Origin of the sequence: Agrobacterium bohemicum (assembly GCF_001562555.1) — a bacterium.
Taxonomy (GTDB): domain Bacteria; phylum Pseudomonadota; class Alphaproteobacteria; order Rhizobiales; family Rhizobiaceae; genus Agrobacterium; species Agrobacterium bohemicum.
In genome coordinates, this window is sequence record NZ_KQ961035.1 from 57672 (window position 1) to 114869 (window position 57198).

The 57198-nt window shown below is 55.4% G+C and carries 54 protein-coding genes and 7 pseudogenes (2 of these 61 running past the window's edge); 33 read left to right on the forward strand and 28 right to left on the reverse strand.

The genetic code is table 11. The annotated features are described in order from the left end of the window. The 7 genes from melA (ATO67_RS19130) to ATO67_RS19160 form a co-directional block, all read left to right on the forward strand. Window positions 1–1443, forward strand: partial view of an alpha-glucosidase/alpha-galactosidase gene (gene melA, locus ATO67_RS19130; RefSeq protein ID WP_067653124.1) — the 3' portion only. It extends 24 nt beyond the left edge of the window; only the last 1443 of its 1467 coding nucleotides appear in the window; its start codon lies beyond the left edge, outside the window; its stop codon occupies window positions 1441–1443. Between the two features lie 102 nt (window positions 1444–1545). Then, window positions 1546–3633, forward strand: a complete 2088-nt coding sequence (locus tag ATO67_RS19135; RefSeq protein ID WP_067652932.1) for an ABC transporter substrate-binding protein — start codon at window positions 1546–1548, stop codon at window positions 3631–3633. 106 nt (window positions 3634–3739) lie between these two features. Then, window positions 3740–4747 carry an ABC transporter permease gene (locus ATO67_RS19140; RefSeq protein WP_067652934.1) on the forward strand — a complete coding sequence of 336 codons (1008 nt, stop codon included), beginning with the start codon at window positions 3740–3742 and terminating at the stop codon, window positions 4745–4747. Between the two features lies 1 nt (window position 4748). After that, window positions 4749–5879, forward strand: coding sequence for an ABC transporter permease (locus ATO67_RS19145; RefSeq protein WP_067652936.1), 1131 nt, complete (start codon window positions 4749–4751; stop codon window positions 5877–5879). Between the two features lie 14 nt (window positions 5880–5893). Continuing rightward, complete coding sequence (locus tag ATO67_RS19150) at window positions 5894–7561, forward strand: ABC transporter ATP-binding protein (protein WP_067652938.1); 1668 nt, start codon at window positions 5894–5896, stop codon at window positions 7559–7561. 19 nt (window positions 7562–7580) lie between these two features. Next, window positions 7581–8951 carry an alpha-glucosidase/alpha-galactosidase gene (gene melA / locus ATO67_RS19155; protein ID WP_067652940.1) on the forward strand — a complete coding sequence of 457 codons (1371 nt, stop codon included), beginning with the start codon at window positions 7581–7583 and terminating at the stop codon, window positions 8949–8951. Window positions 8952–9009: 58 nt separating this feature from the next. Further along, a complete protein-coding gene (locus ATO67_RS19160; RefSeq protein ID WP_157940917.1) occupies window positions 9010–9267 on the forward strand; it encodes a hypothetical protein in 258 nt (85 codons plus the stop codon). Here ATO67_RS19160 and ATO67_RS19165 read toward each other — a convergent pair. From ATO67_RS19165 to pobA, 6 genes are all read right to left on the reverse strand, one after another. After that, entirely contained in the window at window positions 9264–9992 is a 729-nt protein-coding gene (locus ATO67_RS19165; protein WP_067653126.1) for an ABC transporter ATP-binding protein, read from the reverse strand. The two genes, ATO67_RS19160 and ATO67_RS19165, sit on opposite strands and share 4 nt — an antisense overlap. Beyond that, window positions 9973–10737 (reverse strand): ABC transporter ATP-binding protein, encoded by a 765-nt coding sequence (locus ATO67_RS19170; RefSeq protein WP_067652944.1) that lies wholly within the window; start codon window positions 10735–10737, stop codon window positions 9973–9975. The genes ATO67_RS19165 and ATO67_RS19170 overlap by 20 nt, the downstream gene beginning before the upstream one ends. After that, window positions 10734–11738, reverse strand: a complete 1005-nt coding sequence (locus tag ATO67_RS19175) for a branched-chain amino acid ABC transporter permease (protein WP_067653128.1) — start codon at window positions 11736–11738, stop codon at window positions 10734–10736. Before ATO67_RS19175 ends, ATO67_RS19170 begins: the two co-directional genes overlap by 4 nt. Window positions 11739–11755: 17 nt before the next feature. Further along, complete coding sequence (locus tag ATO67_RS19180; RefSeq protein WP_067652946.1) at window positions 11756–12619, reverse strand: branched-chain amino acid ABC transporter permease; 864 nt, start codon at window positions 12617–12619, stop codon at window positions 11756–11758. A 64-nt stretch (window positions 12620–12683) separates the two neighbouring features. After that, on the reverse strand, window positions 12684–13856 hold the full coding sequence (locus ATO67_RS19185; protein WP_067652948.1) for an ABC transporter substrate-binding protein: 1173 nt from the start codon (window positions 13854–13856) through the stop codon (window positions 12684–12686). A 102-nt stretch (window positions 13857–13958) separates the two neighbouring features. Further along, entirely contained in the window at window positions 13959–15131 is a 1173-nt protein-coding gene (pobA, locus tag ATO67_RS19190; protein WP_067652950.1) for a 4-hydroxybenzoate 3-monooxygenase, read from the reverse strand. Window positions 15132–15245: 114 nt separating this feature from the next. Between pobA and ATO67_RS19195 the strand changes: the two genes are divergently transcribed. Next, the gene (locus ATO67_RS19195; RefSeq protein ID WP_067653130.1) at window positions 15246–16127 is read left to right on the forward strand and encodes a helix-turn-helix domain-containing protein; all 882 of its coding nucleotides are present in this window, start codon (window positions 15246–15248) and stop codon (window positions 16125–16127) included. Window positions 16128–16550: 423 nt separating this feature from the next. Here the strand turns inward: ATO67_RS19195 and ATO67_RS19200 are convergent. Both ATO67_RS19200 and ATO67_RS19205 read right to left on the reverse strand, forming a co-directional pair. Next, window positions 16551–16793 (reverse strand): annotated as a pseudogene (locus ATO67_RS19200) (antitoxin PaaA2 family protein); the annotation flags it as partial. A gap of 297 nt (window positions 16794–17090) precedes the next feature. Next, window positions 17091–17846, reverse strand: a complete 756-nt coding sequence (locus ATO67_RS19205) for an SDR family NAD(P)-dependent oxidoreductase (protein WP_067652953.1) — start codon at window positions 17844–17846, stop codon at window positions 17091–17093. Between the two features lie 150 nt (window positions 17847–17996). Between ATO67_RS19205 and ATO67_RS19210 the strand changes: the two genes are divergently transcribed. From ATO67_RS19210 to ku (ATO67_RS19220), 3 genes and pseudogenes are all read left to right on the forward strand, one after another. Continuing rightward, window positions 17997–18875 carry an AraC family transcriptional regulator gene (locus ATO67_RS19210; RefSeq protein ID WP_067653133.1) on the forward strand — a complete coding sequence of 293 codons (879 nt, stop codon included), beginning with the start codon at window positions 17997–17999 and terminating at the stop codon, window positions 18873–18875. A gap of 268 nt (window positions 18876–19143) precedes the next feature. After that, window positions 19144–19422 (forward strand): annotated as a pseudogene (locus ATO67_RS19215) (hypothetical protein); the annotation flags it as partial. Continuing rightward, a pseudogene (ku, locus tag ATO67_RS19220) lies at window positions 19389–20178 on the forward strand (non-homologous end joining protein Ku). The pseudogenes ATO67_RS19215 and ku (ATO67_RS19220), both read left to right, overlap by 34 nt. 56 nt (window positions 20179–20234) lie before the next feature. On the opposite strand, the gene ATO67_RS19225 reads toward ku (ATO67_RS19220), so the two are convergent. From ATO67_RS19225 to ATO67_RS23545, 5 genes and pseudogenes are all read right to left on the reverse strand, one after another. Next, window positions 20235–20831 (reverse strand): alpha/beta hydrolase, encoded by a 597-nt coding sequence (locus ATO67_RS19225; RefSeq protein WP_067652957.1) that lies wholly within the window; start codon window positions 20829–20831, stop codon window positions 20235–20237. Window positions 20832–20986: 155 nt separating this feature from the next. Beyond that, on the reverse strand, window positions 20987–21436 hold the full coding sequence (locus ATO67_RS19230; protein ID WP_067652959.1) for a DUF892 family protein: 450 nt from the start codon (window positions 21434–21436) through the stop codon (window positions 20987–20989). Window positions 21437–21579: 143 nt separating this feature from the next. Continuing rightward, window positions 21580–21828: a hypothetical protein gene (locus tag ATO67_RS19235; RefSeq protein ID WP_067652961.1), complete on the reverse strand. Its 249-nt coding sequence runs from the start codon at window positions 21826–21828 to the stop codon at window positions 21580–21582. Window positions 21829–22338: 510 nt separating this feature from the next. Further along, window positions 22339–22563, reverse strand: a complete 225-nt coding sequence (locus ATO67_RS19240; protein ID WP_067652963.1) for a hypothetical protein — start codon at window positions 22561–22563, stop codon at window positions 22339–22341. Between the two features lie 197 nt (window positions 22564–22760). After that, a pseudogene (locus ATO67_RS23545) lies at window positions 22761–22873 on the reverse strand (haloacid dehalogenase-like hydrolase); the annotation flags it as partial. On the opposite strand from ATO67_RS23545, the gene ATO67_RS23315 reads away from it, so the two are divergent. The 5 genes and pseudogenes from ATO67_RS23315 (at window position 22863) to ATO67_RS19270 (ending at window position 25763) form a co-directional block, all read left to right on the forward strand. Further along, a complete protein-coding gene (locus ATO67_RS23315; RefSeq protein ID WP_170063822.1) occupies window positions 22863–23075 on the forward strand; it encodes a hypothetical protein in 213 nt (70 codons plus the stop codon). The pseudogene ATO67_RS23545 and the gene ATO67_RS23315 overlap by 11 nt on opposite strands. A 94-nt stretch (window positions 23076–23169) precedes the next feature. After that, window positions 23170–23917: pseudogene (locus ATO67_RS19250) on the forward strand (mechanosensitive ion channel family protein); the annotation flags it as partial. Window positions 23918–24082: 165 nt separating this feature from the next. Further along, window positions 24083–24238 (forward strand): hypothetical protein, encoded by a 156-nt coding sequence (locus tag ATO67_RS19255; RefSeq protein WP_158667377.1) that lies wholly within the window; start codon window positions 24083–24085, stop codon window positions 24236–24238. A gap of 452 nt (window positions 24239–24690) precedes the next feature. Continuing rightward, a complete protein-coding gene (locus ATO67_RS19265; RefSeq protein ID WP_082760337.1) occupies window positions 24691–25446 on the forward strand; it encodes an exonuclease domain-containing protein in 756 nt (251 codons plus the stop codon). Continuing rightward, window positions 25443–25763: a hypothetical protein gene (locus ATO67_RS19270; protein ID WP_067652973.1), complete on the forward strand. Its 321-nt coding sequence runs from the start codon at window positions 25443–25445 to the stop codon at window positions 25761–25763. The genes ATO67_RS19265 and ATO67_RS19270 overlap by 4 nt, the downstream gene beginning before the upstream one ends. A gap of 64 nt (window positions 25764–25827) precedes the next feature. Here ATO67_RS19270 and ATO67_RS19275 read toward each other — a convergent pair whose 3' ends face one another. Next, window positions 25828–26595 (reverse strand): EAL domain-containing protein, encoded by a 768-nt coding sequence (locus ATO67_RS19275; RefSeq protein ID WP_067652975.1) that lies wholly within the window; start codon window positions 26593–26595, stop codon window positions 25828–25830. Window positions 26596–27071: 476 nt separating this feature from the next. Beyond that, window positions 27072–27479, reverse strand: a complete 408-nt coding sequence (locus tag ATO67_RS19280; RefSeq protein WP_067652977.1) for a DUF2000 family protein — start codon at window positions 27477–27479, stop codon at window positions 27072–27074. 100 nt (window positions 27480–27579) lie between these two features. Here ATO67_RS19280 and ATO67_RS19285 point away from each other — a divergent pair, with 100 nt between their 5' ends. Next, a complete protein-coding gene (locus ATO67_RS19285; RefSeq protein ID WP_067652979.1) occupies window positions 27580–28374 on the forward strand; it encodes an AraC family transcriptional regulator in 795 nt (264 codons plus the stop codon). A 60-nt stretch (window positions 28375–28434) separates the two neighbouring features. On the opposite strand, the gene ATO67_RS19290 is transcribed toward ATO67_RS19285, so the two are convergent. Both ATO67_RS19290 and ATO67_RS19295 read right to left on the reverse strand, forming a co-directional pair. Beyond that, window positions 28435–29502 carry an alkene reductase gene (locus tag ATO67_RS19290; protein ID WP_067652981.1) on the reverse strand — a complete coding sequence of 356 codons (1068 nt, stop codon included), beginning with the start codon at window positions 29500–29502 and terminating at the stop codon, window positions 28435–28437. A 109-nt stretch (window positions 29503–29611) separates the two neighbouring features. Next, window positions 29612–30481: an SDR family oxidoreductase gene (locus tag ATO67_RS19295; RefSeq protein ID WP_067652983.1), complete on the reverse strand. Its 870-nt coding sequence runs from the start codon at window positions 30479–30481 to the stop codon at window positions 29612–29614. A gap of 119 nt (window positions 30482–30600) precedes the next feature. Here ATO67_RS19295 and ATO67_RS19300 point away from each other — a divergent pair, with 119 nt between their 5' ends. Continuing rightward, on the forward strand, window positions 30601–31491 hold the full coding sequence (locus ATO67_RS19300; protein ID WP_067652985.1) for a LysR family transcriptional regulator: 891 nt from the start codon (window positions 30601–30603) through the stop codon (window positions 31489–31491). Window positions 31492–31690: 199 nt separating this feature from the next. Here ATO67_RS19300 and ATO67_RS19305 read toward each other — a convergent pair whose 3' ends face one another. The 5 genes from ATO67_RS19305 to ATO67_RS19325 all read right to left on the reverse strand — a co-directional run bounded on the left by ATO67_RS19305 (window position 31691) and on the right by ATO67_RS19325 (window position 35684). Then, entirely contained in the window at window positions 31691–31945 is a 255-nt protein-coding gene (locus ATO67_RS19305) for a hypothetical protein (RefSeq protein WP_067652987.1), read from the reverse strand. A 118-nt stretch (window positions 31946–32063) separates the two neighbouring features. Then, window positions 32064–32438, reverse strand: coding sequence for a response regulator (locus ATO67_RS19310; RefSeq protein WP_067652989.1), 375 nt, complete (start codon window positions 32436–32438; stop codon window positions 32064–32066). Beyond that, a complete protein-coding gene (locus ATO67_RS19315) occupies window positions 32438–33838 on the reverse strand; it encodes a sensor histidine kinase (protein ID WP_067652991.1) in 1401 nt (466 codons plus the stop codon). Before ATO67_RS19315 ends, ATO67_RS19310 begins: the two co-directional genes overlap by 1 nt. A 295-nt stretch (window positions 33839–34133) precedes the next feature. Next, window positions 34134–35138, reverse strand: a complete 1005-nt coding sequence (locus ATO67_RS19320; protein WP_067652993.1) for a sensor histidine kinase — start codon at window positions 35136–35138, stop codon at window positions 34134–34136. A gap of 336 nt (window positions 35139–35474) precedes the next feature. Beyond that, window positions 35475–35684: a cold-shock protein gene (locus ATO67_RS19325; protein WP_067652995.1), complete on the reverse strand. Its 210-nt coding sequence runs from the start codon at window positions 35682–35684 to the stop codon at window positions 35475–35477. A 401-nt stretch (window positions 35685–36085) separates the two neighbouring features. Here ATO67_RS19325 and ATO67_RS19330 point away from each other — a divergent pair, with 401 nt between their 5' ends. After that, complete coding sequence (locus tag ATO67_RS19330) at window positions 36086–36520, forward strand: hypothetical protein (protein ID WP_067652998.1); 435 nt, start codon at window positions 36086–36088, stop codon at window positions 36518–36520. Window positions 36521–36641: 121 nt separating this feature from the next. Here the strand turns inward: ATO67_RS19330 and ATO67_RS19335 are convergent, their stop codons facing one another. The 3 genes from ATO67_RS19335 to ATO67_RS22975 are packed head-to-tail and all read right to left on the reverse strand — an operon-like array spanning window position 36642 to window position 37849. After that, complete coding sequence (locus ATO67_RS19335) at window positions 36642–36866, reverse strand: hypothetical protein (RefSeq protein ID WP_067653000.1); 225 nt, start codon at window positions 36864–36866, stop codon at window positions 36642–36644. Further along, window positions 36863–37663 (reverse strand): exodeoxyribonuclease III, encoded by an 801-nt coding sequence (xth, locus tag ATO67_RS19340; RefSeq protein WP_067653002.1) that lies wholly within the window; start codon window positions 37661–37663, stop codon window positions 36863–36865. The genes ATO67_RS19335 and xth overlap by 4 nt, the downstream gene beginning before the upstream one ends. Before the next feature lie 9 nt (window positions 37664–37672). Further along, entirely contained in the window at window positions 37673–37849 is a 177-nt protein-coding gene (locus tag ATO67_RS22975) for a hypothetical protein (RefSeq protein ID WP_103087144.1), read from the reverse strand. A 201-nt stretch (window positions 37850–38050) separates the two neighbouring features. Here ATO67_RS22975 and ku (ATO67_RS19345) point away from each other — a divergent pair. Together ku (ATO67_RS19345) and ku (ATO67_RS19350) are read left to right on the forward strand one after the other, a co-directional pair. Next, window positions 38051–38933, forward strand: a pseudogene (gene ku, locus ATO67_RS19345) (non-homologous end joining protein Ku). Window positions 38934–38945: 12 nt separating this feature from the next. Beyond that, window positions 38946–39754, forward strand: a pseudogene (ku, locus tag ATO67_RS19350) (non-homologous end joining protein Ku). 6 nt (window positions 39755–39760) lie between these two features. Here the strand turns inward: ku (ATO67_RS19350) and ligD are convergent. Continuing rightward, window positions 39761–42433 carry a DNA ligase D gene (gene ligD / locus ATO67_RS19355; RefSeq protein WP_067653004.1) on the reverse strand — a complete coding sequence of 891 codons (2673 nt, stop codon included), beginning with the start codon at window positions 42431–42433 and terminating at the stop codon, window positions 39761–39763. A gap of 225 nt (window positions 42434–42658) precedes the next feature. On the opposite strand from ligD, the gene ATO67_RS19360 reads away from it, so the two are divergent. The 4 genes from ATO67_RS19360 (at window position 42659) to ATO67_RS19380 (ending at window position 47439) form a co-directional block, all read left to right on the forward strand. Then, the gene (locus tag ATO67_RS19360; RefSeq protein WP_067653006.1) at window positions 42659–44725 is read left to right on the forward strand and encodes an ATP-dependent helicase; all 2067 of its coding nucleotides are present in this window, start codon (window positions 42659–42661) and stop codon (window positions 44723–44725) included. A 957-nt stretch (window positions 44726–45682) separates the two neighbouring features. Continuing rightward, window positions 45683–46003, forward strand: coding sequence for a GCG_CRPN prefix-to-repeats domain-containing protein (locus tag ATO67_RS23900; protein WP_082760341.1), 321 nt, complete (start codon window positions 45683–45685; stop codon window positions 46001–46003). Window positions 46004–46750: 747 nt separating this feature from the next. Continuing rightward, on the forward strand, window positions 46751–47059 hold the full coding sequence (locus tag ATO67_RS19375) for a hypothetical protein (RefSeq protein WP_158667380.1): 309 nt from the start codon (window positions 46751–46753) through the stop codon (window positions 47057–47059). Window positions 47060–47175: 116 nt separating this feature from the next. Next, complete coding sequence (locus ATO67_RS19380) at window positions 47176–47439, forward strand: hypothetical protein (protein ID WP_067653014.1); 264 nt, start codon at window positions 47176–47178, stop codon at window positions 47437–47439. A gap of 218 nt (window positions 47440–47657) precedes the next feature. Here ATO67_RS19380 and ATO67_RS19385 read toward each other — a convergent pair whose 3' ends face one another. Beyond that, entirely contained in the window at window positions 47658–48785 is a 1128-nt protein-coding gene (locus ATO67_RS19385; RefSeq protein WP_158667381.1) for a helix-turn-helix transcriptional regulator, read from the reverse strand. Window positions 48786–49152: 367 nt separating this feature from the next. Continuing rightward, window positions 49153–49485 (reverse strand): hypothetical protein, encoded by a 333-nt coding sequence (locus ATO67_RS19390; RefSeq protein WP_067653018.1) that lies wholly within the window; start codon window positions 49483–49485, stop codon window positions 49153–49155. Between the two features lie 834 nt (window positions 49486–50319). Between ATO67_RS19390 and ATO67_RS19395 the strand changes: the two genes are divergently transcribed. The 8 genes from ATO67_RS19395 to ATO67_RS19430 form a co-directional block, all read left to right on the forward strand. Next, window positions 50320–50607, forward strand: a complete 288-nt coding sequence (locus ATO67_RS19395; protein ID WP_067653135.1) for a DUF2218 domain-containing protein — start codon at window positions 50320–50322, stop codon at window positions 50605–50607. Window positions 50608–50665: 58 nt separating this feature from the next. Then, the gene (locus ATO67_RS19400) at window positions 50666–52915 is read left to right on the forward strand and encodes a TonB-dependent receptor (RefSeq protein ID WP_106404991.1); all 2250 of its coding nucleotides are present in this window, start codon (window positions 50666–50668) and stop codon (window positions 52913–52915) included. Window positions 52916–52988: 73 nt separating this feature from the next. Further along, window positions 52989–53888, forward strand: coding sequence for a siderophore ABC transporter substrate-binding protein (locus ATO67_RS19405; protein ID WP_067653023.1), 900 nt, complete (start codon window positions 52989–52991; stop codon window positions 53886–53888). Between the two features lie 20 nt (window positions 53889–53908). Then, on the forward strand, window positions 53909–54835 hold the full coding sequence (locus ATO67_RS19410; RefSeq protein ID WP_245304033.1) for an ABC transporter permease: 927 nt from the start codon (window positions 53909–53911) through the stop codon (window positions 54833–54835). Then, complete coding sequence (locus ATO67_RS19415; protein ID WP_067653027.1) at window positions 54828–55769, forward strand: iron chelate uptake ABC transporter family permease subunit; 942 nt, start codon at window positions 54828–54830, stop codon at window positions 55767–55769. The genes ATO67_RS19410 and ATO67_RS19415 overlap by 8 nt, the downstream gene beginning before the upstream one ends. Further along, the gene (locus ATO67_RS19420) at window positions 55766–56524 is read left to right on the forward strand and encodes an iron ABC transporter ATP-binding protein (protein ID WP_067653029.1); all 759 of its coding nucleotides are present in this window, start codon (window positions 55766–55768) and stop codon (window positions 56522–56524) included. The genes ATO67_RS19415 and ATO67_RS19420 overlap by 4 nt, the downstream gene beginning before the upstream one ends. Window positions 56525–56655: 131 nt before the next feature. After that, window positions 56656–57144, forward strand: coding sequence for a peptidase associated/transthyretin-like domain-containing protein (locus tag ATO67_RS19425; protein ID WP_067653031.1), 489 nt, complete (start codon window positions 56656–56658; stop codon window positions 57142–57144). Between the two features lie 15 nt (window positions 57145–57159). Beyond that, window positions 57160–57198, forward strand: the 5' end (the start) of a protein-coding gene (locus tag ATO67_RS19430) for a ferric reductase-like transmembrane domain-containing protein (RefSeq protein WP_342585729.1). It continues 564 nt past the right edge of the window; 39 of the gene's 603 nt are visible here — the first part of the coding sequence; it begins with the start codon at window positions 57160–57162; its stop codon lies off the right edge, out of view.

A 57198-nucleotide genomic window follows, 5' to 3' on the forward strand; every position in this document is an offset into this window, starting at 1 on the left:
GGTGCAGGAAGTGTCGGCTTTACCAAAAAACTGTTCACCGATCTCTTGTGCGTACCGGAATTTCGCGATGTGGAAGTCGCGCTGACCGATATCAGCCAACATAATCTCGATATGATCAAAGCGATCCTTGATCGTGTCGTGGAAGCCAACGGGCTTCCCGTAAAGGTCACCGCAACAACCGAGCGTCGCCGCGCGTTGGAAGGCGCGAAATATGTCATCAGCTGTGTGCGGGTCGGCGGCCTTGAAGCCTACGCGGACGATATTCGCATCCCGCTGAAATACGGGATCGACCAATGTGTCGGCGATACAATCTGCGCAGGTGGCATCCTGTATGGGCAACGCAACATTCCGGTCATCTTGGATTTCTGCAAGGACATTCGCGAGGTCGCTGCACCAGATGCCAGGTTCCTGAACTATGCCAACCCCATGGCCATGAACACCTGGGCAGCGATTGAATATGGCAAGGTCGATACGGTTGGCCTGTGCCACGGCGTTCAGCATGGCGCCGAGCAGATTGCAGAGGTGCTGGGTGCTCAGTCTGTTTCTGAACTGGATTACATCTGCTCAGGCATCAACCACCAGACATGGTTTATTGATCTGAAGCTCAATGGTCGCAAGATCGGTAAGGATGAGTTGATTGCCGGGTTTGAAGCCCATCCGGTTTTCTCGCAGCAGGAAAAGCTGCGCATCGATGTGTTGAAACGATTTGGTGTTTACTCCACGGAAAGCAACGGTCACCTCTCGGAATATCTGCCATGGTATCGCAAACGCCCGGACGAAATCGCCCGTTGGATCGATATGTCCGACTGGATTCACGGAGAAACCGGCGGTTATCTGCGGCACTCGACAGAGACCCGAAATTGGTTCGAAACGGAATTTCCGCAGTTCCTGGAATCGGCATCGAAGCTTCTCGATCCAACTAAGCGTTCAAACGAACATGCCAGCCATATTCTTGAGGCGCTGGAAACAGGGCGTGTGTATCGCGGCCATTTCAATGTCAAAAACAATGGCATTATCACCAACCTGCCGCAGGATGCCATCATCGAATCGCCCGGGTTCGTGGATCGTTTCGGCATCAACATGGTCTCCGGCATCACGATCCCGGAAGCCTGTGCGGCGACATGCATGGCGTCGATCAGCGTTCAACGCATGTCGGTTCATGCAGCTGTCACTGGGGATATCGACCTTCTGAAACTTGCTGTTCTCCATGACCCCTTGGTGGGTGCGGTATCGACACCGGAAGAGGTGTGGCAGATGGTCGACGAAATGGTGATCGCGCAGGCGCGCTGGTTGCCACAATACGCGCATGCCGTACCGGCAGCGAAGGATCGTCTTTCCAGATCCACTGTCAAAACGAGCGATTGGACGGGCGCTGCAAGGCGTCATGTCAGATCGATTGAGGAATTGCGCGCCGAGAAAGCAGCACTGAAAAAAGCAGTTTGATTTATCTGCGGCAGCATCGACGCGAGGAGGCATCGGTACTGACCGTTTTCCGGGAAGCAAAGGGACAGGCGTGCCTGGTCGCGCCATTGGGAGGAGATAACGATGCAACATCCACACAGGAATTTCTTGAGTGCTTGCCTTGCTTTCGGCGTTTCGCTGATCGCACTGAATGCGCATGCATTTCAAACATCGGCACCACCTGAACCAGCGAAATTTCCCGCCGAAGGAAAGATAAAATATGTGGAGCGTGACTCCATTTTGGAGTTCAAGGCGTTACCCAACTACTCGGAGCCTGATTGGGTCTCTGAAAAATTCGAAAAGACCGGCAAGCTCCCACCGCTCAAAGACAGACTGCCGGACGAACCATTGGTCTACAAGACGGGAAATATGCCGGATGGGACAGGTGTTTACGGCGATACTCTGCGCCACGTCGTTGGTGGACGTCCCGAAGGCTGGAATTACATGGCCGGCCAGACACAGGGCTGGGGCGGCATCGATATAGCGTTGTCGGAATGCCTGACACGCACCGCACCATTGTTTCAGGTAGATGCCAAAGACACAGAGCCGCTGCCCAATCTAGCTAAAAGCTGGGAGTGGTCGCAGGATGGTCACAAGCTGACGATGCACTTGATCAAAGGCGCCAAATGGTCTGATGGGGTACCCTTCACAGCAGAAGACATCATGTTTTACTGGGAAGATGGTGTGATAGACCCAAATGTGTCGCCGCTTGGTGGGGGTGCGTCGCCGGAAGCTTTTGGAGAGGGTACGACCCTTACCAAGATCGATGATTACACGGTCGAATGGACGTTCAAGAGCGCCTTTCCTAAGCAGTATCTCTATACAATGGCCTATCCGAACTTCTGCCCGGGGCCAGCACATATTCTAAAGCCGCAACACCCTAAATATTCGAAAAACACCTATAATCAGTTCAAGAATGCCTTCCCGCCCGAATATATGAACATGCCGGTCATGGGTGCGTGGGCGCCGGTGTCATACCGACCGGATGACCTAATCGTCCTGCGTCGCAACCCTTATTACTGGAAAGTCGATGAAAAGGGCCAGCAACTGCCCTATGTCGATGAAATTCACTACAAGCTTTCCACTTGGGCTGATCGCGATGTGCAGGCTGTGGCCGGATCTGGCGATTTCTCCAACCTGGAACAGCCGGAAAACTTCGTGGCTGCGCTCAAGCGTGCTGCCGACGAAAACGCGCCGGCAAGACTTGCCTTTGGCCCGCGTCTGATCGGCTATAACCTACAAATGAACTTCTCAGCCAATGGCTGGGGTTCGCCCGACGAACGGGAACAGGCCATTCGTGAACTGAACCGCAATCAGGATTTCCGTGAGGCAGTGACGTCGGCTATTGATCGCAAGGCTGTCGGCGATTCGCTGGTCAAAGGTCCGTTTACCGCGATTTATCCCGGGGGCATTTCATCCGGCACCAGCTTTTACGACCGCAACTCGACTGTCTATTATCCCTACGACCTTGAAGGCGCAAAGGCCGCTCTCGCAAAGATTGGGCTGAAGGACACGGACGGCGATGGGTTCGTGAACTTCCCGGCAGGCACGGCTGGCGGCAAAAACGTCAAGATCGTTCTGCTCGTCAACAATACCTACACGACAGACAAGAGCCTTGCAGAAGGTCTGGTTGGCCAGATGGCAAAGTTAGGTCTGCGCGTGGTACTTAATTCTCTCGATGGCAACCAGCGAGATGCCGCGCATTATGGCGGCCGGTTCGATTGGCTGGTTCGCCGCAATACGACCGAACTCGCTTCTGTGGTGCAAAACACCGAGCAGCTTGCACCGGTTGGTCCGCGCACCAGTTGGAACCACCGCGCGCCGGAAGGCAAGCAAGTCGACATGATGCCTTTTGAAAAAGAAATGGTCGATCTCGTCAACCGCTTCATTGCCTCTCAGGATAATGCCGAGCGGGCCGCTCTGATGAAGCAATATCAGAAGGTCTACACACAGAACCTCTATACGATTGGCCTGACCGAGTATCCCGGAGCGCTGATCATCAACAAGCGTTTCTCTAATGTACCGCAGGGAACACCGATCTTCATGTTCAACTGGGCGGAAGACGCTGTCATGCGCGAACGCCTTTGGGTCGCGACCAATAAACAGGGCAAATACGAGCTATTTCCCCAACAACTGCCCGGCAAGCCCGGTGATAAAGGCCCCATCAACTAGCTCCCTCCCGGAGACACCATGACCGGTCGCGCGTGAAGCGCGGCCGGCGGGAGAAAAGGCGGAACCGATCATAAGCCGGGCCCGCAATGCAGGGAGATATTTTATTATGCTCAGGTTCTTTTTTGTTCGCCTCGGCTCAGCCATACCCGTGATGCTGATCCTCAGTATCGTGACATTCGCTATCATCCAGGCGCCGCCTGGCGACTATGCGGACTATATTCGCTCACAGCTGATGAATCAGGGTGGTGCGTCGTTTGAACAGGCCCAAGCGCAGGCGCAGGCGTACCGGGTCGAACACGGTCTCGATAAGCCTATCGTGGTACAATATTTCAACTGGATTGGCGGAATCGTTACCCGCGGTGACTTTGGTTACAGCTTTTACTACAACAAGCCGGTAGCGGAGGTCGTCGGCGAACGCCTGCCGCGGACGCTGCTTTTAGCACTCGTCTGCCATCTCCTGGCGTCGATACTTGGCATCACCTTCGGGGTATTGGCTGCGACACGGCAATATTCGTGGGTCGATAATATCCTGTCTGCCATCGCATTTCTGGGCATGACGATCCCTCGCTTTCTGATGGCGTTGATCATGGTCTACCTGATGGTCTTCCACTTCAACGTCGCTGAAATCGGTAGTTTCTTTTCACCCCAATATGGTGGTGCGCCTTGGTCCTGGGCAAAGTTCGTTGATCTGGTTAGCCATGTCTGGCCGGTTGTTGCCATTGCCACCTTCGGAGGGCTGGCCTACAACATGCGCGTGATGCGCGGCAATCTGCTGGATACGCTTAATGCGCAATATGTCGAAACGGCGCGCGCCAAGGGGCTGTCGGAAGGCGCGGTCATTATGCGCCACGCCGTGCCAAACGCGCTGCATCCGCTCGTCATGTATCAGGGTGTCGTGTTGCCCTATATGCTGACCGGCGAAATTGAAACGGCCATCATCTTCGCGCTGCCAACCGTTGGTCCCGCCATTGTTGGCTCCATGGCCGTGGGCGATGTCTACGTCACCGCCACCTTCATGATGGTGCTTGCCGCGACTCTCATTATTGGGAACATCATCGCAGATATCTTGCTCGCTCTTCTCGATCCGCGTGTGCGCGAAATAGGGAGGGCGTGAGATGGTTGCCGTGCATAGTTCAACGAGCCAGGAACAGGTCATCAACGTTGCAGAACAGCGTGCAAACGAAACGTATACGGCACTGGTCTGGCGCCGATTACGGCGCTCCTTCACTGGCATGGTCGGCTTGGCACTTGTCGTTCTCCTCATCCTCATCGCCATCTTCGCCGATTTTTTTGCGCCTGCAGATCCAAGAGAAACCGGGGCCAGTTTCACCCCCCCACAAAGCATCAGCTTCAAGGAAAAAGATGGGACTTTCAGCATCTGGCCGCGCGTCTATGCGATGGCAGAAACGGAAGAGCTCGACCCGGTCACATTCCAGCCCATCGTCGGACCGAATTACGATAACCCACATTATCTCGGTTTTTTCGTCAAAGGTGCGCCGTACAATCTCTTCGGCCTGTTTCCCACGGAGCGTCATTTCTTCGGTTCTGTGGACGGCCAAACGGTCCATTTTCTGGGAACGGACAAGTTTGGCCGCGATGTCTTGTCGCGCGCCATTCACGGCTCGCGGATTTCTCTCGCCATCGCGCTGAGCGTCGTTTTTATCGTGACCGTCATCGGCACCAGTGTCGGCTTGATATCTGGCTATTTCGGCGGCGCGGTGGATGCGTGGGTACAGCGCTTTGTCGACATCGTCCTCGCTTTCCCGCAATTGCCGCTGTATCTGGCGCTGACATCGCTCATTCCTGTCACCGCCCCGACAAACGTGTTTCTGACCTTCGTCGTGGTTGTTATGTCGGCGCTTGGCTGGGCACAGATGTCCCGTGAAGTCCGTGGTAAAACAATGGCGCTTGCGCGGATCGATTATGTACGGGCCGCCATGGCGATCGGCGCGACAGACCGGCGCATCATCTTTCAGCACATTCTGCCCAATGTGATGAGCCACGTCATCGTTGCCGTTACGCTGCATATTCCAAGTGTCGTCCTCCTGGAATCCTTCCTTGGCTTCCTTGGTTTTGCCGTCAAACCTCCACTGATTTCGTGGGGACTGATGTTGCAGGATACGGCAACCTATTCGGTCATCGGTTCGTATCCGTGGATATTGGCGCCCGTCGGTTTCGTCCTTGTGACTGTCTTTGCCTTCAACGCGCTGGGCGACGGCCTACGCGATGCTGTTGATCCCTATTGAGAGAGGAGACTGGAATGGTTACGTCCTCGTTGGCATCTTTCGCGCCTGATGAACGCTTCGACCATGCATCACGCCAGGATGCGCCTATCATCGATGCGCGCAATATCGCGGTCAATTTCAAAGTCGAGCACGGCACCGTAGATGCTGTTAAAGGCGTATCCTTCCAACTCTATCGCGGCGAAACCATCGCCATCGTCGGGGAATCTGGTTCCGGAAAATCCGTCACGGCGCGGACCGTCATGGGACTTTTGTCGAAACGTGCTGTCGTTTCAAGTGCAGCCTCTGTGTCTTATGACGGCAAAAACATTCTAAAGTTACCGGAGCGGGCACGCAGGGCAATGCGTGGCAACCGTCTGGCGATGATCTTTCAAGAGCCGATGAGTTCGCTCAACCCGATCTACACAATTGGTAGCCAAATCGTTGAAGCAATCCGCGTTCACAACAGAATGGGCCGCAAGCAAGCTGAAGCGCGTGCGCTGGAACTGCTCAAACAAGTTCATATTCCAGATCCGGAAGCGCGGCTGAAGCAATATCCGCATCAACTATCCGGCGGCCAGCGTCAACGTGTGATGATCGCGATGGCCTTGTCGAACGACCCTGACGTCCTGATTGCTGACGAGCCAACGACGGCATTGGATGTGACGGTGCAGGCACAAATCCTCAACCTCGTTAGAGAGTTACAGCAAGCACGCGGCATGGCCGTCGTTCTCATCACGCACGATCTGACCATCGTTCGGAAATTTTCCGATTATGTTTACGTCATGCAGCATGGCGAGGTGCGGGAGCACAATACCACGGAAGAGATCTTCACCAACCCGCGGCACGCCTACACAAAGAAGCTTCTCAATTCCGAGCCACAAGGACACGCTCACCCCCTGCCCTCCGGCTCCACAATGTTGCTGGAAGCTAATGACGTGCGCGTGTCCTTCATGTTGCGCCATGGCGGTTTGTTCAAACCGCAACTGAGGGAACTTATTGCTGTCGATAGCCTAGGGTTGACGCTGCGCAGACACGAAACGCTTGGGATTGTGGGAGAGTCAGGGTCGGGAAAGACGACCTTCGGACAATCATTGCTCCGGCTGAATGAACCCGAGGGTGGTCGCATTCTGTTTGACAATGAACCGATCCATGGAAAATCACGTGCGCAAATGCGCCCCTTACGGTCGCGCATGCAAGTTGTGTTTCAGGACCCATTTTCATCTCTCAATCCTCGTATGACCATCGGCCAGATCATCGAGGAAGGACTTGTCGTCAACGGGTTGGGAGCGAACAAGGCGGAGCGGCTGGAGCGGGTCTGCGATGCGCTGAACGCCTCCGGAATGCCAACCAATATTCTCTCACGTTTTCCTCATGAGTTTTCTGGCGGCCAGCGCCAGCGAATCGCGATTGCACGTGCCATTGCGCTAGAGCCGGAATTCATCCTGCTGGATGAACCGACATCGGCGCTCGACCTTTCGGTTCAGTCCCAGATCATCGCCCTGCTGCGCAAGCTACAGGATGAGAAAGGCCTGAGTTACCTGTTTATCTCGCATGATCTGAAAGTGGTGCGCGCACTCTGCCATCGCGTCATCGTCATGCAAAACGGTCGGATTGTGGAGGAAGGACCAGTGGAAGACGTACTGGCAAATCCCCAGACCGCCTACACGCAACGGCTCGTTAAAGCCGCATTCGAAATCGCCTGAATTGCTATCGGAGACAGAGATGACAAAAGACCCAAGGATCACCTTTATCGGCGCTGGATCAACGGTGTTTATGAAAAACATCATCGGCGATGTGCTTCAACGCCCTGCTCTTTCCGGTGCGAAGATTGCACTCATGGACATCAACCCGCAACGGTTGGAAGAAAGCGCAATTGTCGCCAACAAGCTGATTTCAACGTTGGGCGCAAAAGCGACCGTTGAAACCCATACAGATCAACGCAAGGCGCTCAGCGGCGCGGATTTTGTCGTTGTCGCATTCCAGATCGGCGGGTACGAGCCTTGCACGGTAACAGACTTTGAACTGCCCAAGAAATATGGCCTGCGACAGACCATTGCAGATACGCTCGGTGTGGGCGGTATCATGCGCGGCTTACGTACCGTGCCGCATTTATGGAAGATTTGCGAGGACATGCTTGCCGTCTGCCCCCATGCGATCATGCTGCAATATGTAAATCCGATGGCGATCAATACCTGGGCGATTGCTGAAAAATACCCGACAATCCGTCAGGTCGGGCTTTGCCATTCTGTGCAGGGAACGGCCATGGAATTGGCAGAAGACCTTGAAATTCCCTACGACGAGATTCGCTATCGCTCTGCCGGTATCAACCACATGGCATTCTTTCTGGAATTTGAACATCGCCAGCCAGACGGCAGCTACCGTAATCTCTATCCGGACCTTTTTCGCGCCTACCGCGAAGGCCGCGCACCGAAACCCGGCTGGAATCCACGATGCGTCAACAAGGTGCGTTATGAGATGCTGACCCGGCTTGGCTACTTCGTGACCGAGAGCTCCGAGCATTTTGCTGAGTACACGCCCTATTTTATCAAGGAAGGGCGCGACGATCTTATAAAAAAGTTCGGCATTCCTCTGGATGAGTACCCAAAACGCTGCATTGAACAGATCGAAAAGTGGAGGGGCCAAACCACGACCTACCGTTCTGCAGATAAGATAGAGGTCAAGAAGTCGAAGGAATATGCGTCATCGATTATCAACTCGGTATGGACCGGTGAGCCGTCGGTCATCTATGGCAACCTGCGCAATAATGGCTGCATCACGTCGCTGCCAGCCAACTGTGCGGCAGAGGTACCCTGCCTTGTCGACCACAACGGCATTCAGCCAACCTTCATTGGCGACCTCCCACCGCAACTGACGGCACTGATGCGCACCAACATCAACGTGCAGGAACTGACCGTCGCTGCACTGATGACCGAGAACAGGGAACATATTTTCCACGCGGCCATGCTGGACCCGCATACTGCGGCTGAACTGGACCTCGATCAGATTTGGTCACTGGTCGACGAACTGCTCGTTGCACATCGCGACTGGTTGCCTGAGTGGACAAGTGGGAAGGGAAAGATGCGCGCTGCCTAGTAAGGCTCGTTAAAGCAAGAATTGTTTACTGATAGTGTTGATCATCTGTGCGATGCAGGTGAGCAGGCTCCAATCTGGAGACGGCGACTTCTCGCCGTCTCCAGATCAGGTCAAATCAATCGAGCAGTTCTGCAGTCACCTTACGGCGGTCAGTCACGCGTTTTTCCATATGGTGGCCAATTGGCAGTTGTTGGCCCGCGACGAATACGAGCGGGAGCAGCTTCTCGGTGGAATCCGCGACGTCCAAGGCGCTGGCAAGCTGACCAGTCCATACATCGCCACGGGATATCGCCTCGCGCCAAATAGGGACGCCTAGGCCTCCTCGCTCAAAAGCCCACCGACTCCAAGAAGTCGCTCCACCGTGTCATGCTCCCCGGCAAGCGCCTTTGGCGTTCCGCTCCAGGCCAACCTGCCGCGTTCGAGAATGATCACCTGCTCGGCGAAGTCCAGCGCGCTCTGGATGCGTTGTTCGACCAGAAGGATCGTCATGTCGCCCGTCTTGGCAAGATCGGTGAAGGCCAGCATCAGTTCCTCGCAAATGACCGGAGCCAGCCCTTCCAGCGGTTCGTCCAGCAGGAGAACTGACGGGCGGCCGAGGATGGAGCGGGCGGTGGACAACATTTGCTGCTCGCCCCCCGACAACTGGTTGCCAAGATTGCGACGCCGCTCCTTGAGGCGCGGAAACATCTGGTAAGCCTCTTCCAACGCCGATTTCGGCCGTCCTTTCAGGCCAACGAACAGGTTTTCCTCGACAGTGAGCGTCGGAAACACGCAACGCGCCTGCGGCACATAACCGAGGCCCGCATGAGCTCTCGAAGCGCTCGGTGACGTCGTGATGTCCGTGCCGCCAAGCCGGATGCGTCCGTCGTATCGTTTGGTCTGGCCGGCGAATGTGGCGAGCAAGGTCGTTTTGCCCATACCGTTTCGGCCAAGCACGGCAAAGCGCTGGCCAGCAGGAACGGAGAAGGAGACGTTTTCCAGCACCTTCGTCTGGCCGTATCCGGCGGAGAGGTTTTCGACCTCAAGCGATGTGGCTGGCATCGGCATAGCTCCCTAGATACGCTTCCCGCACGCGGGCATCCTTGGTGACATCGACTGGCAGGCCGTCAAAGATGACGGCTCCCGCCGCCAGAACGATGACCCGTTTTGCAAACCGGAAGACCAGATCCATGTCGTGCTCGATCATCAGCACCGCGAGATCTGCGGGCAAGTCCGCAAGGGCATGTTCGATACGGCCGGTGTCACTTTGCGGCACGCCGGCGGCCGGTTCGTCGAGAAGCAGGACTTTCGGTTTTAACGCGAGTGCCATGGCAAGTTCCAGCAGGCGCTGCTGTCCGTAGGCAATCTCACTGACCCGGCGGTGCGCAAGATCGGCGAGACCGAGCTTTCCGAGCAGTGCCGAGACTTCAGCCATGACATCGGGCATCGTCAGAAAATTGCCGAACAAGCGGGTCGCGTGGCCGTCACGCTGCAGCACTGCAAGCGCCACATGTTCGGCAGGCGTCATGTCCTGGAAGAGCCGGGTGACCTGAAAGGAGCGCACGAGACCACGCCTGACGCGGCCCGTCGGGCCAATTTTCGTAACGGTCTCACCATTGAGTCGAACATCTCCCGAGTTCGGCTGCAGATTGCCAGTGACGAGATTGACGAAGGTGGTCTTACCCGCGCCATTCGGTCCGATCAGGGCGACACGGTCGCCCGGCATCATGGAAAGCGAAACGTTGTCGGTGACCGTCAGGCCACCAAACGTCTTTTTAAGATTGTTGACCTCGAAAACCGCGCTCATGGCTTCGCCTCCCTGCGACGCGAAACGTAGTTGGCGGCAGTTCCGTAAAGCCCCTTCGGGGCGAACAGGACGACGGCGATGAGCAACGCGCCGACCATCGTCAGCCAGTGAAAGGGGTTAGCGGCCGAAACGTAATCCTCAAACAGCATGAAGATCAGCGTTCCAGTCAAGGCACCGAACAGCGACCCGGTCCCGCCAAGCACCAGCATGACCAGCGCCTCCGCTGACTGCGTGAAGGATAGCGTATCGAGCGCAACGACCTGCGTCGAGATGGCATTCAACGCACCGCCGAGCCCCGCCACAGCGCCTGAGATGACATACATCCTGATCAGTACGGAGCTAGGAGACGCGCCCATCGCGCGTATTCGCAGAGTATCCTGGCGAACACCGCGGCTGAGCATACCGAAAGGCGAGCGAACGAGTATCCTCAGAAGAACAAATACGATCAACAGAAGGACCACACCGAAAACATAGCCCGTCTGACCGTAGAGGTCGAACTCGAACATGCCGAAAACAGGGTCGGGTGCGATGCCCGCAAGCCCGTCACTCCCCCCGGTCCAGGATGACATCTTGTTGGCAAGCTCGTGAAACAGGTGGATAAGTGCGATCGACAAGACGAGTTGCGGCAATCCGTGGGCGCGGAGCATGATCGCACCGCAAAGCAGGCCGGAAACGGCACCGCCGACGAGACCGGCCAATGTCATCAGTAACGGATCATTGATACCGTAATGGGCTGAAAGGATACCGGCGGCATAAGCACCCGATCCAAACAGCGCGGCATGGCCAAGTGTTGCTACGCCGCAATATCCGGTAACGAGATCGAGCGCCAGCACGAGAAACGCGATCGCGAGGATACGCGTGAGCAGCGCCAGATTGTCTGGGAACAGCAGATAGCCGATTACGGCCGCAACCACGATCACGGTGATGCCGATCAGGTCGCGCACCAGAGCGCTGCGTGTTTTGGCGCCTAGGAAGATGTCGTTGTTCACGTTGGAGGTCATTGCAACAGTCTCCTTCATCATTTCGCTCTTCCGGCAAGGCCGCGCGGAAACACGCAGATGATCGCGATCACCGCGAGGTAGAAGAAGAACTCGCCGAATTCCGGCATCAGGTAGCGCCCGGTCGTGTCGATCGCGCCCAACAGCAGACAGGCCGCGAGTGCGCCGGGAATGGATCCTGCACCGCCTACGGAGACGACGACAAGGAACGTCACCATATAGCGAAGCGCATAATAGGGCTCGACCGGCAAAAGCTCCGCACCGACGACCCCGCCGAATGCTGCGAGACCCACCGCGATGGCGAAGCTCATGGCGTAAATGATCTCGGTGCGGACACCAAGTGCGGCGGCCATAGCGGCGTCATCCACAGACGCCCGTACCTTGACCCCGAAATTGGTCCTTTCGATTGCAAACCAAAGACCGAGCGCCACGACGAGGCCGCAGACGATAGCAAAGAGACGGTGGACGGAAATGCTACGAAAGCCGAGGTCGGCGGCACCTTGCAGCGGGCCAGCCAGCGGGATGGTCTTCAGCGTCGGTCCCATGACATAGTTGGCAATGCCGATGACACAAAAGGTGATGCCAATCGTCATCAGAACCTGCGTTAATTCAGGGGCGCCATAGATGCGGCGGTAGAGAAACCGCTCGATCGGGATGGCGATGATGATCGTAAGCACGACAGCCGCTATCACTGCGACGGAATATCCGAGACCGAGATCGCGCGCCACATAGGACGCGATGTAACCGCCGATCATGGCGAAGGCGCCATGTGCCAGATTGACGACGCGCATCAATCCCATCGTCACCGAAAGGCCGATGGAAATGACGAACAGCACCATGCCATAGGCAAGGGCATCAATGGCTATGCTGAAGACTGTCTGCATGAATTAATCCTGCTCAAATCGGCGGGTCATGGACCCACCGATGCTTCGAGGTTTTTCTTGAGGCTTACTTCACGGCTGCAAGGCCTGGATCGCCCTGCTTTTCGAAGGTGCGGATTTCCTTGTTCATATACGTGCCGTCGTCAGCCTTCACGACTTCGCGAAGGTAAATGTTCTGGGTAATGTGCCGGCTTTCCGGATCGATCGATACAGGTCCGCGCGGGCTGGTCCAAGATAATCCCTTGACGGCTTCGACAGCCTTTTCCGCGTCTTGCTTGCCGCCGGTCGCCTCGATCATCTTGTAAATGACATGCATACCATCGAACGCGCCGACTGCTGGGAAGGAAAGCTCCGCCTTGTTGCCGATCGCCTTGGTGGCCGCTTCGACGAACGCCTTGTTTTCTGGCGAGTCATGCGAAACCGCGTAGTGGAACGTGGTCTGGATTCCGAGTGCCGCATCACCGAGCGCCGGCAGATCGGATTCCTGCGTCAAGTCACCGGGCGCGAAGAACCTCACGCCAGCGGTTTTCAGGCCGTTGTCGTTATAGGCCTTGACGAAGCCAAGCGTGGTTGGGCCGGATGGAAGGAAGGCGAAGACGCCGTCTGCGCCAGAATCCTTGATGCGCTGCATGATCGGGCTGAAATCATTGGTGGTGAGCGGCATGCGGATGGACTGTACGACCTCGCCGCCAGCCTTCACGAAGCCCGCTTTAAACGCATTTTCTGCGTCGATGCCCGGACCGTAATCGCTGACCACGGAGATCATCTTCTTGACGCCAGCCTCGAAAGCCACGGTCGCAATAGGGGTAGACGTCTGCCAGGTGGTGAAGGACGTGCGTACGACAAGCGGGCTGGTCTTCATGATCGCAGAGGTCGCGGCATTCATGATGACCATCGGCACCTTTGCCTGCTTCAGTATGGGTGTCACCGCCATGGCATCCGGGGTGAAGTAGAACCCGGCGAGATATTGCACCTTCTCCTTGACGACCAGTTCCTGGCCAAGCGCCTTGGACTGGGCCGGATCTGCCTGCGGCACATCGCGATAGATGATCTCGACCGTGTCATCGCCGATCTTGTTGCCATTGATCGCCATATACGCATCGATCCCGGCTTTGAAGTTCTTTCCCTGCAAGGCAAACGGACCTGAGAACGGCCCTACCACCCCAATCTTGATAACCTCTGCATAAGCCGTGCCGCTGAGTGCCACGGCCGCAATGGCCGCGATAATGATTTTCCTCATGATTTATTCCTCCCTTTGTGGTGCGCACCTCCCTGGCTTTGCACCGTTTCAAATTGCATTTTTAACGCGTAACTCTGGTCTGCACACCATATCGACAGTCGGTCAGTACGGCAGACCCACATAATTTTCGGCGAGAGCTGTGGATGCTGCTTGCGAATGCGTGAGATAATCGAGTTCGGCTTCCTGGATTTTTTGGTCGAAATCGCCCGTACCGGGAAAACGATGCATCATGGTGGTCATCCACCATGAAAACCGCACGGCCTTCCACGCTCTGGCAAGAGCCTTTTCCGAGTAGGTATCAAGTCCAGCGTCCGAATGATCACTGAAATGCTCTCTCAAGCCATTGAAGAGATAGTGCACGTCGCTGGCGGCAAGGTTCAGGCCCTTTGCGCCGGTAGGCGGCACGATATGGGCCGCGTCTCCCACAAGAAACAGAGTACCGAACCGCATTGGTTCAGCAACGAAGGATCGCAGTGGTGCAATCGATTTTTCGAAGGATGGAGCGGTCAGCAGTGCTTGCGCGTGATGGACCGGAAGGCGGCGCCTCAATTCATCCCAGAACCGGTCGTCGCTCCAATCTTCGATCTTTTCGTCCAAGGGACACTGGAGATAATAGCGGCTGCGGGTTTCGGAGCGCATGGAACAGAGCGCGAATCCCCGCGGATGGTTTGCATAGACCAGTTCATGGCTGACCGGCGCGACATCGGCCAGAACACCCAGCCACCCGAAGGGATAGATCTTTTCGAATATCTTGATTGCGTCCGGTGGCACCGCCTTACGGCTTGCACCGTGGAAGCCATCGCATCCGGCGATGAAGTCACAATCCAGCCGGTGGGTCGTGCCGTCCTTTTCGTAGCTTACGGACGGAGACGCCGTTTCGAAACCGTGCAGTTGCACCTTGGAGGCGTCATAGATAGTTAACGCCCCGCCAGCTTCGCGACAATCCATCAGGTCGCGGGTAACCTCGGTCTGGCCGTATACCATAACGCGCTTGCCGCCCGTGAGTTTCGCTAGGTCGATCCGGTGGTCGCGGCCATCGAATGCGAGCGAAAAACCGTCATGTGGAAGCCCTTCAGCATGCATCCGAGCACCGGCTTTTGCCTTGTCGAGAAGTTCGACCGTGCCTTCTTCCAGCACGCCAGCGCGCACACGGCCGAGAATATACTCTTTCGACACACGATCGAGAATGACGTTATCGATGCCTGCCTCACTCAGAAGCTGACCGAGCAGAAGTCCGGATGGACCTGAACCGATGATGGCAACCTGGGTTCTCAATGCTTTCCTCCCGATTGCAGTTGATGTTTCAAGTGTGATGAGCTTCGACCGTGTCGGCAATGGACATATCAGCCGGATGCTTGCACAATCTGAACATTCAGATTGGAGGCAAATGTGATGCAGTCCGTTCCCACATATATGCTCTACGGCGAGAATACGCGCAAAGAGCCTGATTTCTGGGTGCATTGCGAAACGATTGAGTCTCGGAGCAGCCGTCATGCCTGGGAAATCCGGCTTCACCGACATGACTCCTTCTTTCAGATATTGTACCTCAAAAGCGGGTCCGGCGACGCGGTACTCGACGATCGGATTGTACCGATTCCCCCGTCCTCCGTCGTCAGCGTACCAGCCGGTTTCAATCACGGATTTCGCTTCTCGCGCGATGTGAAGGGCTTCGTTCTGACGATTCTCAATACACATCTGGGCCACGGGCATGTCGAACACGGCGGACTGCTTTTGGTACCGCAGGTCACGCGGCTCGACATCGGTCAGGCCGACGGGGCCTATGTAGCGCAGACACTGACGCGGCTTGAGGATGAGTTCAACAATCGTCGCCCCGGTCGCGGCAACCTTATGGCCGCTTACATCTCTTCGACATTACAACTGCTGACGCGAATTTCATCTGCGCAGGATGCAAGACCACCATTCGCCGCAGACAAGCGACGTCGCATCGACGCGCTTCGCGCGCTTATCCACCAGCATTTCCGCGCCCATAAGCCGGTCGCCTTCTATGCGGAAGCGTTGGACGTGTCGCTCACCCATCTCAATCGCATCGTTCGCTCGGCACTGGGATGCACGGCACACGACCTGATTGCGGAAAAACTGATGGAGCAGGCAAAGGCGCAACTGCTGTTTTCAACAGCGCCCGTCAGCGAGGTCGCAGCTCATCTGGGCTTTGCCGATCCGGCCTATTTCTCCCGCTTCTTCGTGAGCCGGGCTGGCGAACCACCCCGCGTCTGGCGGCTTCGGGAACAGGCACGTCTCGATAATAGTTAAAATGCCAAATCACCGGACAGTGAGGAGACTTCATGTAACGTGGCATTGCGACCGACCCTTCAACGGCTAAGGGCGAAAGATAAGGATGTGGAACATGCAGCGCGAGCGCGCCCCGAGCGCCAGGCATGAATGTGTTGGCCGAGTACCGCGTCTTGAACCTCTTTCCAGCGCGTGAGGCTGCCATTGAACTCAGTTCCAAGGTAACTGGCTGGAAATTTTTCGGGCCCCTCCTGAGCATCGTGAAGTACGCGTAGAATAGGAACCGCAGCTTCCGTTATCGCCTACGTTGCGACGTAAGGCGTACCGTTGATCACCAATTCGCGCGTCCCAGCAATTCTGCCCAAGGCCCATTTTCTGGAAACTCTATCAGACGACGGGCCGCTGCGTCGCGATCCGACGAGGCAAACGCAAACCACATAATCTTCACGACTTTCGCGCCACCGCTTTAAACCGCGTCGCCGCTCGGCGCTCCTGAAAATGGCCCCTAACTTCATCATCCGACATATCCGGCCGAGTGTCATTGAGCGCTTCCAGCACCTTGGCACGGAACCAAGTATCGTAAGCTTCGCTGCCTGACAGAAGTTCGAGCGGCAGAGCTCCCTCGTTGGCCGTCCATGTTGGCAATAGACGAACCTCGTCCCACACCATAAGCCCATACACGTGCAACCAATACGGAGCTTCTCAGATACTTCGGTCGAGGCTCTGGGGACGAGAGTGGAGCGGACATGAGGCATCATCGTCAATGGACGGATGCGTTTTTCAAGAGCGTAGCGCGTATGAATGGCGTTTGGGCATATCGTGGCACTCTAGCCAGAGATCGGTCATCGCCCTTCGCGAGTTGTCCTCGCGAAGGGTCGAAGGCTCCTCCCCGAGAAAGTGAATTACCATTCTAAGGATCGGAGGCTCCTTCGCCGCTCGTCATGAGAAACGCATGGACGTGTGGGCCAGATGCGGGTTCGGCTATCAGATACCTTGGCCGCCCGACACCTCGATGCGCTGGGCATTGATCCAGCGATTGCTTTCTTTAAGGAGGCTGGCAATCATCGGGCCGATGTCATCGGCAACCCCGACACGGCCGAGCGCCGTCATGTCAGCAAAGAGCTTGTTGAAGGCAGGTGTGTCGCGCACGGCACCGCCGAAGAAATCGGTTTCGATAGCGCCGGGAGCGACCGTGTTGACCGCGATGCCACGGCTGCCAAGTTCCTTGGCCATATAGATGCTGAGAACCTCGACCGCACCCTTCACTGCAGAATAAGCGGACCAGCCGGGAGCCGAAACGCGGGTCAGGCCGGAGGACAGGTTGACGATACGACCCCCGTCGGCCAGCAGCGGCAACAGCTTCTGCGTCAAGAAGAAGACACCCTTGAAGTGGACATCAACGAGGCGATCGAACTGCTCTTCCGTGGTGTCGCTTATGAGCGCGTAGTCGCCGTGACCGGCGTTGTTGACGAGCGCATCGAAGCTGTCGCGCTGCCAGACATTGACAAGCGTGGCGCGCAGCGTTCCCGCAAATGCGTCGAATGTGGCTACATTGCCAGCGTCGAGCTGAAGAGCAACCGCCTTGCGGCCGATGGCGTTGATTTCTGCGACGACAGTGTCGGCATCGTCCGAGCGGCTGTGATAGGTGACGATAACATCACCGCCGCCACGTGCAACGCTGAGGGCAGTATTGCGTCCGAGACCACGGCTACTGCCGGTGATGAGGGTAATCTTGGTCATGATATGTGTCCTTCGTGGCGGCCACTTTATTGTGGCGTGAACGATTTATCGCTGCGAACAAGGACGCGGTGTTGCCAAAAAATCGCCAAGTCTTGCCTAATCCTCCAACAGGACTAGGCGGCAGCAGAGTGGATGGCATATGGTCGCCACATGGAAACGCTATTCGATACAGTCCGCCGGTATGCCGACGCAAATGCCACCCCGGTCGGCATTGCTCCAACGCCGATCGCCGGCCTGTCAACCGTCAGAGCAACGGCACGCAGCGGCCTTGTTCACGACATATCGCGACCGCTGGTCTGTCTTGTCTTGCAGGGCGCAAAGCAGGTGACGATGGGAACGCAACAATATGCGTTTGCAGCCGGAGACACGCTCTTGATCACAGCCAACGTGCCGACTGTGAGCCAAATCACCCGTGCCAGCATCGCCTCACCTTATTACTCGCTGGTGATGGAGCTCGACCCTGCCATCATTGCCGAGCTTGCCGTGGAAATGCGTGTCGTTCTGGTGGGAGACCAAGTACCCGTGAAGGTCGGCCCCACGGACGAGGAAGTATCAGACGCAGCCTTGCGGCTTATGCGCTTGCTTGAGCGTCCCTCATCTCGTCCCGTGCTTCAGAAACAACTGATGCGCGAGATGCACTATTGGTTGCTGGCTGGGAGCCACGGTGACGCGATCCGCCGTCTCGGCATGATCGGAAGCCACGTCGAACGGGTGGCCCGCGCCGTCGCAGTACTGCGCAACGAATTCGCCGAGGCAATCGCCGTGGAACGTTTGGCATCGATCTCCGGGATGGGAATATCCTCTTTTCACCGTCATTTCCGGGACGTAACCTCTCTGTCTCCGCTTCAGTTTCAGAAACATCTTCGTCTTATCGAAGCCCGCAGACTGATGATGTCCGAGGGTGCGTCGGCAAGCATGGCTGCTTTCACGGTGGGATATGAGAGCGTGCCTCAATTCACGCGAGAATACGGTCGTCTGTTCGGCCAATCACCGATGCGGGACACTAAGGGACTGTCCTCGATAGCCTAAAGGGCGCTAATCTGTTTTAGAATACCGGGCCCTTCGAACGGCAGCACGCCCACTTGGCCCCTTGTGGTGCTCGCGGTCGACTGGCCGAAAATGGGATGCGTCGGGCTGTCGTCTCCAGCACCGCTCTGCCAGCGCGACAGTTCCTGTCCCCTCGGCCACAAGTTGACGTCTCCGGCTTACGACCATGGGCAACCTGACTGATGAACGAGTCATACCCGCGAACTCGACACCCCATATGCGCAAAATGAAATTGCGGTCGGCAAGGCTACTGGTGAAGAGCAAGATCGAGGGCAAGGCGTTGCCGAAGCGCAAGAAGGTCGAGGCCTCTAAGCCAAACGATCTGCTTGCCGCGCTTCGCGAGAGCGCTGGCTTGATGAAGGCTGCTGAGAAGCCGAAACGAACGGCGGCTAACGCGAATGCCGGAGCGAGCAAGCAGCGCGCAACACGTGGGGCGGCGAAGTTCACGTCTTCCAAGACTGCGCAACAGCGCAAGGCCGAATATGGAGACGTATCATGGCACCTCGACTATACTGCAAAGGCTATTTGAAACTGTCGCTGGTCACCTGTCCGGTGCACATGATGCCCGCAACGTTAGAATCGGAAAAGGTCCGTTTCCAAACGCTCAACAAGGAAACGGGCAGTCGCGTCGTGTCGCAATACATCGACCCGTGACAGGCAGACCTGTCAAGGACGAGAACGATGCGAAGGGATATGCGCATGGTGAGAACGACTACGTCATACTCACGGACGACGACCTCTGCAACGTTGCGCTCGACACGGTCAACACAATAGATATCCAGAAATTCGCTCCGGCTGAATCCATAGAATGGGTCTACCTGGAGAAGCCCTACTACCTTACGCCGGACGACGCGGTGGGTTACGAGGCCTTCGCCGTCACCGACAAGGCGTAAGCATCTCGAAGCTCATCATCGGGCCTCGTGAAAAGGTGATCGTCCTCGAGCCGCGCGACGGTGGCATCGTCTGTGGTCGCTTCGCTTCGGCGACGAGGTTCGGCCCCGAAGAGACGTATTTGGAAGATATAGACGACGACCCTGATCTGATCCCGCTTGCCCAAAAGCTGATCAAGCAGAAGACGGCAAGGTGGTCGCCGAACATGGTAAGCGACCCCATTCAGGAAAGCTTGCTCAAGTTGATCGCCGAAAAGAAGAAAGCACTCAAACATAAGAAAGCCTCGAAGGGCAAGAAATTAGAAGCCGCCGAGCCAAAGTCCAACGTGATCAACATCATGGACGCGCTGCGCAAGTCGGTCGCAGACGAGCTCAAGAGCCGGAAATCAGGCTGACTTGATCATTAGTTTCGCATACATCCAAAAAACAGAGGTGTCAGCGACTGCCGTTATCAAGATAAGGCATTCTGAAGAAATCGCGCCGCAGTGTCCGCCCCACTCATTGAGATCGTGTGCCCCACTCCAGGCTCGATCTCCAGTTCCACCGAGAACCCGGCCGCTCGTAACTGTCCGGCCGCCATCGTTGAAGCGACAGATGGTATAGTGCGGTCATCGGCACCATGTACAAGGAGCACAGGGGTCCGGTTGCTTTCTGGCAAGATGGATGTGGGAGGCATAAGGCCCGAGAACGCGACCACAGCGCCTACGCTCCAACGGCCAGACGCGACACCATCCAAAACCATGATTGCGCCTTGTGACACACCCACGAATGCAATGTCATGAAGTCGGTTTTCGAAGCCTTCCTGTGTGATCACGTCGCGGATCTTCCGGTCGAAACCCTCTCGTGCCTCGCGTATTCGACCAGGATCTAGCTGCATGCCATCAACTTTGAACCACAGATGGCCGCCGTACCCATTACGATATGGCGCATCCGGAGTCGCGAATACCGCTGTGGGCAGCCGAGCACTCCACGACGATGCCAAAGGTGCGAGCTGCTGGCCGGACGCGCCGATGCCGTGCAGAAAGACGATAAGGTACGATGCTGACATTTGATCTCGGTTTGAAACAAACGGAGGGCGCTCAACCCATCATGGGGGCGCCCTCGTCACCCGCGACAGCAAACGCGCAACCATCATGGTTGCTGCAGGCTACCGACATGTGGGTGGTAGTCCCTAAATGAATACCGCCCACGTATTTTTCAAGGTTACATCGACTTTGCGGTCGTTTCCATCCACGCGCGGTGTCGAAGCTCGTCCTGATGGGCGGTCAGGAAGAATGCTTTCGTGCTCGGAATGGCGTCCTCGTGTTTTGACGCACGCTCGTATGCGGTTACCGTGTCATCCTCGTTCGTCTTCATGGCTTTGAGGGTAGCGGAATCACCGAAGAGATCTGCAAGAGCGATCTTACCCGTCGTCAGCATCTGCTTCATGTCGCCTTCCGCAGGAGGTTCGATACCGATCTCTAAAGCGATCTCGTTGAGAACAGCCACGTGCTGGAGATGATCCTGCTTGAATTCATCAATCTTCGCAGCCAGCGACTTGTCGTCAAGCCGTTCGATACAGGAGTCATATGCAGCGATAGCATCATGTTCGAGATAGAGCAGATCCTTGACCAGCTTCTCGATGCTTCCTTCGTTACCAACCATGGTGACCATAAATTCTTCTCCTCGTTAATGTGGAAGCCTAGTAACCAACCGATTCCGCGAATGTTCCCGATCCGGAGCCGCTCTGTTGGCGGAGTGGCCCGTGACGCGGACGCATCGGAGCGAACTCGTTCGGATCGCGAAGAAATCCCACATCACCAGCGCTTGGGGCGCGATGCATCGCGCGTGGCGACATGAACGAGGACTGCGGTTGACAGGAGGATGCTGGATACCAACACCGCAATCGACAGCAATCCCCCGTTTGATATCTCAGCCTTTGCAGTGAGGCCTGAATCCTTAGGGAGCGACAGCGATACCTCTGCCCGCTGGCGGTCACTGAGAAAGGTTGGCCTAGCATCGATGCCATCTGCCTGATTGGAAGGTGCCTTTTCCTTATGTCTCATCCCTTGCTCTCCTGGTCTGCCTCGGCCTTGGTCGGCGAGTTGCAACTCAGAAACTCAGCGAGAGATGGTGACGTTCCGCAGTTCTTGACCAACATTACGATGACGTTGTCTGCGGCTGTTGTTGCGCCCTCTTATCCCAGCTCACAAACATCGAAGTACAGACTTACTCGGCGAACAACTTCGAGAGCCCCAAAGGCAACTCTCTTGGGACCTGGTTCTCGCACCTTCCGGTCTTGCTGCGCTTCCTCCACGCATTGGGGCTCACGGACCATGTTCTCTCCGCAGCCGTCCCGAGCCCAAGGAATTTGCGCTTTTCGGCGTTGCCAGCCTATATGAGTGGCTCGCGACTTAACTCGGTTCTGGAGGTCTGCGGTTTGTCCACGGTCTCTGCCGCAGCGACCTCTCTGTGCTTTTGCTGCTTTGGAGGCTGTGGCTGCGATGACACCGATGATCGACCAACATGTCTGTTGAGGTCGAGCCTTTGCTGCATCTGAACTTCTACAGAGGCCGTTAAACAGGCAGCTTCTTGAGGATCAGCAGCCTGTTCCCCGGCGAGAACGCGATGATCTTTTCCTGTTCCAAGGCACTCAACACCTCCATGATCTCATTTCGAGTGAAGCCAGCGTCGCCCAGAGGTAAACAGAGGTCCAAAAAATTGATCGTCTTTTCCGGCTTCGCTTTTAATGCGCGCATTCTGCTCAGCAGGGCTGCTTCGATGTCATTGAATCGGCTCATCTCGGCATCCTAGACTTACTGGGCGCAATTGTCTGCACAACGAACCAACCAGAGAGCCCACAATAGAAGTTGCCGTTGTCTCAGACAAAGCGAGGGCGCTCAACCCGTGGTCAGGGAAGCCCGTCACGTAGCCCGACGGAACATACGGTGACGTCGCGATGGGAAGCGGGAACCGTAGAAGCTGGGGCGTGCCGAACATGGACGATCATCGCGAAACCGTGACCCTTGGCTGCGGTGACCAGCGCAGCATCTCGTAGTCGCCATCGGAGTTGCCAGCTACGAAGATCGACTTTCTGCCGATGAACGCGTTCGCCCGCGTTCTTGAGGCCGTCTGTCGAGGGACGGTCGACGGGGTACCATCCGTCGGGCGTGTGCTTCTGCCACTCGCCGTTTTCGCGACGATAGACGTTCCCGTGTCGTCCGGCATAGATGTCGCCACCTTTGCCTGCGGCGACGAAGCCACGGTCTCCCGAAGAATTGCGCCAGCGCAGTACGGCTGCGTTCTGGGTTGATCCGCCACTGACCTGGCAGGGCACCGGGCGAAGTCATGGATCAATAAAAACTCCTGGGCCTGGCGAGCAAATCCCCGATGCATCGCAGGCGGTCCGCCAGGCACGACTTCGGACCCTGCTGCCGATCTTCCGCAACGTCCTCGCTGTTGGGGTCGCGGTCGTTGCTGGTCTGATCGTCCTCTCGGAACTGAGCGTCGAAATCGGACCGCTGATCGCGGGTGCTGGAATCCTTGGAGTGGGGCTTGGCTTTGGCTCGCAGACGCTGGTGAAGGACGTGATCGCCGGGATCTTCTACATGCTCGACGATGCGTACCGGGTTGGAGAGTACATCCAGGTGAAAAGCTACAAGGGAACAGTGGAAGGATTCAGCCTTCGCTCGGTACGCTTGCGTCACCACCGCGGCCCGGTATACACGGTATCGTTCGGAGAACTTGGCGCCGTTCAGAGTGGTGACTGGGGCATCGTGAAGTTCCGCATTTCCGTCAGCTACGATGCGGACGTTGAAAAGGCCAGAAAGCTCACCAAGAAGATCGGAGCCGCCCTCGCTGACGAACCAGAATTTTCGGTCCTGTTTATCGAGCCCCTGAAAATGAAGGGGGTCGAGGAGTTCGGTGACTCCGGCATGGTGCTGAGCTTCGGCATGATGCTGCGCCCGAGCGGCCTTCAGTCGATGATCCGCCGCCGCGCCAACCTCATGATCCGTGAGGCGTTCAAGGAGAACGGGATCGAGTTCGCAACTCCTTCGGTGCAGGTTGGCAGTGATGACCGGGACGGCGCGAGCCGCCTCGACCGCTGCAGCCATCCGCGCCAAACAGGGCACGGCTCCTGCTGCAGAAGTCTAGTACCTTGTATGCCCCCGCTCTTCAGCTAGCCTATCTGATAGCGTTTTCCGGTTCCGAACGTGCCATCATGACAAGCGTCTTGATATCAATACCTTGTCATCGTGTTTAGACGGTAAAGCCGGATAATTCACTTTGGCATTGAAACGGGAAGTGGGTCGGATAAAGATGGAAGATGTAAAAAATGCGCTTATAGCGCTTAAGGTGGCGCATGAATCTGCTCGGGCAGCAAGGCGAGACACGCTTGCATATCTAATTGAGGTGGCGCTCCAACAAGCTGAATATGAAATCTTGCAGGAAGAAAAAAAGCAGGCGCGGCATTGAACAAGATCGAAAACAAACCGAGGCGCAAGCGCCCGATATGGCCGTGGCTGGTATTGCTGGCTTTCACACTGTTTGCGATCTACGCGTACCTCCAGATCACGTCGGCCCTCGACGACATGATGCGGACGTGGCGGGATCTCGTCCAACTGTTCTGGTTAATCATCCCAGATAGGAAGCCTTAAGCCATAAACAAAACCCGTCGGTGAGCGGGCTAGGTTGGAACTGGTGCGCGCACTGAATACATTTCGCGCTTGCCGTCAGAGCTGCATGGCAAAAGTAAACGCTAGGTAGATGGCTACAGAAGACAACGCCGGCGGAGCAGGTAATTCAGGCTCAACCTCAAAGCCTAAAGACAATCCAGCACCCGCCAACCGCCACGCTTCCAGTTTCAGGAACTATCCGGCGTCGATTTCGCTTACCAATACTGAATTTCAAAGGAAGGTAGCATCGAAGTGTCCGAAGCCAGAGTACGCGTCATCGATCTCGAAACGGGAGGCAATGGTCCACACGACGTTTGCGAGATCGGCTGGCAGGATGTCGTCATCGACGGGTCTGGAAAGTGGGAGGTTAGCGGCGAGCGCGGTGCACTGTTCGTGAACCCGGGTCGCCCGATTTCACCCGACACCATGGCCATCCATCACATCCTGGATACCGATGTTGCGAATGCGCCGTACTGGAAGGAAATAGCATCGACTGTTCTTCGTCCACTTGGCCACATTGATGCCTTGGCAGCGCATCGAGCGGCCTTCGAGCAAAGATACTGCACGCCGCGGTTTACAGGCGGAACGCCCTGGATTTGCACCTGGAAATGCGCCTTGCGTGTCTGGCCAATGCTTCCCCGATTTTCCAACCAGATGCTGCGTTATCAACGAATGCCAACCGGGCTGGTGCACGAGGTCGGGTTACCCGCGCATAGAGCCATGCCAGACGCCTATGTTACGGCTCATCATCTCCGAGACATGTTGAACGAAACCTCGCTTGACGATTGCCTTGCATGGAGCACCGAGCCGGGTCTTCTGCCGCGCGTACCTGCAGGATCAGATCGCGGAAAATCCTGGGATCGTATCAGCACCGAAATGCTCAACGCGTTCATTACTGATCGGGATTTGGACGTGCGCTTCAGCGCACAGACTGAACTGGCCCGTCGTCGTGAAGGCAAACCGTCTCAGGATTCGGAGCCAGCGCAAGGGACACTTGGATTCAAATGAGTGAGAAGTATCTGAACACGGACGATGGTCGATATTTTGTCGTCAGAGGAAGGTTGTGGCGTCGAAGTAACCCTGGTCTGGACGAGATCACACATACGGCATTGGTGCAGGAACTGATGGCAGCTCGGAGGACCGTTCGGGACGAAAAGACATCTTCACCAGCAATGGCAGAAGCACGCAAAAGAGTGGATGCGGCAAAGGTTGCGCTCGGCGAACGCGGTCCTGTCTGGTGGGATGATGGGGCGCCGGATTTCAACCGATATTTGGCGAAGAATACTCCATACGCTACATGGTTTGCACAGTTGAAAATGGACTGAAGTGGTGGTGCCGTCCGCAGCAAGCGGGTACATCGAAAGCTCTAGAATGGATACGTATCCAAAATCATGCAGCTTTTGCCAAAAGGTCTTGCGTCTTGGTCGGGACAGCCAGTCCCTCGAAACGGGGTTTGGCAAATACATAGCCTTGAATAAGCGATACGCCAAGATCACGAAGGACCTTCAGTTCTTCCACCGTTTCCACACCTTCACATAGTGGCACGATCGATAGTTCTTCAAGCATCCCCAGTGTATGTTTGACGATTGTCCGTTTGACGCGATCGATATCGATGCCCCGGATCATCTCCATGTCCAACTTGACGATGTCGGGCTGGAAGTGCGTGAGCAGAGCCAGTCCCGCGTATCCGGCGCCAAAATCATCGATGGCGGTTTTGAAGCCCATATCCCGATAGGTGCGAAGAATGTTTAGGACATGCTTTGTGTCAAGTTGCTCACTTTCGGTGAACTCAAATATGATGCGATCGACCGGAAAGCCGGTTTTCATTGCTGTGGCGAGCGTCAAACGTATACAGGCGCGGGGCTCGTAGACGGCGTTCGGCATAAAATTGATCGACAGTTTCACGTTGTCATTCGGATCGTAGAGCTTGGACGCTAACTCGATCGCCTTGACCCGACATTGCTGGTCGAAAGCATAGCGATTGTCATCCTTGACCTGATTTAGAATGGACCCTGCACCCTCGCCAGCAAGGCCCCGTACAAGTGCCTCGTGTGCGAATATGGTGCCACTGTTGACATCTACTATTGGCTGGAATGCCATCGAGAACGGCAATTCGAAAGCTTCGCCATCACGGCATCCACTACATTGGTTCGGCATCTTCCATCCTTACGGTCAAGGTCCGATTATTACCTGGTGAGTGATTAATCTTCCCTTGCAAAACTCCTTGAATCGCAAATTTGAATGGATTGGTAATCCGCCTTTTCCGCAGCTGCTTTTAAAGCTTGTCAATCCAATGAGAGCTGAACCCGTATGTGCACCACCCTTATTTTCGTTCGCTGAGATCATCTGTCGTTGTTTGGTCTTGAATAATTCGATCCGGCAGTGGTGAGCCCGACGATCGTGATGACGCTGAGGGCAGTCATGATCACCCTGCCTGCACCTAAGGTCGCTCAAACTGCGCTCCCAGCGCCGTAAAACAAATATAGCCAGGCGGTTACCGTAATCACTTTTGGAGTATCCGACATGGCCTGCGACCCGGCCGGCAGGAATTAAGCTAGGCATCATGAGGCACATGGCCACATTTCACGGATGTTGCGAGATTATATTGCCCCGAATTTATAACAGCGATGTTCTCAAAGGTGCATTTTTGCTCCCTTTATGATCTTGTCTACTGCTTTCTTGTCAGCTCGAAGAGCGAGACCTACCAGTTTCGCTTCGTCTGGGCCGAATTTAGCGAACATCTCCCTGTTGGCGGCGTCGTGACCTGTCGCAAACATTTCCTCAATATAGGCGGAAGTTTTAACGTCTCGGTCGAGAGCTCGCTTAAGGATATTACGCAGCGTCTCCTGATCCGCCGCCAGAACCACGATCGGCTGGACCGTCATTGGATTATAGACATGACCAGCCGCATCCCGATATGGTTCGCCGATGAGGGTTGGTGTCTGGGCAACGATGCCGCTCGTCAGGAAAGCGGTGACGTTCAGCTTCTGCCAGGTTGCGAGGTCATCGCGGATAACGATTGCGATCTTGGTGTCAAACATGCGGTTGAACTCCGTCCGGGGTATTGAGGGAAAAGAAGATATAGCTGCAAGTAGGCGGGGCGGTCTTGAACGTTCGTGCAAAGTCGGATTTGCTGACAGCATGCTTGTTGCCGCGCCTTTCCACGGTGTAGAGCGGATCGAAGCCCGGTTTCATGGCAACGCGTTCTCGCCGCATCGGCACGACACTTATGCACTCGGTCTGACATTGCACGGCGTACAGACCTTCCGATATCGCGGCACCAAGCGTTTCAGCAGCCCCGGCAATGTCATAGTGCTGCATCCGGACGAGTTGCATGATGGTGCTGCAGGTACCGAGGACGGGTTGATCTATCGCATGATCTATCTGCCACCCAACCTCATTAGCGCTGCTGATGGGTACCGCCACGCTCTGCCGTTTGTTACCGACCCTGTGGTTGCCGATGTACGCCTCTGGCAGGCACTAGCGGAAATTCTTGCCGATCTGAGCGAGGAGCCGAGTGACCTGATTATGGACGACGTGGTGATGCGGCTGGCATCGGATCTTTCTCGTCAGGCCGGTGCACCACCAATGGCAATCGCCAAGTCAGCTCGAACCGCTGTGCTGCGTGCCCGTGACTTTATCGAAGATCATTGCAGCGACATCGTGCGCTCTGAAGTGCTGGAGATTGCATCCGGGCTGGACCGTTACGAACTGTCCCGACAGTTCCGCCGCTTGCTGGGCACCAGCCCGCATCGATACCTCATCATGCGCAGGCTCGAACTGGCGAAACTGTCTATCGTGGGTGGGAAAGGTTTAGCGCAGTCGGCGGCAGATGCGGGCTTTGCTGACCAAGCACATTTTACCCGCCATTTTCGCAAAACCTTCGGCATGACACCCGGTCGCTGGCTGACGATGGCCTCCACAAGTTCTGGCTAATTTCGAAACCCAAATTTCGGTTATGGGACGGCGGGCGGATAGTATCCGCCCACTTGAGAATTAGACGATGCCGATTGCTGGATAATCCGTATAACCTTCAGCACCACCGCCTGCATAAAAAAGAGCAGATCTCACGTCATTGAGCGGAGCCCCGGTCTTGAGGCGCTGCACAAGATCGGGATTGGCGAGTGCCATGACGCCAAGTGCCTCAATATCGGCAAGTCCCGCTGAGACATCGGCACCGATCTGTTGACGAGAACGACCGGGGCGGTTGAGGACCAGGGGGCCTCCAAAGGAGCGGCGGACATCTTCCAGCAAAGGATCGTTGCGAGCATAAAGAATATGAAGATAAGCCAAGCCCAACGTGCCGAGTTCGACCGCCAGATAGCGGTATAGATCGTCGTTGTCCTGACCTTCGGCTATTCCCCCCGTCGCAACACCCGGTGAAAGGCGAATGGCGGTTTTCTGCGGGCCGATGGCGTCGACGACCGCGCGCACGACATCAATAGCAAAGCGCGCCCGGTTTTTCATCGTGCCGCCGTATTCATCGGTGCGATGGTTGCTGTCCGGTGCGAGGAACTGGTGTACCAGATACCCGTTCGCGCCGTGGATTTCGACACCATCTGCACCGGCATCAATCGCCCGCTTTGCGGCATATGCGAGATCCGCAATTGTCTGCTGGACTTCCTCTGTCTCCAGTGCGCGAGGTTGGGGCACCGGCTGCATCCCGCTCATAGTGAACATGGAATCGCCGGAAGCGATTGCGGAGGGTGCGACGGGCTGGCGATGGTGTGGCGTGTTGTCGGGGTGAGACCGTCTGCCGACATGCATGAGCTGGATGAACAGGCGCCCGTCTGCCGCATGGACGGCATCGGCAACCTTCCGCCAGCCAGCGACATGCGCGTCAGTATAGATACCCGGGGTTGCCAGATAGCCCTGCCCGTCCTCGGACGGCTGTGTTCCTTCGCTGATCAGTAGCCCGAGCGATGCGCGCTGTGCATAATATTCCGGCGCGAGGTCCCCGGGTGTTCCGTCAGGCTTGGCGCGGCTGCGGGTCATCGGTGCCATGGCGAGACGATGCGGCAGGGTAATCCCGCCAAGTGTTATCGGGCTCCAGAGATTGGTCATCATACTTCTCCTGTGAAAAGGGTCTGCAGGTGGAAGGATTGGTCGCTGGCGAGTTTTTCGCCAGCTCGCAGGTGATGCATCGGTGTGATTTCGGCTGCCAGTTGGCTCCTCAGCGAGCGGAAACAAGGTTTTTTGCAAAATCGCGGTAGCTGTGCAGAGGGCGTTTGAGCAGGTCTACGAGCCGCTCGACGTCACCTTTGTTCGGGATCATGCCATCGGTCACATAGCGTTCAGCCATCAGACGCATCTCGTAGGCGGTCCATTTCGGCATGAAGCTCGCCATGTTCTGCTCGAAACCGCTCGGATCATCGCCACCATAGGTGACTGGCCGACCGAGAAGTTCAGACCAGATTGAAGCGATTTGCAGTCCAGTCAGCGTGTCAGGCCCAACGAGATTGATTGTTTCCACTGGCAAGATACCGGGTGCCTCATCACGACGGATCAACTCAATGGCCGCCACTTCTGCAATATCGCGGGCGTCGACCATAGCAACGCCCTTAGTGCCAATCGGCATGGGATAGACGCCGTGGTTGATGACAACGTCCTTGATCATGACTTCATTGTCGATGAAGTAGGTCGGGCGCAGGATAGTGGCGCTGAAGCCCATCTCGCTCAGCATCCGTTCGCCACCTGCTTTCACGGCAAAATGCGGCACATTGACTGAGCTATCGGCATTGAATACCGATAGATAAACGACGCGTTCTACACCTGCCTCACGGGCAATGTTGAGAGTGATGATCGCCTGCGTGAACTCATCGCCGGTGACGGCACTAAGAAGGAAAAGGGTGCGAATACCCTTAAAGGCAGCTCGCAAAGCGTCAAGATCGAGCAATTCGCCTTCTACGATCTCAACATCCGTCGGAAAATTCGCTTTGGCCGCATCGCGTGTCAACACGCGGACTTCGGCGCTCCGTTGAATAAGCTGGTGTACCACGTGACGACCAACACGGCCGGTGGCACCTATAACGAGAATGGTCATGGATAGTACTCCTTGATGAGCCGCTGGGGCCGTGTTTGAGAAGACATCCCGAAATTAAGTGATCCACATCGCTTCCAATAGTCGCTATATCTGGACCCATCGTCTCACAGGTGGAACACATGGATCTTCTCGCACTGGCTGATTTCAACCTTGTTGCCCGCCATGGCGGGTTCGGAAAAGCGGCGCGCACGGCAGGTCGGCCTAAGGCCACTTTGTCCCGACGCGTAGCCGATCTTGAGGCGAGCCTGGGCCTGCGGCTCTTTGAGCGCGGCACACGGGACCTGAAGTTGACTGAAGAAGGTCGAGCTTTGTTCGAGCGGACGACGCAACTGCTGACGGAGCTGGAAGAGACGACAACGGCCATCGCATTAGGGGGTCAATCGCCGCGTGGACGTTTGCGCATCAGCGCGCCGCTTATGTTTTCGCAGGCGGCCCTGGGAAAGCTCGCGGCAGGCTTCGTGCTTAAATATCCAGAGATGCGGGTCGAAATCGTGGTGGAAGATCGCGCCGTGGATATGATCGAGGAGGCTTACGATCTCGTCATCCGCGTTAATCCTCAACCCGATGTGAATCTCGTTGGTCGGGCTTTTCTACGTGACCGACAGGTGGTAGTCGCGGCCCCCGCCCTCGCCTGGCCCGAACGGGATAACACAGTGCCGTCAGTGGTTCGCAGCTTAGTCGGCAGGCCAGACATCTGGAATGTGGTGACGGCGTCCGGGCCTGCAAAGCTTGCGACAACGCAGGTGCTTGGTATGTCATCGAACACGATGCTGCGGGATGCGGTGTTGATGGGTGCGGGCGTCGCACGGCTACCGCTTTCTCTGGTCAGCAAAGACATCGCCTCCGGTCGTCTCAACTACTGGGGCGATGTCGAAGGCGCAGAAACGGCTCTCTGGGCGCTTTACCCTACCAGGCGTTTATTGAGCATACGGGTTTCCGCCTTCCTCGATTGCCTGAAGCAAGCTTTTCCGCAAGGAACCCCGGAAGAACTCGCTGCCTATTTGAGCTGACGTACAAGCCACGCTCGCAGCGTTGTAAAACCGTAGCCAGATAGGTCGTTGACTTGAAAGTGAGGGCTGAGACCAATAAGCACCGACTGCGCCAATCGGATCGGTGCCATGACAATCGCCTTTACGAACGTGCCAGCATAGAGCTCATATGGAATCCGGTCGTCCTGCCAGATGTCTGGTTTCACGGCAGTCACCTTGTTTATCGTGGACCATCCAGTGATGCAGGCAACGCCTGGAAACTTCTGCCCTTCCACAAGGCTCCGATGGCATCCTCTTCCACGTAGGGACAGAGGTCGCCATCTTTCAATATAATCGCAGTGCCTTCACACTCAATGACCGACCGAGCGGTATCGCGCAGGGTTTCGATTGCAGCCTCGGTTATCTTGGCGCGCGCGATCTTCATGAGCGCTTTGAAGTGCCGCGAGGTCGTTGAAGTTCTGGTCTGTTGACCCATAGACCACCGCCTTTCAGGCACCTGCGGTTGTTTCAACGCTTATTTCAAAAAAATGCTCTTTTTGCATAGCAAAAGCTCTTTGAGTGGCTTTCGGATGTGGCACATCGCCGGCGGTTTGTCAGGGGCCGATGGCAAGCTGCCCGAGTGAACCGAGCACCTCTCTTTCGGAGTAGGGTTTTCCGACAAAACCAAGCGGCCTTAGAGGAAGTGCGGCTTCGCGTGTGCGCTCATCGAGATTTCCGCTGACGAACAGCGATGGTATATTCCAGCGCTCCCGCAGTGCCGCTGCTGTCTCGACACCGTTCGTCCCCCGAGCAAGATTGACATCCATGATGGCAACGTCGATCTCGCCGCTCTTCTGTTCGGCGAGCGCGATGGCCTGCTGCATGTACGATGCCTGACCGACGACGTCGTAGCCTGCGTCGAGGAGCATATCCTCTAGATCCATAGCCAGAAGCATTTCATCTTCCACTATCATGATACGTAGAGGCATCAGTTGCGCTCCTTGGGAAAGGTCACCGCAACCTTTTGTTCGGCTGTCCGTGTATGGTAATGAAACTCTCCGTCGATCTGCATCGCCATGCTCTTAACCAGCCTGAACGACAAGTCGGACAGGATTTGTGGACCTCGGCTCGCGTTCGGATCGCGGATTTCCAGTTCCATCAGCCCATCGGAAACCTCACGAAGCGATACGACAACAGGACCATCGTCCTTCGATGCGCTCCTGATTTGCGAACTGAGTAGCTCGTTGAGGATAACCGACAGGGGAATAGCCCGCTCTGTCGGCAACGACAGAGCGTCGGCTTCGACAGTAATCTGTCTTGCCTTCGGTGATGCAGCTATATCCAGGCAAAGCCTGCTGATGTGATCGACCATGTCGACGCTCAGAGAGTTTTCCGATCGGTAGAGCCGCTCATGAACTGAGATGATCGCTCTAACCCGAGAGATGGCTTGGTCGAACGCCTCCATCGCAACGGGGTCTTCAAGCCGCCTCGCCTGCAGACGAAGCGTGCTCACGACAAGCTGGAGACTGTTCTTCACACGGTGATTCACTTCGGAAAGCAACTGCTCCAGAGCCTTGAGAGCGCTGGATAGCTCTTCCTCTCTTTTGCGGTCGGCCGTCACGTCCATCATGACGCCGATCATCCTGACCTTTCCCGTCGATGTCCTGAGCACTTCACCGCGTGATGCAACGTACCTTAAGTCGCCGTCGGGAAGAACAATCCTGTAGTCGAAGTTCATCAAGGTCTGATCGGGGCTGTCGATAGCACTGGATACAACGCCCCGTACGCGCTGAAGGTCCTCAGGTAGCATTCTTGCGAAAAACGGCTCAGCAACTGGCCCGCCGCCGCCGGGAGAAAAACCAAACATCACGTCGACGGAGTGGCTCCGCCGCCAGATATCGGTCTCAGGCTCATACTCCCATGATGCCAGGTCCGCTGCATGTAAAGCTACGCGAAGCCGCGCATCTGCCTCGCGTTGTTTCACGACGCTCTCGGTGACATCCATGGGGTTTTGAATGATATATTGGATCGCCCCGTCCTGCCCGATGACCGGGGTATGCACAGGTGTCCAGAATTTCTGAACGAAGCCGCCCTGTGGTTGCGGGATATCGTATTGGATAACCGCCATCTCGTGCGGCTTACCGGAGGCGATAACGTGTCGGAGTGATACTTCAAGTGGGCCTTGCTCTACGGTTCCCGCTGAATCAGGGTTCTCCGGGAATGCCTCAAGGATGTTGCGACCGACGATGTCGTCTCGGGTTCGCTGTGTAAGCTCCAGATAGGCATCTGATGCGCCGACAATGATCAGGTCGAGATCAAGAACCAAGTACGGCTGCGGCATACCCATGAGGATCGCGGCATAATCTGTCTGGATGCTCGGTATTTTCAAGTGCTTGCCTAACCCCAATCCCCTGAATACGGCAGCGCAGATGCTCTAACAGCCACGGAAACCAAACTGACGATAATCCGTCAAGATCGGCGGCTCTCCATCCGCTATCCCAACTCCCCGACAGCCTAACTCGAAAAGTGGGGAAAGGTTCGACTTCAACCGCCAAAATCCTTCAACGGGCGGAACAAACTCGATCAAACCGCTCTCATTTGTCGTCAACCGAGTTCATTGCTAACTCGTATGATCTTGATATGATCGTACGGTCGATCAAGGAATTGTAGGAGGTACAGCAGATTTAGGAGGCTAGACGCGGGCTGTTGATCTTCAGAGTGACGATCAATCCGTCTTTTGACCAGTCGTGCTCCAGCGTTCCGCCCAGGTGACCTGCCAGTGTCCGGTGAAGGAGCTTGCTCCCGTAGCCGCCAAGACCATCAGGCTTTTGAACCTCAGGTCCGCTACGTTCCGTCCATTGGACTTCAACAACGTCGCCGCTAATCGTTCCCGACACGTCCAGCGTACCCTCAGGCACAGACAATGACCCATACTTCATGGCGTTGGTCGCCAGCTCGTGAACAATCAGAGCCAAACCCGTTGCTGCGTTCTCTCCGACACCCAGTCGAGGAACTGCTACCCTGATTTGCCCGGCGAATGCGCCCTCATCATCATACGGTGCCAGCAAAACCGTGAAGATGTCGCCGAGCAAGGCTGCGTTCCCATGCCCCTGAGGCAACGGGCGCACAAGATCGTGCGCACGACCGAGCGCCGTCAGTCGGTTGGTGAGCTGCTCGGTCATATCTTCCAGCGAAGCGGACGAGCGTGACGTAATCTTCGTGAGCCCTGCCGCGATCGCCAGCAGGTTTTTGACCCGATGGCTCATCTCGCCAGCAAGAAGCTCGTGGCTCTCCTCAGCGTTTTTTCTTCCGGTGACATCCAGGAATATGCCTGTCATCTTCCGATCTTTGATACCTACGTCGCTTCCACGCCCTCTTGCCGAGATCCAGCGAACATCAGGTCCGAGAATAATCCGGAAATCAATTTCGTAGGATCCGACGACAGCTCTGGTTGCGGCAAACGCCGCCCTGACCCGATCGCGGTCTGCGGGATGAATCTTTTCCGAGAGCAGCTCGAAGGAAAGCGGCTCTGCTTTCGTGACGCCCCATAAGGTGTACCCTTGGCGGTCCATCAAGAAATCGTCGCTGTCTACCTGCCAGGACCAGAGCGCAACACCGGCAGCCTCAAGCGCTTCGCGCAGTACGTCTGACGACCAGTCGGAATGTTGCAGGCTATGATCCTTGGTCATAGAATCATGCCCTCTTCCGTGTTTTCACGGCAGGTTTCGTCGAAGCACTTAGGCGATCGTGCTCTTCCTTCGCAAGTCGCGCCTCCCGAAGGCGGGATGTCTTGTCCTCGCGGGACTTTGTCACGTAATCATTTTCTTGGATGGCATGACCGCGGGCAAAGAACTGGGACTGCAGACTGCTGAACGAAACTTCTGCCTTCGCGAGATTTGCTCTGAGACATGTGTGCTCCAATAATTTGTCTGAAAACGAGAAAGGCCGGACGTAAGTCCGGCCTTTCGAAAAACACGCTTCACGCAGTGCCAGTACATCCGTGGTCAAAGCAGAAGCAGTTTGAATTAAGCAGCCTGAAGGTTGCAGGCCGACATCTTGCCCGACTTGTTGTCGCGCTCGAGTTCGTAGCCGATCTTCTGACCTTCCACGATTTCACGCATTCCTGCGCGCTCAACGGCAGAAATGTGGACAAATGCGTCTTCGCCGCCGTTGTCAGGCTGAATGAAGCCGAAGCCCTTTGTGGAATTAAACCATTTTACTGTGCCTGTGGTCATGATAATGAACCCTTTCAAAGCATACGTGTGGTATCGCACGGGATAAATCCGTACGACGATGATAGCGATAGTTTTGAAGGAAAGTTCGTTCAGGCGCGGTGCTAATCGCGCAGTAACCAAAGTTCAGCAAGCAAAAGATCGATAAACCATTGATAGCAGTTGTTTTGACCTTGGTCAACTTTTAGTTTCGTGTCACTCGGATGGCTCGACGTCAACTGAGTGAAAACTCCCTCTTGTACTTTCTGTTGTGGTCGCCGACGGACGTCTGTTGCTGCTCGGCAAGGAACTGCTTGCGTGCCAGCTTGTTATTGGTCCGTACCGAATACGGTACGAGCAAATGCAACGCCCCTCACATCGACAGTTCGATGAGGGGACGGCGGCAGGCGAAGTGGAGATCCCTTATGTCAAACGTGACCAGATCAGATATCGGCGAAAACACAAGCGAAACACGGTTCGGAAAATCTGTCGAAAGTCAGGCCCAAATCCGGGACAGCTCTGTTGTGGCCGAACGCTCCGGCGAACCCCTCAACATTTACCGTCTTGAGCCTACCGCCAGCCCCGACGATCCCAGATGGCAGGGTTTTCAGCCTAACGGACCCGTTACGGTGGCTGCTCGAACGTCCGGCGATGCACGGATTGTCGCATCAAGCCGCGAGGTGGATTTTATGGAAATTGATTCCGCGCCGGCAGAAGATGTCACAACTGCAAACGCAAGCGCATTTCGCGACGAAAAGCTCTACACAGTGATCGAGATCGAACACGGTCGTACAGATATCACCCGAGGTGTCATCGAAGGGATCGTTCGGGTCGATGCTATCAGGCCTCTACAGGACTAGTCGTATACCCCTGCCCTACGTCAGAGTTCGCACCCTTGTGGGTCACGAGTAGCAAATAGTCGCCACCCAACGAGTTGGCAGAGGCAAAGCCGCTGTCATTAGCTTGTGCCGCGGCGTGGCTTCACTCTAAAGGTCTTGCCTGGCCAGCCGCAGGCCAGTCATTGGCCGGTTCTTCAACCGCCACATCCTCCGCAGGATCTGGATCTGTCTCATGGGCGCTTTTGAGGCGGCTGATCGCCTCGATAACCGCGTTGCAGGCATCGTCGCGGCTGACACCATCAACGATGAGTCTGTCGAGTAAATCTTCGAGTTTTAGTCGAAGTTCATTTTTCCAGTTGTCGGTCATTTGTTTCTCCCTCGGTTGGTTGATTTTTCAGAAAGCTCAATCCACACAGGCGCGTGATCGCTACTGTGTTCCCAGCCACGCACGTGTTTGTCGACTTCGGCTTTTGACAGCTTCTCTGTGAGGTCAGGGCTCAACAGAAAGTGGTCAATCCGCAGACCAGCGTCGCGAGCATATGCGTTCCGAAAATATGCCCAGAAGGTGTAGACGCGTTCGGTCGGATGGAGATGCCGTATCGCATCCTTCCAGCCTTGTCCCACCAGATTCGCATAAGCCGCCTTGACCTCGGGCCGAAACAGCGCGTCGTCTATCCAGCGCTCTGGCTTATAAACATCAAGGTCAGTCGGCATGACGTTGAAATCACCCACGAGCGCGACGGGCACTTCAAGCTCCAGCAGCTCCTCCGCATAAGAATGCAGTCTCCGGAACCAGCCTAGCTTGTATTGAAACTTCGGCCCCGGAACTGGATTGCCGTTGGGCAGGTAAAGACATCCAACGATCATGCCGTCAATGATGGCCTCAATGTAACGACTTTGGTCGTCGTCCTGACCGCCCGGCAACCCGCGTCTCGTCTCAAGCGGCTCCTGACTACGTGCAAGGATGGCGACACCATTCCACGATTTTTGGCCTTGCCATATCGCGCCGTAGCCTGCACGTTCCAGCTCTTTGCGAGGAAACTTATTGGAGGGTGCCTTCAGTTCCTGCAGGCAAACGATATCCGGTCGAGCCTCGTCCAGCCAACGAAGCAGAACATCCAGGCGACCATTGATGCCGTTAACATTGTAGGTGGCGATCTTCACAGGCTTGCGTTAGCGCTTGCGATCACCTTTGTCGCCCTCGCCTGATCTCGTATCATTCTTTGCGTCATGGCGCGCATCGGCTGAAAGCGAACGAGAGACATCGACGCTCTCCTTGAACTTCCCGTCTTCATCGCGGCGTACGTAACGCTTGTCAGTGCCGGTATCGATCAATTCGCGCTTGGTCATCACAGATCTCCCTTTTGGTTGCTGTCCCAAGGAAAACGCGCGCTGCTGTCAAAAGATGCATCGAATCAGCGATCTAAGACAGACTCGCAAAACGGGAGGCCAAATGCGCCTAAGTCATTGAAAAACGATTCGTTTTAGCGAGGAACGGTTCGCTCGCTGATTCGGTTGAATCGCGTTGGTTGTGTTAGGAGTGCGCGTATCATGAGTTCCCCGAGGGCAAACTGGAAAGGCTTCATCAAGTTCGGCGACGTGTCCTGCGCGGTGGCGCTTTATACCGCAGCGTCAGCATCGGAACGTATCGCTTTCAACACGCTCAACAGAGCGACCGGAAATCGAGTCAAACGCGAGTTCATTGATGGCGAAACCGGAGACCCCGTCGAACGGGAAGACCAAGTCAGAGGATATGAGACCGAGAACGGACAATACATCGTTCTTGAACCGGAGGAAGTCGCAGCCGCCGTCCCCGATAGCGACAAGACGCTAACGATCGAATCCTTCGTTCCCTGTTCTGACATCGACACCGTGTATTTCGACAAGCCCTATTATCTGACGCCAGACAAGATGGGTACGGAAGCCTATGTTCTGCTTCGCGACGGCATGAAGGAGGCCAAGGTTGCGGCTATCGCACGGACCGTGCTGTTCCGCCGCCTCCGCACCGTCCTCATCCGCCCACATGGCAAGGGCCTCATCGCTTCCACTCTCAACTTCGATTACGAGGTTCGCTCGTCGCAGGAAGCCTTCGAGGATCAGCCGGATGTCAAAAGCGATCCCGAATTGCTCGAGATCGCCGAACTGATCATCGCAAAAAAGAAAGGGCAGCTTCGATGATCGGTATGAGGAGGCTGTAGTAGAACTCGTCAAGGCCAAGATTGAGGGGCGGTCGCTTCCAAAGAAGAAAGCTGCACCGGCCGCCAAGGCCGTCGATCTGTTGCAGGCCCTGCGTCAGAGCGCGGGCCTCAACACCAAGAAAACCAAGTCAAAACGGACCGCTGCCAACGCCAACGCTGGCGAAGAAACTGCAAAACCCAAAAAGGCAGCGACCAAAGCAAAGGCGACGGCCGCACCAACCCGTCGCGCTGGTTAAGAGGAGATCATCATGGCTGTCCGCCCATATTGGAAGGGTTACCTGAAGCTCTCCCTCGTCAACTGCGCCGTTCAGATGATGCCCGCGACGTCGGAAAGCGAGAAGGTGCGGTTTCACACGCTCAACCGCGCCACCAACAATCGCGTTGTCAGTCACTATGTGGATTCCGTAACAGGCAAGGACGTGAAGGAAGAGAACGAGGTCAAGGGTTACGAACGTGATGAAAACGACTACGTCATCCTTGAAGACGAAGAGCTCGAAAATGTTGCACTCGATAGCACCCGGACGATTGATATTTCGACGTTCACGAAACGAGACACCATCGAATGGATATGGCTCGATACACCATACTATTTGTCTCCGAATGAAAAAGTCGCGCAGGAGGCCTTCTCCGTGATCCGTGACGCTATGGCGTCGCAGGACATGGTCGGAATTGCGAGGCTGGTGATTTCGCGCCGGGAACGCGCCGTCATGCTGGAGCCGCGCGGCAAAGGAATTGTCTTGTGGACGCTGCGGTATGGGGACGAAGTCAGGGACGAAGACAGCTATTTCGATGGTATCGCCGATGAAGAGCCCGACGCCGACATGATGCCACTTATCCAAAAGTTCATCAAAAAGCAGACGAAGCCATGGGACGCGAAGATGGTCGTGGATCCTGTGCAGGACCGTCTGCTCGACATCATCAAGGCAAAAAGAAACAGCAGAAAAAGCCGACCCGAGGCACGACGAAAGCGCCTGCTTCCCCTCCCAAGCCAAGCAACGTCATCAACATCATGGACGCGCTCAAGAAATCGGTCGCCGCAGAAACACGTGCAAAATAAGGCCCGTCAGGCAGACACCTTCCGGGCTTTGCTCAGCCGCTTTATGGCCTGATCCAGCGACTTGTGGCCCTCACTGTAATCCTGCCAGGCCGTGCTCTGCTTCAAAAGACCCGGCACGGTCCTAACCGTGAAGCGCGTTGGATCGAGGTTAGCCTTGACCTGCGTCCAGGTTAAAGGCATCGACACCGTAGCACCCGGACGTGCTCTTGGAGACAACGGAGCGACAGCCGTCGCCATTCGGTCGTTGCGCAGGTAATCGAGGAATATTCGCCCTTCCCGCTGATTCTTCGCCATTTTGATCAAGTAGAGGTCAGGATTATCCCGCGCCATATCCTGACAGACGTCATGCGCAAACCCCTTCGCTTCGTCCCAGCTCAGCTTCTTCCCCTTGGGCGCGGCGAGCGGCGTTACGACATGCAAACCCTTGCCGCCTGTCGTCTTGCAGAAACTGACAAGGCCCAGTTCTTCCAGCCGGTCGCGGATCTCACGGGCAGCGTCGACAACTGCCGAAAACTCAACATCCGGGCCGGGATCAAGGTCAAAAACGAGTCGACCCGGCACTTCCGGCTGATCCGGTTCGCAGTTCCATGGATGAAGTTCAATTCCGCCGATCTGGGCAATGGCGGCAAGTCCTTCAACGCGATCGATCTGCAGATAGGGCTTCTTGTCACCAAAGACCGTCACGAGTTCCAGAAGGTTCGACGTTCCAGGCATGGCGTGGCGCTGGAAGAACTGTTCGCCACCAATGCCATCAGGGCAACGAAGGATCGAGCATGGCCGACCTTTGATATGATCGATCATCCACGCTCCGACAGCCTCGTGGTACCGGGCGAGGTCAACCTTGGTAACAGGCTTTTTATCAACCGCGTCTGGCCAGAGCGCCTTGTCGGGGCTTGAAATCATAACACCCATGACCTCTTCCTTTGCGCCTCTGCGGGAACGCTCGGGTGGTGGCTTGTCGGTCTCGGGATCAGGGACATCCACATCCGATGGCGTTGCGGGCTCTTCTGCTTCCACCTCCGCAGCAGGCTTGTCTTCCCGCAGCCCCTTGAACGCACCCTGTCGAACCTGACCGTCCGCGGTCCATCCGGCGAATTCGATCTCGGCAACGAGCTCGGGCTTGAGCCAGACGATATCGTCTGACGTCTTCGGTGCCCCTATTCCTGTGAAAGGAGATTTGGCCGTTTCCATCGCTTGAAGCTGCGGCAAAAGTTGTTGGACCGTCTTCGCGCTATACCCTGTACCGACACGCCCGACATAGACGAAGTGCTTGCCGCTGAAGACACCAACCAGCAGCGAACGAAATTTTCCATTGGTCTTAGCATAGGCACCGATGACCACTTCATGACCAGCGCGACATTTGGATTTCGCCCATGTCTTCGTCCGGCCGGACACGTAAGGAGCATCTGCCTCCTTGGACACGATACCTTCGAGCGATAGACGGCATGCTGACTTCAGCACGGCGTCGCCGCCCGTCTCGAAGTGTTCGACAAACCTCAGGCGTGCGTCCTCGCCCGTATCGGACATCAGTGTTTCCAAACGGGATTTGCGCTCCGTCAGGGGAAGCTCTCTCAAATCTTCATCACCGGCAAACAGCAGATCGAACGCGAAATAGACAAGATCGTCGGTCGTCCCCTCAGAAAGCGCGGCCTGCAACGCAGCGAAATCAGGTGCACCTCGTTCGTCAAGGGCACATATCTCACCATCAATGATGCAGTCAGGAAGCGCCGACGCCGCCTCCGCGATCGCAGGCCATTTGGAGGTCCAATCCAGACCTTTGCGGGTCTTCAGCGTCACCTCACCGCCTGTGACACGCATCTGCACCCGGTAGCCGTCGAATTTGATCTCGTGGATCCAGCCTTTGCCCACCGGTGGACGTGTTAGGCTCTCGCAGAGCTGCGGGGCGATAAAGTTCGGCATCGCCGTTTCAGCGTTTGTTGACTTGGCTGCCTTTGGTCGAGCCGCCTTCTTCTTCGGCGACGTCTTCGTGCCAGCCTTGCGCTCCTCGGCGGCAAGACCCTCATTGCTGTCCCACACCGCGTCTGCCTTAACCGTATCGCCTTGCGTCATAAATGGCTTGGGCTTTTTCCCTTTGCCAGCGGCGATTGCCTCCATGGTTCTACCGGAAGCGACGGACGTCAGATTGTCATCCAGTACCGCTGCTCCGTTCTCGTTGACCGCATAATCGTCGCGGTGTTTGATTAGCAGCCAGTTGGTGCGCTTGCCCCCGTCGCGGTCGTTGCGCATCCTCACTAAAACAAAGCTTCCATTCAGTCGTCCACCTTCCAAAGTGAACTTGAAATCACCCCTCGCCAGTGCCTCCTCGGGGGTCTTTTTACCCTCCGGCTCCCAATAGCCGCGATCCCACAGCATAACCGTACCGCCACCATACTGACCCTTCGGTATCGTGCCCTCAAAGTCACCGTAGTCCAGTGGATGGTCTTCGACCTCGACGGCAAGCCGCTTGTCATCAGGATTAAGAGAAGGACCTCTGGTCACAGCCCAGGATTTGAAGACGCCATCGAGCTCAATACGAAGATCGTAATGCAGTCGCGTCGCATCATGCTTCTGAATAACAAAGCGGCGACGGTTGGATGCCTTGACGTCGACCTCTCCGCTCGGCTCTCCCGTCTGCTTGAAATCACGCTTGGATCGGTACTTGCTAAGATTGTCGGCCATGACATCCACCCCTACTCACCAACGCGGGACCGCTTGAGGCAGCGCCCATTGCTCATTCTCATAGACCTCAACGCCTTGGCTCATGGTAAGTTCGAACCAACGGCTCTCAGGGTGAATGATTGTTTAGAGATATGAAAAATGACCTTCCAAATTATCCAGCGACAATATATGTTCCGCATTTGTTCATAACGCTTCCCTTCCACTTTCTGCATCAAGCGAGCTCTTATGGCAGTTGCCTACCTCGAAAAACTGAACGAGCAGCAGCGCAAAGCCGTCGAGCATGGCGTTGGGTTGACTGAGGGCAGCGCGGCCGGGCCGCTGTTGATCATTGCAGGTGCAGGCTCCGGTAAGACCAACACTCTGGCACACCGCGTGGCACATCTCATCGTGAATGGTGCGGATCCGCGCCGTATTCTCCTGATGACCTTTTCGCGTAGAGCCGCCTCGGAAATGGCCCGACGCGTCGAGCGCATCTGCCGGAACGTCCTGGGTGCAAATGCCGGCGTCCTGACGGACGCGTTAGCATGGTCCGGCACGTTCCACGGGATCGGTGCGAGACTGTTGCGGATGTATGCCGAGCAGATCGGTCTCAACCTCGACTTCACCATTCATGACCGTGAGGATAGCGCCGACCTGATCAACCTCGTGCGGCACGAGCTCGGATTTTCCAAGACGGAAAGCCGCTTCCCGACCAAGGGCACCTGTCTCGCGATCTATTCACGCGCAGTCAACTCGCAGACGCCGCTGAACGAGATTCTGAGACAGCACTATCCATGGGTCGCCACTTGGGAAGAACAGTTGAAGGAATTGTTTGGAGCCTATGTCGAGGCCAAGCAAGCACAGAACGTTCTCGATTACGATGACCTTCTGCTCTACTGGGCGCAGATGGTCAGCGATCCCGATCTCGCTGACGATATCGGCAATCGCTTCGATCATGTCATGGTCGACGAATATCAGGATACCAACAAACTCCAGTCGTCTGTTTTGATGGCGCTCAAACCCGGCGGGCGAGGCCTGACCGTCGTTGGCGACGATGCCCAGTCAATCTATTCGTTCCGGGCAGCGACCGTTCGCAACATTCTGGACTTCCCCACATCCTTCAGCCCTGCCGCTGATGTCATCACCCTCGATCGCAACTATCGTTCGACCCAGCCCATTCTGGCGGCAGCCAACGGTGTCATCGAACTGGCGCGCGAGCGTTTCACCAAGAACCTATGGACCGAACGGGAGTCGCTCGAGCGACCCAAACTCGTTACCGTCAAGGACGAAACCGAACAGGCGAACTACATTGTCGAGCAGGTGCTGGCCAATCGCGAAACCGGAATGACGCTCAAGCAGCAGGCTGTTTTGTTTCGCACCTCCAGTCACAGCGGAACGCTCGAAATCGAACTCACCCGTCGAAACATTCCCTTTGTGAAATTCGGTGGCCTGAAGTTTCTCGACAGCGCCCATGTTAAAGACATGCTGGCGGTGTTGCGTTTCGCTCAGAACCCACGCGACCGGGTTGCGGGTTTTCGCCTTTTGCAAATGCTGCCTGGCATTGGACCCAAGAAAGCCGGCACCATTCTCGACACGATCGCGTCCGATCCCGAACCGCTCTTGGCACTTGCTGAAATCCCACCACCACCGAAGACTGGTGAGGACTGGACGTCGTTCGTTCAATTGCTGAGAGGGCTTCGCAAAACGCAGGAAGGCTGGCCGTCGGATATCGCGCAGGCCCGTCTCTGGTACGAACCCAATCTCGACCGCATCCACGAAGATGCCGATACTCGCAAGGCCGACCTCCTGCAACTCGAGCGAATTGCCAGCGGCTATCCTTCGCGCGAACGTTTCCTGACCGAACTGACGCTAGACCCGCCGGATGCCACGAGTGATCAGGCGGGAGTACCGCTACTCGATGAAGACTATCTCATCCTGTCGACCATTCACTCGGCCAAGGGGCAGGAATGGCGCTCGGTCTTCATCCTGAACGTTGTCGATGGCTGCATACCGTCAGACCTCGGGACAGGGACGACGCAGGAGCTTGAAGAAGAGCGACGCCTGCTCTATGTCGGCATGACACGAGCCAAAGACAGTCTGGCGCTGATTACGCCGCTACGGTTTTACACGCACGGACAGAGCTTGCAGGGCGATCGGCATGTTTATGCGTCGCGTTCTCGGTTCATCCCAGCGACGCTGCTGCAATATTTTGAAACGATGGCTTGGCCGAAGGTTTCTGCCGCAGTATCTGAACGCAGCGCCCAGCAAATCCGGATTGATGTTGGCGCACGCATGCGCGCGATGTGGAAATAGGGGTGACCGATGTGTTGCTGCGGACGGATTTGACATGGACCAGTTCGCAAAAATCATCCGCGCGGATATTTTTATGGCCTCTACATCTCGTGGAAAATCGTGACAACTTGGAGCGTAGTCGCAAGCATTTCGCGGTTGGAGAATCTGCTGCCGGCCGCGGCGTGGCGACCGACAGTTCCGAACAGGGACTTCGGCGAATATTTGGCCACACCCCTCCTCACTCAACATCCATGACGGCGACAGGCTCCACAGCATGAGTTTGGATCATAGTCGCCTCCAACCGCAAGTCTGGCTGCATTGCTCTTCAACGGGAACCAAAAGCTGCGAATTGGATTTTCTATGTCACACCGCAGGAGGCTGGATATGGACAACGGCACGAGAGCTCAACAAGAGATCGAAGAAACTGACAAAGAGCGAGTCGATGGCCGAGACAACCCTCCCGCCGGACCTCATGCCAAGAGACATTTGACTGACGAAAGCAAGACTCCGGGCACTGGCGCACTTCCCGACCGGAATGATGAAAGCGTTTCTCCAGGCGGTGGTTGAACTTCTATGGGGCGGACACGCCGTTTGGACGTTTAAGCCTTCCGATGTCGTCCCTTCTCCTATGGAGCTGCCTAGCATCCATGTGACATAACAGGCGTATTAGCATCCAGCTCGTGGAGTGTCCGCCGTGCAATGTAGTTACATGGCATTTTGAAAGCGGCAACCCGACATCGGGGCAATTCAAAATTAAGGACGGAACCCAAGGTAGAGCTTGGCAAATCCGACCGGTGGGTGGGACAATGGCACGCCGCAGTCGGACCGATCTGTGGCCGGGAATATTCCATACCGGACAGGATTTGCACAGTCCGAGTTCCTCTTATCCTCCAATGCCACGAAAACGTCAACATTCATTCAGGCATGGTTCACGAGCTGAACTGCTAAATCACGTCATCGCCAACGGAGTGATGTGAGATGCGCAAGATAGTTATGGGCGCGGGAATAATTCTAAGCAGTGTGTTTGCAAACGTGGCCAACGCAATGCCGTCAGTTCAACCATCTGTCCCGTCGGTATCAGTCGTGCAAAAGGTAGACTACGCTTGTGGACGCGGATTCCACCTTTCCCCTCGTGGCTATTGCCGGCCAAATCGACCGCCGCCTGAATATCGAGATCGGTGGGAAGCCAGAAGAGAATGGCGTGATAGACGCGATCGTCGCGAATGGAGAGAACGCCGCGACTTTTATGACCGACGCGAATGGCGTAGGCGAGATGAATATCGTGACTATCGATGGTAATCGTTGAATTTTCTTGTGACTGAAAGGGACATGTTACTACAAATACATCCCCAGCAGTTGCATTATAGAAAATTACTAGCATTAAGGTTGCATTGTTAATTTCAAATGAGCGCGTCGTGTGCCAGCTTGATGCGCTCATATCCAACACGCCCATGCGATGATGTAGGCGCGCTTTATACGCCTCTGGGGAAGCTTATTAGCAATGCGTCGGACCCCTTGGATGGAACAGCGGATCAGATCTTGATGGACGGCATCCTCGGTCTTTTTTGGGGTGCCGCATTATTGGCGCGATATCGGATCACAGCCATCATTGCGGAGGTGCGTTTCGGCGGGGCCGGTAACCCCACGATAGGGGTGGAACGTTGACCCCATCCGATTTGCATAAAAGTGAAATCGCACAGCATGTCAATCTGCACCGACCGGGGTCATTCTTCCGCGCCCAAAGGGCTCAGAGTTCCGCGCATAATCACACATAGCTGGTCGTAATGAGAAATCCGCCTGTGGACTTCCCCTGCCGAGCGCTATGTGGACGTCATGAGCGGGCCTCCTCAATCAGGATTGGGCGTATGCGAGACAGAGTTCTTGTGTGCACTGGCGGTTTCAGGTCTCCGCGCCAAGGCGTTAGCATCCCTGCCTCACCCTCCAATTGGGGGATGCGGCTATAGTTGTTTCTTGCTCTTTTGTGTTCGTCGCCATCATCGGCATCGTTCAAAACAGTGACGACCGAACAATCAGAGGATGCACAACGTGGAATTCCGTATCTTTTTTCGAACCAGTATTATTGCACTGCTCGTCTCGACAGTCGGCGGACATACTGCATGGAGCAAAGATATTTGCTCGGATGCTTACATGACCCAAAAAATCCAGCCCTTCGCCACGCGAGCCCAGAATGCGGTCGGTATCTGCGGCACAGCAAAGGCTGGTATTACGCTGTATAACGAGAGCATTAAGCTTGTAAATCAATGCCTGAGCGATCCGGGTCTGCGCGCATACAAACAGGAACTCGAAAAGCAATTGCGTGATGCGAAAAGCCAGGCAGCGGGATCATGTGGCTGACCGTCTAATCCAAGTACCACATCACCTGACAATACAATCCTACCTCACCAGACAACAGACGTATGTGATGGTTTGACACGCCTTGAGCTTAAGGCATTCACCTACAGGAGAACGAATTGAAGAAACTTCTCATCATTACTTTAGCTGCTGTTTCAATCGGGGCACCAGCCTTTGCGGGAAATTGCGGTTCCCAGACAAACCGCCTGTTCCAGATCAAGAACCAGTTGGATTCGACCCCACGGAACAACCGCGCTGCGTACAGCCAACTCCTCAACGCTTTCAACCAGCAAAAGCAAATCGTTCTGGATTGTAACAGAAACGATGCGAGAAATGCGCGGCAGGATCCATTCTGGTACCGATATCAAAATAGCGGGCGCTGAAACATAACGACATGAAGAGATTTGTGTCGAATTTGGCTCATACGATCGCTTGTTGCACAACCACTGTGTTGAGCGCCGCTAGTTAGAAAGTCTCTCAACGCGTCAATAGCTCGAAAAACTCAGCCCTTCGCTATGCGAGCCTTAGGACGCAACCGTCAGCCGCCGCGCAGCGAAGGTATACTTCGCACCACCAGCCAACGCTGCGTGGCTCAGTCGCCTTAACAGCAGGCGACACGATTGAACAATGTCATCAGCTCCCCCTGACTATGCATATCCGTTTTCTGAAAGATTGTACGCAGCCGGGAGCGGGCAGTTTCAAATGTCACCCCTGTCGCCATCGCAATATCCCTAACGGATGCCCCCGTCATGAGGTGGCGGCAAAACACTTCCTCCGCTGGCGTCAGCCTGAACATTCTCGCGGCTTCGTCAAGTCGTCTCGGTTGCGCAGGGACGGAGAGGTTTCGTGCCTGTATTAGTACCAGAGGTGTAAGCGAAACGAACGCGTTGGATCGCGATCCGGCAACAATCGAGAAATGGACAACCCAACTGCCAGTTTCCGTTGCCGCGACGACGGACGATACGCCCGATGACGCAGAAGCCGCGATATTTGCCACGGCGGCAGGAACTGTCTTCGCAAGCGCTGACTCGCAGAAGGAAAGCCTCCCCTGCCGTTCCGCGATAACGGCTCTTTTGTCCAACGCTAACGCTGCCGCCCCGTTAACGTCGCGTATGCTCATCCGAGCGTCGACAACGATAGCAATGTCGTCGCCCCTGTTTGCCAATGCAGCGCGCGCTATCTGACGGTCAGTCTCCTGCTGAAGGTGGCTGACGCCATTGGCGGTTCGCTTGAGTACACCCTTCAAACGGGACATCACCCATTCTGCGGGCCCATCATATTTTTGCGCGTAGACCGAGGAATAATGGAGCGGAATGCGTAGCGTACTGCATGGGTCAATATCGAGTGACATGCCAGTCGACGCATCGAAATCAGGAACCCGGCGTACGAAGTCGTTATAAAACTCTGTATTTTCGATCTGCTTCACCGGGAAATCGCGCTCGGAAACCGCGCAAGCGCCGTCAGGCAGAACTGACCACACCTTCATCCACGGATTGCAGAACGCGAAATACTGAGCATAAGCCTCTAAGTGATGTGCTTCAATATTCACGGCATCACAGTGTCGCAACTGGCGTTGAACCTGATCTTCACCCAGCACCACGCACGACGAGCCCGGGAACGCCTCCGTCAAGCGCAAAGCGACATTTGACCAGGACGAGCGACCAAACGCAGTTGCTTCAATTTCTTCGGCAACCGTATCTACGATTTTGCGGGTCTTGATTTCGTCCATGGCAAACGTCTGCCTCGATATATTAATCATCAGTTGCTGACGATTTTTAGGCTGAAATAATCAACAGTCACGTGCCAGAACGCCATAATCTTCAACGCTGCCAGATAGGGCGAGTTGTCGCTTGCTCAAGGCAATTGCTCTCGCGTGTTAAACACAAAGAAACAGCCGGCTCTAATCCTGCAGATTTCGCCGCACGCTTGCCGCGTAAAACGCCGATATCAGTGCCAGCCGGACTGGTATCGGCATTATCGTAAAAAGCGTTTAGACCCAATATGAGGTAAACAGGCCAGCGAGAGAGGCTATGACAGCGTCTCCCGCAACCTCACAAAACCCCGCCTAGCTAATATCGTTGCCTATATTCATCCAATCAGAAATTGATCTCAAGCCCATCTTCGCAGAAATCAAACTTGGCAGGTTCAGACTCACTGCCGTCTGCGTAGGCAGCCTTAACCCACTGAGTGCAGCTTTCGCTGTTTGTACTCTGGTCCCATTCCAAGTTAGCAGTCTTACCGGGATTGATACCGCGGCCGATGTCAAAGTAGCCCCATTCCTTTTTATTCTCCGAAACCAAAACCTTGGTGATTGCCGATCCGGTTGTATTGGTTGCTGTGAACGAATAATCATCCGCCTTTGCGGACGTGATCATCCCAGCAGTACTGAAGGCGACCGCTAAAAAATATAGACCTACATTGAAATTCATTTTGTGATCCTAATCGAGTTGAGCTGCGTAACCATCTCCCATTACTTAAAACGAAAGTCCAACAAATTCGCGTTATATGCTCTCGAAGTAATCTATATTTCAGTGTGGAAAGTGCTTTGTTAAAAACGTCATCAATTCGCGACCGGAAATTGTTCGTTAGTATAGCTATACCGGACGGTAATACCATCAAACCATTACCAACGACCTGAGATAACATCGCCCTAGAATTCGGACAATAACTCGATCGCAAATTAGGGTCAGGACCCAATAACCTGCTTTCCAAAACGGTACCAAAGGTGATTGATTGTCTCTGTTTTAGAGGCGGATATAGTGACTTCGTTTGGTGTTCGGATGCGCAAGGGATCGGATCGCGCCGCGTCTGCGGGGAATAGCGCGTTGATGACCATCGTGTGCTGAGCGGCATTGTTCATGCCCTGCGATCTGATGGCTGTTGGTCCGACTGCGCGCCGGTGTCTACGGACCGAAGAAGAGGCTCTACAATCGGTTCGTCCGATGGTCAGAGCGCGGCATATGGGAACGTATCTTCAGTGCACTTGCCGGGTCCAAAGAAGCACCCGTTCAACCGTTTATCGACAGCTCCTGTATCAAACTGCAACCCGTTATCCTTGGCCTGGGTCGGATGTAATATTTCAATCGGGATTATAAATACACCTATAAGTTTTATTCATTGCAGACGTATTTATTTTGCCAGAATATTCCACTTTCAGTATTCATTTAGACTTGACTATTTTAATCATCTTTGAGATTGCGGATAGGCGTCTGTGGTTGATCTTACGTCAAGATAGCTGGGCGCTGTTAAGGGGGAATGGATCCGTGTCTAGCAGTAGAGCTGTCATTTTGACGCATCATGCAAGTCGATATCTGCAGCAACTATCAAAGCATTGGGCGCACAAATTTGAGACCGAGTTCACGCCTTTCTCATCAAAAATCGCTCTGCCTCTTGGTGAAACGCGTCTAAGTGCAAATGACAAATCCCTCACCATAGAGATCACAGCGCTCAAGAGCGAGGATCTTACAGTTCTAAGGAATGTTGTTCAGAGGCACATCGAGCGCTTCGCCTTTAAGGAAACGCTCGAATTCGATTGGCAACCGCTGAGCTAACTGTGCCAGCGCGGGAACTCGGACATCAATAGAACTTACAGAAACGGGGATGGGATACATGTCAGCGGGGACATTTCGCTTCAGCTTGAACAGCTACATTTGCGCATTGCTTGGAAGCGCGTCGATAATCGCACTACTGCCAGCTTCGGTGCAGGGTCAAGAAGTAAAACGTGAACAGCGAAGATCGACTACGCCGACGGTCTTGGAGACCATTGTTGTCCAGGGGTCGCAGGCCACCGGCACTGTTGGTCAGCCTTCGGCTCCTTTTAGCGGTGGCCAAATATCCACCGAAGCTCGACTCGGAGCCTTAGGCAATCGGCCTATTAAGGACACACCTTTCAGCGTTACGACTTACACCGCGAAACTGATACGCGACCAGCAGGCGCGAACTGTGGCGGACATAACGTTGAATGACCCATCTGTTCGCGCGGACGCGCCAGCCAATAGCGAACGCGATTCCTTTTTCATCCGCGGCTTCTCTGTCGTCAACCTTGATATTCTCTACGATGGACTTCCCTACATCGCCAACCCGCGCCGACATTTTTTGGAGGGTATCGAGCAGGTTCAGGTTCTGAAGGGTCCAAGCAATTTTGTGAACGGCGGCATTGGGCGCGTCGGCGGAACGATCAATCTAGTTCCCAAGCGCGCGGCCGATGAGCCTATGACCCGCCTGACGACAGGATACCGTAGCGATTCACAGCTGTGGACCCATGCTGATGTCAGTCGCCGTTTCGGTGATGGCGGTGAGTGGGGCATTCGAGCCAACGGCTCCTTCACCGGTGGTGAGACAACATTGGATCACAATGACACCAAAATAGGTGTCGCGTCACTGGGGATAGATTATCGTGGCGAAGACTTCCGCGCTTCGCTTGATCTCAATCACTCGACGCAGAATCTGGATTCCCCGACTTCGCTGTTCAATGGAGCGAACGCGTCGCTGGGATCAATCCCTCGCGCGCCGAGCGGAAAGATTAATACAGGCAATCCTTTCGAATATCTCGATAGTTCTTACAACATGGCGGCGGGTAGGATCGAGTACGATGTATTTGAAAATACGACAATCTACGCAGCGGCGGGCGCCAGCCGTTACCGCGAAGACTTTTTGACTTCGTCCTATACAATCTTGAACTCGAACGGCGATGCCGCTGTTTCCTTTGGTTACAACCCTCAAGAAATAATAAGTTATACGGGCGAGACGGGTATTCGATCAAAGTTCGAGACAGGTGAGATCGGTCACTCTCTCAGTATTTCTGCTCAAACCTCATATACCGAGAATAATCGCGCCCATTTGGATCCGCGTCCTGCGTTCCTGGGTTTCCCAACAAATATCACCACGAACATTTACAACCCCGTTTATATTCCCAGTAACTTGGTCAGTACAGTCGGCCTCCCGCGGTCCGGGGATGCGCAAAGGTTTTCGGAGTTAACTTCGACAAGCCTTTCTGTATCTGACACCCTGTCTTTCTTTGATGAGAAAGTTGAAATCACCTTAGGTGGACGCTACCAAAATATGCGCCAGCAAGGCTTCAACCAGCGTCCTGGCAATCCTGCTGCACCTCTTGGAGCGCGAAATTATTTCTACGAAGAGTCCCGCTTCAGCCCCGCCGCCGCCGCCAACATCAAGGTCAATGACAATCTCTCAGTTTACGCGAACTACGTCGAAGCCTTGACAGAAGGCGCAGTCGCGCCCGCGGCGGCAACCGTAAACGCCGGTCAAATATTTCCGCCTATCGTAAACAGGCAGAAAGAGATCGGGTTGAAATACGACACTGGCTCAGCGATGCTAACAGCCGCTTTGTTCGAGATTAGGCAAGCAAGCGGCTTCACAACTGCTGGAGTCTTCGGTGTCAACGGCCTTCAGATCAATCGCGGCCTCGAATTGGCAGCTTATGGCGAACCCGTAGATGGTTTACGCCTGCTAGGCGGCGTCACATTTATGGATGCGGAACTCGCAAAGACCAGCGGTGGAACCTTTGATGGCAACACTGCACCAGGCGTTCCAAAGACTTCGATCAGCCTCTACGGTGAATATGACTTGCCTTGGATCCAGGATTTAACTCTTACCGGACGTTTCATTTATAGTGGAAGCACATATTACGATCAGCGAAACACCCAAAAGGTCGACGGCTGGACAAGGGTTGACCTTGGAACGCGGTACAAGTTCGAGCGTGACAATGGCAAAGCGGTTGAAATCCGGGCGAACGTAGAGAACGTCTTCGACGAGAACTACTGGTCTTCGTCTGCGCGCGGATGGCTTGCAGCAGGTTCGGCACGGACGTTCATGCTTTCTGCATCGTTCGACTTCTAGTCGCTCCGTTTTTGCTCAGAATGAGCAGCACGGCCGCATCCTCCAGATGCGGCCCTTATTCCGAGGTACACTTATGAAAACACTTAGGCTCGCGGCGGTCATCGCCTTTACATCGTTCGCCGCCTTTGCTCAGGCAACAGAGGTACAAACAGCAAGGGGCACGGTATCTATTGGTGAAACTCCTCAGAGAGTAGCCGTCTTCGACATGGCCGCCCTCGACACGCTGGCAAGCATCGGCGTTAAGCCTGCAGGCGTGCCGGAAAAGCTTTATCTGGATGAACTTGAACCCTTGAAACAAGGCGCTGAGATCGTCGGAAATATCTTCGAGCCTGATCTGGAGGCGTTGAGCTCTCTTAGCCCAGACTTGATCATTCTCGGAGGAAGATCATCCACAAAAGTCGATCAGACGGCAGCTGTTGCGACGACGATTGATATGACCATGCTGGGGGACGATCTTCTCGCTCAGGCAAAGGAGCGCTTGGCGACCTATGGTGCGTTGTTCGAGAAGCAAGCCGAGGCACGTGAGGTCGCAGCAAACCTGGACGAGCATGTCCGTGCGGCGCAGGAAGCGGTCAAAGGAAAGGGCAAAGGGCTCATCATTATGACCAACGGTCCCAAGGTTACCGCATACGGTCCAGGATCGCGGTTTGGTTGGGTGCACGCGACGCTCAATCTAGAGTCCGCCGTCCCGGACATAAAGTCGGCGAATCATGGCGAAGCAGTCTCGTTTGAGTTCATTAGCAAAGCAAACCCGGATTGGCTTTTGGTCCTCGACCGCGCCTCAGCGATTGGCTCGGGTGAACAAGGAGCGAAGGCGACCCTCGACAATGAACTTGTGGCTCAGACAACGGCTTGGAAAAAAGGACAAGTTGTCTATTTACCTGCAGCCGAGTTCTACATCGCCGCAGGAGGCGTGCAATCGACGGTTAAGGTCCTCAAGACAATCACCGACGCATTTAACGCTGCCAAATGATCAATGCTGAACGTTGGGCTATGTGGCAGACGACCTCGGTATGCAGCGTCGTCCTTATTGCGCTATCAGTTGCCAGCACTCTCATCGGCGTTTCTGATAGCGGAACCATCGAACTCTTTATGGTCAGCAGGCTTCCGAGAACCTTGGCGGCCATTCTTGTAGGTGCGGGACTGGCTCTGGCCGGTCTCGTCATGCAAACGCTTGCCCGCAATAGCTATGTTGAACCTTCTACGACAGGAACGTCACAGAGCGCTGAACTCGGGGTGCTCTTAGTGACGCTGCTGTGGCCTTCGGCAAGCCTCCTGCTAAAGAGTGTCGTTGCGACTGCGACGGCTCTTGCCGGTACCGCATTGTTTCTCCTGACAGCCCATCGCCTGCCCCCCACCCAACCGTTTCTGGTGCCATTGTTCGGCATCGTCTATGGCGGCGTCATTGGCGCGGCCGTGACCTTCGTCGCCTGGCAGGCAGATCTTCTCCAGTATCTTGCGATCTGGACGAACGGCGAGTTCTCAGGTGTTTTGCGCGGTCGCTATGAATTGCTGTGGATCAGTGGGGCGATGCTGGTCGTCGCCTGGCTCGTGGCGGATCGGCTTACGATCATGGCGCTTGGTCGTGACACAAGCGTTGGGCTGGGAATAAATCATGCCCGAATGCTGCAGCTAGGGCTTGTCATCGTTGCCGTGATTTCTGCGCTCTGTACAGTCATTGTCGGCGGGATTCCATTCGTCGGTCTTGTCGTCCCGAACATCGTCTCGCGGTTGGCAGGCGATAATCTCCGTGGCACCATGCCAATCGTCGCCATGCTGGGTTCAATCCTGGTGTTAGGATGCGACATTCTCGGTCGAACAATAAATTTCCCATATGAGGTCCCGGTAGGAACCGTACTTGGGTGTATCGGCGCCCTGATCTTTTTGTTTCTTCTTTTGTATCGGCCGAAACATGGCTGAGCGGAAACTGCTATTTCTAGGTTTGTTAGCCGTGATCGCGATGATTGTCTATCTCACGATCGGCCTGCGAGGAAACTTCGCTTTTGTCATGAGCCTGCGGGCCACCAAGCTGGTTGCCCTTGTCGAAGTGAGCATTGCGATCGCCGTGTCTACTGTGATTTTCCAGACAGTCACCAACAACCGGATTTTGACCCCGTCCATTATGGGGCTCGATGCACTTTACTTGTTTGGTCAGATGCTACTCATTTTCCTTTTCGGTGGACTTGGATATGCATCGATATCCCCTCACATCAAGTTTGGTGGGGAAGTCGTCCTACTGATGTTGTCAGCCAGTGCGATCCTGCTGCCAATGCTTTTGCGAAGGATCGACATGAGTTTGATGCTGCTTGCTGGGGTCGTTATTGGAATCCTGTTTCGAAGCCTGCAGTCGCTGCTTGCGCGACTAATTGACCCAAATGAATTCGCGATCGCGCAGGGTGCAAGCTTTGCGAATTTCAACGGCATACGCACAGATCTTCTGGCCATTATGACAATTTTGACCATGGCCGGTCTCGTAATTGCCTGGCGATCGCGACACGTGCTCGACATCGTCGCACTGGGACCTGACAGCGCCACCGGCCTCGGAATTTCGTGGGCAAGAACAACCGCATCGCTATTGCTCCTTGTGGTCACGCTTGTTGCGATATCCACGGCTCTGGTTGGTCCGGTCGCGTTTTTCGGCTTGCTTGTGGTTGCCGTTGCAGAGCGCTTCGTCAATACCAGGCGGCACGCCGTTTTGTTGCCGGCCGCCTCACTTATGGCCATCGTCGTTCTCGTAGGAGGACAAACCGTTTTACAACACGGCTTGGGTAACAGTTCGACGTTGGGAGTGGTGATCGACTTTGTTGGAGGTATCGTGTTTCTTTTGCTTCTGATTGCTGGAAGTCGCAAATGATCCATATTGAAAACGTGTCGTTAAGTCATTCGGGAACGGTCATTCTCAAGAATGTTTCGCTGGAAATTCCAAAACACGGGGTGACCGCGCTGATCGGTCCGAATGGAGCTGGTAAATCAACGCTTCTATCGCTTATCTCGCGCCTGCAGTCCCTTCAGTCGGGATCGATCACCATCGACGGTCATCCAATAGGTAATACCAGCAACCACGAGCTGGCAAAAATGATCGCGATCTTGCGGCAAGATTCAGTGGTGACAAGCCGATTACGGGTAAGGGAACTCGTGAGCTTTGGGCGTTTCCCGCATAGCCGCGGTCGCCTAACAGCGAGAGATCGCGATATTGTCGATCAATCAATGAAGCGGTTCGCTCTAGACGATCTTGCCAACCGCTTCATCGACACGCTTTCGGGCGGTCAGAAGCAGAGGGCGCTGGTGGCGATGACATTTGCTCAGGAAACTGACTACATCCTTCTCGATGAGCCACTCAACAATCTCGATATGTACTTTGCTCGAGAACTGATGCTCCACCTGCGCGCGCTGGCGGACGAAGAAAGCAAAACTATTGTCATCGTTCTGCATGACATCAACCAGGCAGCAGCGCACGCCGACAGGATTATTGCGATGAAGGGCGGCGAAGCTGTCGCGGACGGCACACCAAAAGCAATTCTGAACCCAACTACTCTTCGTAACATTTATGGCTTTGACATGCGCGTCGAGGAAATAAATGGAGATCTTGTTGTTTTGCATTACAAATAATGGTCGCAAACTTGCTGCGGCTGCCCTTCATCACGAAACCGTGCCGGGTTGTGTTCGCCGTCGCGATTGGTCACTGGCCGAAAAGGTTGTAAGTGTCGACATAGTTCACCACCGAATTCGGGGAGATCAGCATGTCTGACATAGATTTTGATCGCCGAGCATTGCTTGCTGCTGGCGGCGCCTTTGCGTTGGCCGGGTTCACTGGCCTCGCGATGCCTGCCCGCGCGGCAGGTCTCTCCGCGACACCGTCGATGCGCGGGGGCGCCAACAACTATATGCCTGGCGCGAAGATCGTCGAGCGTATCGGCGGCGGTGGCTTCTGGATGTCGGGCACAGTGCGCCGCGCCGGAGACGGCGCCCCGCTATCGGGCCAGCGGATCCAGATCTGGGCCCATACGACCGAAGGCAGCGAACGCGACTTGCGCAGCCATGGCGCTACGCTAACTGACGCCAATGGCGCGTTTCGGCTGGAAATGCCGCAAATCGTGCCGGCACTCGGTCAAGCACATGCGCACCTCGCCTATGACAGCGGTGAATACGACACCGTGTTTCTCCGCCCCTTGCTGCCGACTCCAAAAGCAGCCATGCTCGAGGCGCATTTCATCCTGCAACCGGTCTGACCCGAACTGATGCGCATGGCCCGTGCACTGCTGATCTGGACAGGCTTCGTGCTT

Excerpts from the sequence above, each read along its gene's own strand:
- ATO67_RS19145 (WP_067652936.1), top strand. The coding sequence starts at position 4,749 with ATGGTTGCCGTGCATAGTTCAACGAGCCAGGAACAGGTCATCAACGTT.
- ATO67_RS19235 (WP_067652961.1), bottom strand. The coding sequence starts at position 21,828 with ATGAGACATAAGGAAAAGGCACCTTCCAATCAGGCAGATGGCATCGAT.
- ATO67_RS19385 (WP_158667381.1), bottom strand. The coding sequence starts at position 48,785 with ATGGACGAAATCAAGACCCGCAAAATCGTAGATACGGTTGCCGAAGAA.
- ATO67_RS19390 (WP_067653018.1), bottom strand. The coding sequence starts at position 49,485 with ATGAATTTCAATGTAGGTCTATATTTTTTAGCGGTCGCCTTCAGTACT.
- ATO67_RS19415 (WP_067653027.1), top strand. The coding sequence starts at position 54,828 with ATGGCTGAGCGGAAACTGCTATTTCTAGGTTTGTTAGCCGTGATCGCG.
- ligD (WP_067653004.1), bottom strand. The coding sequence starts at position 42,433 with ATGGCCGACAATCTTAGCAAGTACCGATCCAAGCGTGATTTCAAGCAG.
- ATO67_RS19405 (WP_067653023.1), top strand. The coding sequence starts at position 52,989 with ATGAAAACACTTAGGCTCGCGGCGGTCATCGCCTTTACATCGTTCGCC.
- ATO67_RS19295 (WP_067652983.1), bottom strand. The coding sequence starts at position 30,481 with ATGACCATTCTCGTTATAGGTGCCACCGGCCGTGTTGGTCGTCACGTG.
- ATO67_RS22975 (WP_103087144.1), bottom strand. The coding sequence starts at position 37,849 with ATGACCAAGCGCGAATTGATCGATACCGGCACTGACAAGCGTTACGTA.
- ATO67_RS19275 (WP_067652975.1), bottom strand. The coding sequence starts at position 26,595 with ATGCCGAACCAATGTAGTGGATGCCGTGATGGCGAAGCTTTCGAATTG.
- ATO67_RS19410 (WP_245304033.1), top strand. The coding sequence starts at position 53,909 with ATGTGGCAGACGACCTCGGTATGCAGCGTCGTCCTTATTGCGCTATCA.
- ATO67_RS19185 (WP_067652948.1), bottom strand. The coding sequence starts at position 13,856 with ATGAGGAAAATCATTATCGCGGCCATTGCGGCCGTGGCACTCAGCGGC.
- ATO67_RS19290 (WP_067652981.1), bottom strand. The coding sequence starts at position 29,502 with ATGACCAATCTCTGGAGCCCGATAACACTTGGCGGGATTACCCTGCCG.
- ATO67_RS19150 (WP_067652938.1), top strand. The coding sequence starts at position 5,894 with ATGGTTACGTCCTCGTTGGCATCTTTCGCGCCTGATGAACGCTTCGAC.
- ATO67_RS19170 (WP_067652944.1), bottom strand. The coding sequence starts at position 10,737 with ATGAGCGCGGTTTTCGAGGTCAACAATCTTAAAAAGACGTTTGGTGGC.
- ATO67_RS19300 (WP_067652985.1), top strand. The coding sequence starts at position 30,601 with ATGGATCTTCTCGCACTGGCTGATTTCAACCTTGTTGCCCGCCATGGC.
- ATO67_RS19175 (WP_067653128.1), bottom strand. The coding sequence starts at position 11,738 with ATGACCTCCAACGTGAACAACGACATCTTCCTAGGCGCCAAAACACGC.
- ATO67_RS19325 (WP_067652995.1), bottom strand. The coding sequence starts at position 35,684 with ATGACCACAGGCACAGTAAAATGGTTTAATTCCACAAAGGGCTTCGGC.
- ATO67_RS19420 (WP_067653029.1), top strand. The coding sequence starts at position 55,766 with ATGATCCATATTGAAAACGTGTCGTTAAGTCATTCGGGAACGGTCATT.
- ATO67_RS23315 (WP_170063822.1), top strand. The coding sequence starts at position 22,863 with ATGAACGCGTTCGCCCGCGTTCTTGAGGCCGTCTGTCGAGGGACGGTC.
- ATO67_RS19240 (WP_067652963.1), bottom strand. The coding sequence starts at position 22,563 with ATGAGCCGATTCAATGACATCGAAGCAGCCCTGCTGAGCAGAATGCGC.
- ATO67_RS19165 (WP_067653126.1), bottom strand. The coding sequence starts at position 9,992 with ATGCCAGCCACATCGCTTGAGGTCGAAAACCTCTCCGCCGGATACGGC.
- ATO67_RS23900 (WP_082760341.1), top strand. The coding sequence starts at position 45,683 with ATGCGCAAGATAGTTATGGGCGCGGGAATAATTCTAAGCAGTGTGTTT.
- ATO67_RS19335 (WP_067653000.1), bottom strand. The coding sequence starts at position 36,866 with ATGACCGACAACTGGAAAAATGAACTTCGACTAAAACTCGAAGATTTA.
- ATO67_RS19140 (WP_067652934.1), top strand. The coding sequence starts at position 3,740 with ATGCTCAGGTTCTTTTTTGTTCGCCTCGGCTCAGCCATACCCGTGATG.
- ATO67_RS19425 (WP_067653031.1), top strand. The coding sequence starts at position 56,656 with ATGTCTGACATAGATTTTGATCGCCGAGCATTGCTTGCTGCTGGCGGC.
- ATO67_RS19285 (WP_067652979.1), top strand. The coding sequence starts at position 27,580 with ATGCTTGTTGCCGCGCCTTTCCACGGTGTAGAGCGGATCGAAGCCCGG.
- ATO67_RS19305 (WP_067652987.1), bottom strand. The coding sequence starts at position 31,945 with ATGGGTCAACAGACCAGAACTTCAACGACCTCGCGGCACTTCAAAGCG.
- ATO67_RS19320 (WP_067652993.1), bottom strand. The coding sequence starts at position 35,138 with ATGACCAAGGATCATAGCCTGCAACATTCCGACTGGTCGTCAGACGTA.
- ATO67_RS19280 (WP_067652977.1), bottom strand. The coding sequence starts at position 27,479 with ATGTTTGACACCAAGATCGCAATCGTTATCCGCGATGACCTCGCAACC.
- ATO67_RS19310 (WP_067652989.1), bottom strand. The coding sequence starts at position 32,438 with ATGCCTCTACGTATCATGATAGTGGAAGATGAAATGCTTCTGGCTATG.
- ATO67_RS19270 (WP_067652973.1), top strand. The coding sequence starts at position 25,443 with ATGAGTGAGAAGTATCTGAACACGGACGATGGTCGATATTTTGTCGTC.
- ATO67_RS19230 (WP_067652959.1), bottom strand. The coding sequence starts at position 21,436 with ATGGTCACCATGGTTGGTAACGAAGGAAGCATCGAGAAGCTGGTCAAG.
- ATO67_RS19205 (WP_067652953.1), bottom strand. The coding sequence starts at position 17,846 with ATGACCAAGATTACCCTCATCACCGGCAGTAGCCGTGGTCTCGGACGC.
- ATO67_RS19255 (WP_158667377.1), top strand. The coding sequence starts at position 24,083 with ATGGAAGATGTAAAAAATGCGCTTATAGCGCTTAAGGTGGCGCATGAA.
- ATO67_RS19330 (WP_067652998.1), top strand. The coding sequence starts at position 36,086 with ATGTCAAACGTGACCAGATCAGATATCGGCGAAAACACAAGCGAAACA.
- ATO67_RS19225 (WP_067652957.1), bottom strand. The coding sequence starts at position 20,831 with ATGTCAGCATCGTACCTTATCGTCTTTCTGCACGGCATCGGCGCGTCC.
- ATO67_RS19135 (WP_067652932.1), top strand. The coding sequence starts at position 1,546 with ATGCAACATCCACACAGGAATTTCTTGAGTGCTTGCCTTGCTTTCGGC.
- ATO67_RS19360 (WP_067653006.1), top strand. The coding sequence starts at position 42,659 with ATGGCAGTTGCCTACCTCGAAAAACTGAACGAGCAGCAGCGCAAAGCC.
- melA (WP_067652940.1), top strand. The coding sequence starts at position 7,581 with ATGACAAAAGACCCAAGGATCACCTTTATCGGCGCTGGATCAACGGTG.
- ATO67_RS19180 (WP_067652946.1), bottom strand. The coding sequence starts at position 12,619 with ATGCAGACAGTCTTCAGCATAGCCATTGATGCCCTTGCCTATGGCATG.
- ATO67_RS19400 (WP_106404991.1), top strand. The coding sequence starts at position 50,666 with ATGTCAGCGGGGACATTTCGCTTCAGCTTGAACAGCTACATTTGCGCA.
- ATO67_RS19210 (WP_067653133.1), top strand. The coding sequence starts at position 17,997 with ATGGAAACGCTATTCGATACAGTCCGCCGGTATGCCGACGCAAATGCC.